The organism is Nocardia suismassiliense (genome assembly GCF_900269665.1).
Taxonomy (GTDB): domain Bacteria; phylum Actinomycetota; class Actinomycetes; order Mycobacteriales; family Mycobacteriaceae; genus Nocardia; species Nocardia suismassiliense.
Genome location: NZ_LT985361.1, coordinates 783,361 through 841,031 on the forward strand (window position 1 = coordinate 783,361; position 57,671 = coordinate 841,031).

51 protein-coding genes and 1 tRNA gene (1 of these 52 running past the window's edge) are annotated in these 57,671 nt (G+C 67.8%); 30 read left to right on the forward strand and 22 right to left on the reverse strand.

Features of this window, described 5'->3' with window-relative positions; genetic code table 11:
- Positions 1–382 precede the first annotated feature (382 nt).
- Together DBO33_RS03520 and DBO33_RS03525 are read left to right on the forward strand one after the other, a co-directional pair.
- Positions 383–1,609 carry a cytochrome P450 gene (locus tag DBO33_RS03520; protein ID WP_107653748.1) on the forward strand — a complete coding sequence of 409 codons (1,227 nt, stop codon included), beginning with the start codon at positions 383–385 and terminating at the stop codon, positions 1,607–1,609.
- A complete protein-coding gene (locus tag DBO33_RS03525; RefSeq protein WP_107653749.1) occupies positions 1,606–2,196 on the forward strand; it encodes a TetR/AcrR family transcriptional regulator in 591 nt (196 codons plus the stop codon). Before DBO33_RS03520 ends, DBO33_RS03525 begins: the two co-directional genes overlap by 4 nt.
- A 56-nt stretch (positions 2,197–2,252) precedes the next feature.
- On the opposite strand, the gene DBO33_RS03530 is transcribed toward DBO33_RS03525, so the two are convergent.
- The 3 genes from DBO33_RS03530 to DBO33_RS03540 form a co-directional block, all read right to left on the reverse strand.
- Entirely contained in the window at positions 2,253–3,485 is a 1,233-nt protein-coding gene (locus DBO33_RS03530) for an FAD-dependent monooxygenase (RefSeq protein ID WP_107653750.1), read from the reverse strand.
- 144 nt (positions 3,486–3,629) lie between these two features.
- Complete coding sequence (gene atzF, locus DBO33_RS03535) at positions 3,630–5,354, reverse strand: allophanate hydrolase (RefSeq protein WP_107653751.1); 1,725 nt, start codon at positions 5,352–5,354, stop codon at positions 3,630–3,632.
- Positions 5,355–5,446: 92 nt separating this feature from the next.
- Entirely contained in the window at positions 5,447–6,148 is a 702-nt protein-coding gene (locus tag DBO33_RS03540) for a GntR family transcriptional regulator (RefSeq protein WP_107653752.1), read from the reverse strand.
- Positions 6,149–6,324: 176 nt separating this feature from the next.
- On the opposite strand from DBO33_RS03540, the gene DBO33_RS03545 reads away from it, so the two are divergent.
- Positions 6,325–7,008, forward strand: a complete 684-nt coding sequence (locus tag DBO33_RS03545) for an arsenate reductase ArsC (RefSeq protein ID WP_199856522.1) — start codon at positions 6,325–6,327, stop codon at positions 7,006–7,008.
- Here the strand turns inward: DBO33_RS03545 and DBO33_RS03550 are convergent.
- Entirely contained in the window at positions 7,005–8,144 is a 1,140-nt protein-coding gene (locus tag DBO33_RS03550) for a Fic family protein (protein ID WP_107653753.1), read from the reverse strand. The two genes, DBO33_RS03545 and DBO33_RS03550, sit on opposite strands and share 4 nt — an antisense overlap.
- A 610-nt stretch (positions 8,145–8,754) precedes the next feature.
- Between DBO33_RS03550 and DBO33_RS03555 the strand changes: the two genes are divergently transcribed.
- Genes DBO33_RS03555 through DBO33_RS03570 form a run of 4 tightly spaced genes read left to right on the forward strand, consistent with a single transcriptional unit; the run spans position 8,755 to position 13,596 of the window.
- Positions 8,755–10,653 carry an SCO2524 family protein gene (locus tag DBO33_RS03555; protein WP_107653754.1) on the forward strand — a complete coding sequence of 633 codons (1,899 nt, stop codon included), beginning with the start codon at positions 8,755–8,757 and terminating at the stop codon, positions 10,651–10,653.
- A gap of 3 nt (positions 10,654–10,656) precedes the next feature.
- Entirely contained in the window at positions 10,657–11,577 is a 921-nt protein-coding gene (locus tag DBO33_RS03560) for an SCO2523 family variant P-loop protein (protein ID WP_107653755.1), read from the forward strand.
- A gap of 6 nt (positions 11,578–11,583) precedes the next feature.
- A complete protein-coding gene (locus tag DBO33_RS03565) occupies positions 11,584–12,609 on the forward strand; it encodes an SCO2522 family protein (RefSeq protein ID WP_107653756.1) in 1,026 nt (341 codons plus the stop codon).
- A gap of 3 nt (positions 12,610–12,612) precedes the next feature.
- The gene (locus tag DBO33_RS03570; protein ID WP_107659948.1) at positions 12,613–13,596 is read left to right on the forward strand and encodes an SCO2521 family protein; all 984 of its coding nucleotides are present in this window, start codon (positions 12,613–12,615) and stop codon (positions 13,594–13,596) included.
- 75 nt (positions 13,597–13,671) lie between these two features.
- Here the strand turns inward: DBO33_RS03570 and DBO33_RS03575 are convergent, their stop codons facing one another.
- The 7 genes from DBO33_RS03575 to DBO33_RS03610 all read right to left on the reverse strand — a co-directional run bounded on the left by DBO33_RS03575 (position 13,672) and on the right by DBO33_RS03610 (position 20,606).
- Positions 13,672–14,505 (reverse strand): hypothetical protein, encoded by an 834-nt coding sequence (locus DBO33_RS03575; RefSeq protein WP_107653757.1) that lies wholly within the window; start codon positions 14,503–14,505, stop codon positions 13,672–13,674.
- 83 nt (positions 14,506–14,588) lie between these two features.
- A complete protein-coding gene (locus tag DBO33_RS03580; RefSeq protein WP_159080107.1) occupies positions 14,589–15,110 on the reverse strand; it encodes a GNAT family N-acetyltransferase in 522 nt (173 codons plus the stop codon).
- Between the two features lie 179 nt (positions 15,111–15,289).
- The gene (locus DBO33_RS03585; protein ID WP_107653759.1) at positions 15,290–16,042 is read right to left on the reverse strand and encodes an SDR family NAD(P)-dependent oxidoreductase; all 753 of its coding nucleotides are present in this window, start codon (positions 16,040–16,042) and stop codon (positions 15,290–15,292) included.
- A 110-nt stretch (positions 16,043–16,152) separates the two neighbouring features.
- Positions 16,153–17,343, reverse strand: coding sequence for a DUF418 domain-containing protein (locus tag DBO33_RS03590; protein ID WP_107653760.1), 1,191 nt, complete (start codon positions 17,341–17,343; stop codon positions 16,153–16,155).
- 211 nt (positions 17,344–17,554) lie between these two features.
- Positions 17,555–17,628: transfer RNA gene (locus tag DBO33_RS03595), tRNA-Pro, on the reverse strand.
- A 96-nt stretch (positions 17,629–17,724) separates the two neighbouring features.
- Complete coding sequence (locus DBO33_RS42550; RefSeq protein ID WP_159080108.1) at positions 17,725–19,605, reverse strand: hypothetical protein; 1,881 nt, start codon at positions 19,603–19,605, stop codon at positions 17,725–17,727.
- A gap of 38 nt (positions 19,606–19,643) precedes the next feature.
- Positions 19,644–20,606 (reverse strand): metallophosphoesterase, encoded by a 963-nt coding sequence (locus DBO33_RS03610; protein ID WP_107653763.1) that lies wholly within the window; start codon positions 20,604–20,606, stop codon positions 19,644–19,646.
- 146 nt (positions 20,607–20,752) lie between these two features.
- On the opposite strand from DBO33_RS03610, the gene DBO33_RS03615 reads away from it, so the two are divergent.
- Positions 20,753–21,217, forward strand: coding sequence for a GatB/YqeY domain-containing protein (locus DBO33_RS03615; RefSeq protein WP_107653764.1), 465 nt, complete (start codon positions 20,753–20,755; stop codon positions 21,215–21,217).
- Between the two features lie 58 nt (positions 21,218–21,275).
- On the opposite strand, the gene DBO33_RS03620 is transcribed toward DBO33_RS03615, so the two are convergent.
- Positions 21,276–23,645 carry a penicillin-binding protein gene (locus tag DBO33_RS03620; protein WP_107653765.1) on the reverse strand — a complete coding sequence of 790 codons (2,370 nt, stop codon included), beginning with the start codon at positions 23,643–23,645 and terminating at the stop codon, positions 21,276–21,278.
- A gap of 359 nt (positions 23,646–24,004) precedes the next feature.
- Here DBO33_RS03620 and DBO33_RS03625 point away from each other — a divergent pair, with 359 nt between their 5' ends.
- On the forward strand, positions 24,005–24,328 hold the full coding sequence (locus DBO33_RS03625) for a WhiB family transcriptional regulator (RefSeq protein ID WP_014981178.1): 324 nt from the start codon (positions 24,005–24,007) through the stop codon (positions 24,326–24,328).
- A gap of 97 nt (positions 24,329–24,425) precedes the next feature.
- Here DBO33_RS03625 and DBO33_RS03630 read toward each other — a convergent pair whose 3' ends face one another.
- Positions 24,426–25,556, reverse strand: a complete 1,131-nt coding sequence (locus tag DBO33_RS03630) for an ArsA family ATPase (protein WP_107653766.1) — start codon at positions 25,554–25,556, stop codon at positions 24,426–24,428.
- Positions 25,557–25,558: 2 nt separating this feature from the next.
- Positions 25,559–26,578 (reverse strand): ArsA-related P-loop ATPase, encoded by a 1,020-nt coding sequence (locus tag DBO33_RS03635; RefSeq protein WP_107653767.1) that lies wholly within the window; start codon positions 26,576–26,578, stop codon positions 25,559–25,561.
- A gap of 172 nt (positions 26,579–26,750) precedes the next feature.
- Between DBO33_RS03635 and DBO33_RS03640 the strand changes: the two genes are divergently transcribed.
- From DBO33_RS03640 to DBO33_RS03650, 3 genes are read left to right on the forward strand one after another with little or no spacing between them, the layout of a single operon-like run.
- On the forward strand, positions 26,751–26,912 hold the full coding sequence (locus DBO33_RS03640) for a DUF4177 domain-containing protein (protein WP_014981181.1): 162 nt from the start codon (positions 26,751–26,753) through the stop codon (positions 26,910–26,912).
- Positions 26,913–26,923: 11 nt separating this feature from the next.
- Complete coding sequence (locus tag DBO33_RS03645; RefSeq protein ID WP_107653768.1) at positions 26,924–27,391, forward strand: RidA family protein; 468 nt, start codon at positions 26,924–26,926, stop codon at positions 27,389–27,391.
- 46 nt (positions 27,392–27,437) lie between these two features.
- Positions 27,438–28,232, forward strand: coding sequence for an MBL fold metallo-hydrolase (locus tag DBO33_RS03650; protein ID WP_107653769.1), 795 nt, complete (start codon positions 27,438–27,440; stop codon positions 28,230–28,232).
- A 95-nt stretch (positions 28,233–28,327) separates the two neighbouring features.
- On the opposite strand, the gene DBO33_RS03655 is transcribed toward DBO33_RS03650, so the two are convergent.
- Together DBO33_RS03655 and DBO33_RS03660 are read right to left on the reverse strand one after the other, a co-directional pair.
- Positions 28,328–29,002 (reverse strand): Crp/Fnr family transcriptional regulator, encoded by a 675-nt coding sequence (locus DBO33_RS03655; RefSeq protein WP_011206875.1) that lies wholly within the window; start codon positions 29,000–29,002, stop codon positions 28,328–28,330.
- Positions 29,003–29,250: 248 nt separating this feature from the next.
- The gene (locus DBO33_RS03660; protein ID WP_107659949.1) at positions 29,251–29,478 is read right to left on the reverse strand and encodes a hypothetical protein; all 228 of its coding nucleotides are present in this window, start codon (positions 29,476–29,478) and stop codon (positions 29,251–29,253) included.
- 106 nt (positions 29,479–29,584) lie between these two features.
- Between DBO33_RS03660 and nth the strand changes: the two genes are divergently transcribed.
- Genes nth through DBO33_RS03680 form a run of 4 tightly spaced genes read left to right on the forward strand, consistent with a single transcriptional unit; the run spans position 29,585 to position 32,956 of the window.
- Complete coding sequence (gene nth, locus DBO33_RS03665; protein ID WP_107653770.1) at positions 29,585–30,418, forward strand: endonuclease III; 834 nt, start codon at positions 29,585–29,587, stop codon at positions 30,416–30,418.
- Positions 30,415–31,053, forward strand: coding sequence for a TlpA disulfide reductase family protein (locus DBO33_RS03670; protein WP_199856523.1), 639 nt, complete (start codon positions 30,415–30,417; stop codon positions 31,051–31,053). Before nth ends, DBO33_RS03670 begins: the two co-directional genes overlap by 4 nt.
- Positions 31,050–31,766 (forward strand): NUDIX hydrolase, encoded by a 717-nt coding sequence (locus DBO33_RS03675; protein ID WP_107653771.1) that lies wholly within the window; start codon positions 31,050–31,052, stop codon positions 31,764–31,766. Before DBO33_RS03670 ends, DBO33_RS03675 begins: the two co-directional genes overlap by 4 nt.
- Entirely contained in the window at positions 31,763–32,956 is a 1,194-nt protein-coding gene (locus tag DBO33_RS03680; protein ID WP_107653772.1) for a MarP family serine protease, read from the forward strand. The genes DBO33_RS03675 and DBO33_RS03680 overlap by 4 nt, the downstream gene beginning before the upstream one ends.
- Before the next feature lie 54 nt (positions 32,957–33,010).
- On the opposite strand, the gene DBO33_RS03685 is transcribed toward DBO33_RS03680, so the two are convergent.
- The 4 genes from DBO33_RS03685 to acs form a co-directional block, all read right to left on the reverse strand.
- A complete protein-coding gene (locus tag DBO33_RS03685) occupies positions 33,011–33,946 on the reverse strand; it encodes an alpha/beta fold hydrolase (protein ID WP_107653773.1) in 936 nt (311 codons plus the stop codon).
- A gap of 46 nt (positions 33,947–33,992) precedes the next feature.
- Complete coding sequence (locus DBO33_RS03690; protein ID WP_107653774.1) at positions 33,993–34,499, reverse strand: phage holin family protein; 507 nt, start codon at positions 34,497–34,499, stop codon at positions 33,993–33,995.
- Entirely contained in the window at positions 34,496–35,755 is a 1,260-nt protein-coding gene (gene nhaA / locus DBO33_RS03695) for a Na+/H+ antiporter NhaA (RefSeq protein WP_234391324.1), read from the reverse strand. Before nhaA ends, DBO33_RS03690 begins: the two co-directional genes overlap by 4 nt.
- A gap of 213 nt (positions 35,756–35,968) precedes the next feature.
- Positions 35,969–37,921: an acetate--CoA ligase gene (gene acs, locus DBO33_RS03700; protein ID WP_107653776.1), complete on the reverse strand. Its 1,953-nt coding sequence runs from the start codon at positions 37,919–37,921 to the stop codon at positions 35,969–35,971.
- 414 nt (positions 37,922–38,335) lie between these two features.
- Between acs and DBO33_RS03705 the strand changes: the two genes are divergently transcribed.
- From DBO33_RS03705 to DBO33_RS03725, 5 genes are all read left to right on the forward strand, one after another.
- Positions 38,336–39,925 (forward strand): peptide ABC transporter substrate-binding protein, encoded by a 1,590-nt coding sequence (locus tag DBO33_RS03705; protein ID WP_107653777.1) that lies wholly within the window; start codon positions 38,336–38,338, stop codon positions 39,923–39,925.
- Positions 39,926–39,986: 61 nt separating this feature from the next.
- Positions 39,987–40,913 carry an ABC transporter permease gene (locus tag DBO33_RS03710; RefSeq protein WP_107653778.1) on the forward strand — a complete coding sequence of 309 codons (927 nt, stop codon included), beginning with the start codon at positions 39,987–39,989 and terminating at the stop codon, positions 40,911–40,913.
- Positions 40,906–41,883, forward strand: coding sequence for an ABC transporter permease (locus tag DBO33_RS03715; protein WP_107653779.1), 978 nt, complete (start codon positions 40,906–40,908; stop codon positions 41,881–41,883). The genes DBO33_RS03710 and DBO33_RS03715 overlap by 8 nt, the downstream gene beginning before the upstream one ends.
- A complete protein-coding gene (locus DBO33_RS03720) occupies positions 41,880–43,586 on the forward strand; it encodes a dipeptide ABC transporter ATP-binding protein (protein ID WP_107653780.1) in 1,707 nt (568 codons plus the stop codon). Before DBO33_RS03715 ends, DBO33_RS03720 begins: the two co-directional genes overlap by 4 nt.
- Before the next feature lie 143 nt (positions 43,587–43,729).
- On the forward strand, positions 43,730–44,476 hold the full coding sequence (locus tag DBO33_RS03725; protein WP_107653781.1) for a Fic family protein: 747 nt from the start codon (positions 43,730–43,732) through the stop codon (positions 44,474–44,476).
- A gap of 503 nt (positions 44,477–44,979) precedes the next feature.
- On the opposite strand, the gene DBO33_RS03730 is transcribed toward DBO33_RS03725, so the two are convergent.
- The gene (locus DBO33_RS03730; RefSeq protein ID WP_407670461.1) at positions 44,980–45,918 is read right to left on the reverse strand and encodes an HAD-IB family hydrolase; all 939 of its coding nucleotides are present in this window, start codon (positions 45,916–45,918) and stop codon (positions 44,980–44,982) included.
- Between the two features lie 356 nt (positions 45,919–46,274).
- Between DBO33_RS03730 and ssd the strand changes: the two genes are divergently transcribed.
- From ssd to DBO33_RS03765, 7 genes are all read left to right on the forward strand, one after another.
- Positions 46,275–47,387 (forward strand): septum site-determining protein Ssd, encoded by a 1,113-nt coding sequence (ssd, locus tag DBO33_RS03735; RefSeq protein WP_107653783.1) that lies wholly within the window; start codon positions 46,275–46,277, stop codon positions 47,385–47,387.
- Entirely contained in the window at positions 47,384–48,568 is a 1,185-nt protein-coding gene (locus DBO33_RS03740; protein WP_107653784.1) for a TadA family conjugal transfer-associated ATPase, read from the forward strand. Before ssd ends, DBO33_RS03740 begins: the two co-directional genes overlap by 4 nt.
- Entirely contained in the window at positions 48,565–49,356 is a 792-nt protein-coding gene (locus DBO33_RS03745; protein ID WP_107653785.1) for a type II secretion system F family protein, read from the forward strand. Before DBO33_RS03740 ends, DBO33_RS03745 begins: the two co-directional genes overlap by 4 nt.
- A gap of 153 nt (positions 49,357–49,509) precedes the next feature.
- The gene (locus tag DBO33_RS03750) at positions 49,510–50,130 is read left to right on the forward strand and encodes a type II secretion system F family protein (RefSeq protein ID WP_234390679.1); all 621 of its coding nucleotides are present in this window, start codon (positions 49,510–49,512) and stop codon (positions 50,128–50,130) included.
- Positions 50,131–50,277: 147 nt separating this feature from the next.
- A complete protein-coding gene (locus tag DBO33_RS03755; RefSeq protein WP_107659951.1) occupies positions 50,278–50,463 on the forward strand; it encodes a DUF4244 domain-containing protein in 186 nt (61 codons plus the stop codon).
- Positions 50,464–50,525: 62 nt separating this feature from the next.
- Positions 50,526–50,840, forward strand: coding sequence for a TadE family type IV pilus minor pilin (locus DBO33_RS03760; RefSeq protein WP_107653787.1), 315 nt, complete (start codon positions 50,526–50,528; stop codon positions 50,838–50,840).
- A gap of 53 nt (positions 50,841–50,893) precedes the next feature.
- On the forward strand, positions 50,894–51,253 hold the full coding sequence (locus DBO33_RS03765) for an Rv3654c family TadE-like protein (protein ID WP_107653788.1): 360 nt from the start codon (positions 50,894–50,896) through the stop codon (positions 51,251–51,253).
- Between the two features lie 314 nt (positions 51,254–51,567).
- On the opposite strand, the gene DBO33_RS03770 is transcribed toward DBO33_RS03765, so the two are convergent.
- A complete protein-coding gene (locus tag DBO33_RS03770) occupies positions 51,568–53,940 on the reverse strand; it encodes a DEAD/DEAH box helicase (RefSeq protein ID WP_107653789.1) in 2,373 nt (790 codons plus the stop codon).
- Positions 53,941–54,376: 436 nt separating this feature from the next.
- Here DBO33_RS03770 and DBO33_RS03775 point away from each other — a divergent pair, with 436 nt between their 5' ends.
- On the forward strand, positions 54,377–54,583 hold the full coding sequence (locus DBO33_RS03775; RefSeq protein ID WP_011206895.1) for a cold-shock protein: 207 nt from the start codon (positions 54,377–54,379) through the stop codon (positions 54,581–54,583).
- A 323-nt stretch (positions 54,584–54,906) separates the two neighbouring features.
- Positions 54,907–57,671, forward strand: partial view of a type I DNA topoisomerase gene (gene topA, locus DBO33_RS03780; protein ID WP_107659952.1) — the 5' portion only. The gene runs 142 nt beyond the window's last position; the window shows 2,765 of its 2,907 coding nt (coding positions 1–2,765); the start codon lies at positions 54,907–54,909; its stop codon lies off the right edge, out of view.

Genomic DNA, 57,671 nt, shown 5'->3' on the forward strand with positions numbered 1-57,671 from the left:
ATACGGGATATAGTCGGGTCGGGGGGGCGGGGAGAGGTGTATAAGAGACGGGTTGGATCCACCGCCGGGGGTGGGGAACGGGGCCCGACCTGTCTTCGAGGGGTTGACAGGTCGGGCCTCGGGGAGAGTGCTTGCCGGGCCGGTCTTCGAGGGGTGACCGGCCTGGCGGGCCACTCGGGTACCGGACACGTTTTCGCAGGCTCTTCCGGGAGCTGACCGGCAACGATCACCGTGTTGCCACTGCCGAAGGTAACCGCGGGTGCGCGGCACGGTCCCGACTCGGGAGGGCAGCCGGACCGGTTTCGGAGGGTGATCGGCCCGGCGCCAACCCGAACTAGAACTCGTTCTAGACATAATCGTCTATCTGTCTTATCGTCACTACATGGTGATCGATGCGTATCGGCCCGCTCCCGCCTTCGAGCTCCGCTCCGGCGCCACTTGGACGTCGCCGTGGGAGATGTATGCCGCACTGCGCGAACATGATCCGGTGCATCACGTGGTGCCGCCGACGCGTCCCGACCACGACTACTGGGTGCTCACCCGCCACGCGGACGTGTACGCGGCGGCCAGGGACAGCGAGACCTTCTCCTCGCGCGACGGGTTGACCGTTGAGTACGGCGAGCTGGAACAGATCGGGCTGACCGACAATCCGCCGCTGGTGATGCAGGATCCACCGGAGCACACCGACTTTCGCAAGCTCGTCGCCCGCGGGTTCACGCCGCGTCAGGTCACCGAGGTGGAACCGGTGGTGCGCGCCTTCGTCCGCGAACGCCTCGACCGGATCGCCGCGCACGGCGGCGGTGACATCGTCAAGCAGCTGTTCAAGCCGCTGCCGAGCATGGTGGTGGCCTACTACCTCGGGGTGCCCGCCGACGATCGGGATCGGTTCGACGGGTGGACCGACGCGGTGGTCGCGGGCAGTACCGATCGCGCGAGCACCGAAGCCATGCCCGCTTCGATGGCGATGATGGGCTACTTCGCCGAACTCATCAAGCGGCGGCGCACCGACCCGGGGACGGACACGGTGTCGCTGCTCGTGCAGGCGGGCATGGCGGCGGACGACGCGGATGTGCGTGGCCTGGTGCAGATTCTGGCCTACACCTGGACGATGGTCGCCGGCGGCAACGACACCACGACGGGACTGCTCGGCGGTGCGGTGCAATTGCTGCACCGACATCCGGAGCAGCGCGCCGCGTTGGTCGCGGACCAGGGCCGGATCCGCACGGCCATAGAGGAATTCGCGAGGCTGACGGCGCCGGTGCAGTGTCTGGCGCGTACGACGACCCGCGCAGTCGAGTTGGGCGGCAAGACGATTCCCGCAGGGCGCAAGGTTCTGCTGGTGTTCGGCTCGGCCAATCGTGACGAACGCGCCTTCGGTGCCGACGCGGCCGCGCTGGACATCGACCGGAACCCGCAGCGCATCCTCACTTTCGGGCACGGACCGCACCATTGCCTCGGTGCGGCCGCGGCCCGGATGCAGGCCCGGGTGGCTCTGGAGGAGCTGCTCGATCGCTTCCCGAACTTCGCGGTGGATATCGACGCCGTCGAATACGCACCGGGGCCGTACGTGCGCAGGCCGACCACGGTTCCGTTCCGGTGTGCCGGATGACCGGCGACTGGCTGGCGGACGGTCGCGCCGAGCTGGCGAGCGAGCGCATCCTGGACGCGGTCCGCGCGCTGTTCATCGACAAGGGGGTCAGCGGCGTCGGCATGGCCGAAGTCGCCGAGGCCGCAGGCTGTTCCAGGGCGACGCTCTACCGCTACTTCGACAACCGGCAAGCGCTGTACATCGCCTTCGCCGGCCGCGAGGCTCGCCAGGTGGTCGAGCGGGTGTGGCGCGATCCGGCCGTTTCCGCCGCCACCGACCCGGGCGAACGATTGCTCGACGGTCTCACCGCACTGCTCGCCGAGGTACGCAAAACCCCGCATCTGGCCGTATGGTTCACGCCCGTCAACGCGGGAATCGTTGCGCAGCTGTCGAATTCGTCGGACGTGGTGGACACCCTCGCGACCGATTTCGTCAGCGGCTTCCGGCCGGACCTGCCCGCGCCGGCTGCCCGCCGACTCGGCCAATGGTTCGTGCGGGTGATGGTGTCGCTGCTGACCTTGCCCGGTGCGACCGAAGACGACGAGCGAGCACTGCTTCGCAACTTCGCCCTGCCGTTCCTGCTCGACCAGCAGACGACGATCGAGTAACGGCTGTGCGCAAATGACCGCAGCCCGGGAGTGGCTGCGGTCGTGGCGTTTTCGAGCTACCGGCCGACGGTCTGCGTGGTGTAGTCGGGCAGTTCGTAGGACTCGTTCTTGGTGAGCATCTTCAGCATGAGCGGCCGCAGCAGCTTCGTGGTCATCAGCTTGCTGAGGGTCTGGCCCGCGCGGATGCCGAAGCTGGTCTTGGGCGTCATCGCCTTCAGCCCGCCCGGCGGGAGTTCCTGTGCCTCGGCGATGAACGGGCGCAGCACTTCCTCGTAGCGGACCAGCGCCTGCGCGAGATCGTCTGCGTGCGCGGCGATTTCACCGGCGAGCACGTACGCCCCGATCAGTGCCATCGCGGTGCCGTTGCCGGTGAGTGGTGAACCGCAGTACCCGGCGTCGCCCAGCAGCACGACCCGGCCCTCCGACCAGCTCGGCATGTCGATCCTGGCCAGCTCGTCGAAGTAGAAATCGGTCGCCTCGCCCAGCGCACCTGCGATCCTGGCCGACTCCCAGCCGCCACCGGCCAGTCGCTGCCGGATCAGGTCCTGCTGGGCCGCGACATCGCGGCGCAGTGCCGGATCGGCGTCGGTACGGATGGTGATCAGGGCCTTGGCGGTCGCCGGGTCGGCGTCGGGGCGCAGTCCGATACTGGTCGCGCCGACCAGCGAGTGCATGGTGAACCAGTTGGGCTCCACGTCGTCCGGGGACGGCAGCGTGAAGAAGGACATGTAGCCGCCGAGGTAGGTGGCGAACTGCTCTTCGGGGCCGAACACCATTCGGCGGGTGCCGGAGTGCAGGCCGTCGGCGCCGATGACGAGGTCGAAGCGCTGCTGCGTGCCGGAGGCGAAGGTGACCTGCACGCCGGTCGTGTCCTGCTCGATAGCGGTGATCCACTCGCTGTAGCGGTAGTCCACGTCGCCCGCATCGGCCAGCGCGTCGAGCAGTACCTGGTTGAGATCGCCTCGGGTGATCTCGATTTCGGCGACGGCACCCTTGCCTTCGAACAGTTCGGTGGGCATGCGCACCAGGGCGCGGCCCGTGCCGTCCACGATTTTCAAACCGCGCTCGTCGAGCTGATACTTGCGGATCCCGGGCATCAGCCCCATCCGCTGCGCGACCGCACCACTCGGGCCGCGCAGGTCGACCGCCTGCCCGCCCGGTCGCGGCGCCTCGGCGCGCTCCACCACGGTGGCCCGGATGCCCGCCCGAAGCAGTTGCAACGCAACCGCATTGCCGCCGATGCCGCCGCCGGCGATGAGGACGCGGGGCTGGGTGGTGGTGGCGCTCATGATCTGTTCCCTTGCTCGACTCCGAATGTCTTGGACATATGTCTACAGGGCTCTTGCACAAATGTCTAGTACGAATGTGTAAGACGGATGTGCAGGCAAAGCCAAGGTACGGCGGCGGACCGCGAATCGAGGATGGTGTGCTACCTACGGGCGCTGTTCGAGATAGGCCTTCCAGCCGCCGAAGGAGGTGATGTCGGTTGCGGTGGCCGCGGCCTCATAAGTGCAGGCGAAGCCGATAACCCAACGGCCGTCGGACAATTCGATACTGGTGAGCGCCATAGGGTCGGGAAGGTCGGCGAGGAAACTGCCGAGTCCTGCTTCGGCGACGCGGAACAGCTCACCGGCGATGGGGGCGCCGCGGCTGGCACCGTGACGCACGAGGCCCGGTTTCGGCGGTGTGGTGGCCAGGGCGGTCAGACGGTAGGCGTCGGTGGTCCGGATGTCTCCGGCGAAGCGGGCCCCGATCTGTTCGAGTTGCCAGTGCAGGGGCTGGCCACGCAGGTGCGCGCCGAAAACGGCCAGCTCGACACCGCGCTCGACCAGTAGTGGCGCGGACTCGGCGCCGAGCAGGCGGGCGGCGAGATCGACGCCGACCTGATCGGCGAAGGCCGGCGTCACCAGCATGACGCCGAAAGGCGCACCGTCGGCGGTGGGTTGGCCGGGGATCGCGATCGCCGCCAGGTCGAGCAGGTTGCCGAAGTTGGTGTAGGTACCCAGCCGCCTGTTGATATCTATCGGATCCGCTTGTACCGCAGCGATACTCGGGTGCTCGGTGGTCGTCGGCAGCAAGAGCGCGTCGAAGCCGTCGAGTAGTACGGCCGCCGCTGCCCGGGCTCGGGCGAGTGCGTCCAGATCGGCGGCGAACTCGGGACCTGTTGTCCTACCGGCTGCTTCGATGATGGCGGCCACCGTGGGATCGGCGCCGGCGGGTGCCGTAGCCAGAAAGGCGCCGACCGAGGCATACCGTTCGGCGACGATCGCGCCGTCGTAGAGCAGCAGCGCGGCGTCGAGCAGGCCGGAGACATCGATCTCGTCGAGCTTCGCGCCGGATGCCGCTACGGCAGCGGTGGTTCGAGCGAAGGCGTCCCGGTATGGCCCGCTCAACGCGGCGAGGTCCGCGGCACGGGGGATTGCGATGCGCGGTGCCTGCGGTGCCGCCAACCGGACATCGGCGGGCCAGCCGCGGCTACGCGGATCACGCGGCTCCGGTCCGGACATGATCGCGGCGGCCGTCACCGCGTCGGCGAGGTCGGCGGCGAAGACGGTGACCGCGTCGTAGTCCGCGCAGGCGGGCACGACACCGTGGGCCGGGATGATGCCCAACGTGGCTTTGAGGCCGATGATTCCGTGCAGCGCCGCCGGGATTCGGCCGGAACCCGCTGTGTCGGTGCCGATTCCGATATCGGCGATACCCAGCGCCACCGCCGCCGCCGAACCGGAACTGGAGCCGCCGGAGATCAGCGTGGGATCGTGCGCGTTGCGCACGGCGCCGTACGGACTGCGCGTGCCGACCAGGCCGGTGGCGAACTGGTCGAGATTGGTTTTACCGAGCACGATCGCGCCCGCCGCGACCAATCGCTCGATCGCGGACGCGGTCACCTCGGGGGTGTAGGCGAATTCCGGGCAGGCCGCGGTGGTCGGCAGCCCGGCGACGTCGATGTTGTCCTTGACCGCCAGCAGCACGCCGGCCAGCGCGAGCGACGCACCCTCGGCGAGTTGCTGCTCGACCGCGGTGGCGTCGGCGGCGACCTCGTGCTCCGGCCGCAGGGTGATCCACACTTCCGGCCGGTCCACCGCGGCGATCCGCCGATACGCGGACCGCACTCGCTCGGTGGGCGATGCGCTGTTGCCTGGGCTGTCGGCAGACATTGGTCGACTCCGATCACTGCTCAACGGTTCGCAGTTCTACCTTGGCACTCGCGCGACCGGTAGCTGCGAATTCCGGGTTCTTCCGGTGGGTGTTATTCGGCGGCCATCGCGGCGATGGCGCGGGTGACCCGCTCGAGCACGACATCGAGGGATTCGCCGATGTGGGTGTGCAGCAGCTGGTAGGCGCGGGAAAGGTCCTCGGCCAGTACGGCATCCAGGATGCCGAGATGCTCGGCGATGGTGGTCTCGATGCGGTTGTTGACCATGAAGTCGTACATGCGGACGTGCCTGATCCGCGAGTTCACCGCGCGCAGCGCCCGCACCATTTCGGCGTTGCCCGCCGCGGTGAGCAAGGTGACGTGGAACTCCTCGTCGCGCACCACGAACCCCGGTTCCTGCGCGGGCGGGTCGGCGCGCAATGCCAGCCAGGCGTCACGCTCCACCTCGAGCAGTGCGCGGTCGTGGGACACCGCCGGGTTGGTCATCGCGCGCTGGATTCCGCCCAGCTCCAAGGTGATTCGCAGTTCGTAGAGGTCACGGATCAGCGGCACGCTCGGGCGCACCGGGCTGAAACCGTAGTCTTCGCGTTGCAGCAGCCCGTCGGAGCACAGCACCGTCAACGCTTCTCGGATCGGCGTGCGGGAAATCCCGAAGCGCGCCGACAGTTTCGGTTCGGTGAGTCGCTCGCCGAACTTGATGTCCCCGTTCATCAACTCCCGGCGCAGCGCCGCGTACACCACGTCGCGCAGCGGTCGGCCCGCGGCGTCTTCGAGTGTGGCCAACCGTGTCGACATGGGTGTATACGCTATGGACCTCGCGTTTCGGTGAGGTGACGACAGGTTAGCGAGGTGTAAGGGCCTGCTCACCGCCCGCCGGATCGTCTCGTCGCGGTGTCGCGTTCACCTCGGTGTGACGGGGTTTACAGGGTGTTCGTTTGCCCAGGTCAGTGCCCGCCTGAGACCCTGGGTGGGTGTCTCAGCCTGAAAAGTCGGGTACGACCGAAAGCTCCGCGACACCCGCATACCGCCTGCTCTCCCTCGATCACGAGACGGCGCTCGCGCACGCCGAAGCACGGCTGCGCGAAGAGTTCGCCACCATGTTCGACCTCGCCACCATCCACCACTACCTGCATTCTTCGTACGACGAATTCGCTTCGCGCGCAACGGTAACGCGCTACCTCCCGCTGCTCGCCGAACGCTTCGGCAGGCAGCGGCTGCAGGCGCTGGCCAAGGTGCAGGGCAAGGTCGCCCGTCCGCGCCCCACCGTGCTGTTCCTCTGCACGCACAACGCGGGCCGCTCCCAGATGGCCCTCGGCTTCTTCGCCCACCTTGCCAAGGGGCGGGCCGTCGCCTGGTCCGGCGGCTCCGACCCCGGCCAGGCCCTCAACCCCGCCGCGGTGGCCGCCATGGCCGAAATCGGCGTAGACATCGCCAACGAATACCCCAAACCCTGGACCGACGAGATCATCCGCGCCGCCGACGTCATCGTCACCATGGGCTGCGGCGACACCTGCCCCCTCGTCCCCGGCCCCCGCTACGAAGAATGGTTCATCGAAGACCCCGCCGGCCTCCCCCTCCACCAAATCCGCCCCATTCGCAACACCATCCGCACCCGAGTAGAACACCTGCTCACCGAACTCGGCGTCGCTGTTTAGGGTTTCACCAACTCTGCTCTGAGTCCCGGGTAAGGATCCACGATTCGGCGCGGAACTTCTTCGCGGAGAACAGATCTGAGTTCCATGAGGTGGGTGCCCGCCACGTAATGGCGGCCCCGGGTCGCGCCGCGCGCGGCAAGGAGTCCGAGATCGGTCAGGGCCTTGAGATCACGCGAGGCGGTTCTTTCGTCGATCTGGGCGCGGGTGAGATAGCCGTGTCGGCGGATGCGGAAACCGATCAAGGCGTCGTACAGGATGTCGGTGGTTCGTTCCGGCAGCTTGTGGGTGCCGACCAGGTCGTCGAGGTGTAGCCAGGCGCGTTCGGTGCGATGCATCCTGCCCTCGACGGTCTGCGCCTGGATATCGTGTGCGCGCAGGTTGAACTTCAGCCACAACGCGGCATCACGCTCCGGTGACCAGGCGCCCGCTCCGGTGATCGCCAGGATGCGGTAGTAGTCATCGGTATTCACGCCGAGCCACTCCTCGATGCTGCAAAACGTCGGCTCGGCGATCCCGCCTCGGGAGACGACCAGGGTCTGTAGCGCCCGCGCCATTCGCCCGTTGCCGTCGCGGAAGGGATGAATCATCACCAGGTTCAAATGCGCCATGGCACCGGCCACGATCGGGTCCGTGTCGGACTCGAGCGCCCCGGCGAGTTCGGCCATCAACCCGGGGACCAGTGCCGCACCGGGCCCTTCGTAGACGGTGTCGCCGCTGGTGTCCTCGCGGATATAGATCGGCCCGGTGCGGTACTGGCCGGGACTCTTCGCGAGATCGTGGCCGAGCAGCATGAAATGCAGTGCCTTGATGGTGGATTCGTCGACGGGCGCGGCACTTTGCGCCACCGTCAGCACATAGCCGAGCGCCTGGCGGTACCCGCGGATTTCGGCGAAGGTCTGCTCGTCGGCGGTGAGCGCTTCTTCGTAGTCCACCGCGGCCGCCGCGTCATCTGTTTCGACCCGGTAGCCCTCGATGCTGTTGGAACCTCGGATGGCACGCGCCATGAGATTGCGCCGCAGCAGGCCCGGCCAGCGTTTGGGCACGCGCATGGCCGACGCGAGGCTGGCGCGGCGCCGGTAGATGCCGGTCAGCACGGCCTTGTCGGTGGGGTCGAGCTCGGGTGTCGCGTACAGCACTGATCGACCTCCATGTCCTGATGTCTCTAATCTTAAGACAAGTGCCGACTGATGTCTCTAGATTAGAGACATCAGGACATCTCTCTCTGCGGGAGCGTGACGACCGGTCGCACGGTGACGCCATGCTGACGCGGCCGTTTCGTGCCCGGCCGGTTTCCGGGGAGCGATCGAATCGTGCGGTAGGCGGCTACTGCAAATACGGGCAGCAATTCGTCAGTGAAATCGAGTGCGCGCCGGGGTGTGGGATCCATATCCGCTGACGGTTTACGAGTCATGCTCGAATCGCGAAAAGGGCTACCCGTTGTGCCGGATTCCCTCGGGCGACCCGTGCTGTGTCGGTCCGCAACAGCGGATCGAGCTCGGGAATGGAGTGACGAAATGGACCGAAAGGTACGGGAGCGGTGCGCGGGGACACTGTGATTCGATCTTCTGCCGGGTCGGGGATGCGGGCCGAAGTGTCCTCGAACGGTTTTCAACACTGCGGTGACCTCGCCGAATATCCGATTACTACACCGTGCGTAGATCGTGTTGTCGGTCAATACCCTTGGTAAATACTCGGAACGGGGGGACACTTTAGGCAGTCAGTGTTCGTAGCGAGAACGGGGGGCTGATGAGGATCCAGCCGCGGCAGCAGCTTTTGGAAGTATGGCGGTCGTTGCTTTCCGCTTGCTACGACAAAGGGGCGTGGCATTGGGGTGGGCGCGACGGGGCGAACTCGATCAGCGATACCGAGCAGTTGCTTTGTTTGTTGTATCCGGCCACCGAGATCCAGGCATTCGCACTGGATCAACCCGACGATATGTCCGACGACATTCGTTCGGTGCTTATTCCGCTGGGGGAGGAAACGCGGATCGGCGGCGCACTGGTGGGGGTGCTCGAGGACTATTTCACCCGCTACACCGCGCCCGACGGCGAACCGATCTTCGCGGCGGGCAGCTATCTGCGCACGACCGACGAGCGCGAACCGAGCGCCGAGCAGTACGGCCTGGAAGTGGTCGACGCATACTCGATGTCGCTCACCCTCTGTATCTCGTCGCTGCGTTTCCTGCGGGTCTTCCAGCGGTTCGTGGACAAGGAGGTGCGGCGCGAGGCCAGGGAACTGTCGGCCCGCATCCGGGTACTGATGCCGCGGGTCAGCACCCGGCTCACCGCGGCCATGACGGGTTTGGTGCGGAGCTTCGTCGTGCACACCCCGAGCCCGAAATCCGATCAGGGACAAGCGATTCTGGGCATGCTCAACCAGATCGGCGCACCGGAGGACGCGGTGATCGCGGGTATCGCGCGCCGGCTCGACCGGGTCCGCGTGCAGATGGCCAACGACGTCAAACTGGGGCAGACCCCCGACATCGATCTCGAGGACGACCTGCTGCTGTTCGAATGCGGCTGGAGCTGGGGGATCGATCAGAAGGCCTCGCCGATCGACTTCGTGTCGGGCCGGATCGGCAACCAGCCGGGTTACGCGGTCTCCCGCCCCGACCTGTATTTCACCATCGTCGCGCTGGACGGCATCGACGATCTGACCTGGCGTCGCACCCGGGAAATGGACCTGCTCAACGACGAGCAACGCCAACTCGCGGACGCGCTGGAACTGCGCTGGGATCTGACCCAGCGCTACTGGTCCACCGCCGCGCGCTACGGCCCCGGCCGCTGGCCGCTCGAGGACATCCCCTGGCGCACGTCGGATGGCGAGGAGTCCGACTACTACACCCTCGCCGTCGCGACCATGGTGCTGAAGGACTTCGCCAACCGGCAGACCACCGAGGAATTACCGGAGCTGGTGGCCGTTTTCGACCAGCTGGCCAGGCGCGGACGCATCATCAGCAGGCTCACCGCGGGCGATCCGGCCGCGGCGCTGCACTACCCCGGCGTGCAGATGACGCTGCCGGGCAGCGAGGGCATCGGCGGCGGTCCGCCGCTGGTGTGGGTGGTGCCGGACTTCGCGACGCTGTTGCTGAAACGATCCCTGCAGGCCTGGCAGCTGTCCGGCGACGTGGCCATGCGCGACCGGTTGATGTCGCTGGCCGAACTCACCATGGATCACCTCGGCAGGCGCCAGATCGCCACCGGCCCGGCGACCGGCCTGTGGGACGACGCCGAGCGGGTGGCGGGTAGCCAGCGGCCCGGTCTGGCCAAGACGGCGGTCGAGCCCGAGTTCGAGGCGGAATCCGAAGACGTTGCGGTGCAACCGTCTTGGTACCTGACCGAACGTGTCGTCGAATGCTTGGTCTCGGCCGACCGCAATTTCCGTGAGCCACCGCTGGCCATGCGGTCGATGATCACGCGCGCCGTGGAGATGCGCAGTGAGGCCGAACATCTGCTCAATCAGGAAATGCTGGAGGTCGGCGATCCGGACGTCTCGCAGGTCATGCTCTCGCGGATCGAACAGCAACTCGACGAGGCGCGGCGGCTGTCGAACGAGCAGCCGGCCACCGCGTTCATCCTGGCCGGGCAGGCGCTGCAGCAGTTGTACGAGTTGGCCTACGCGCGACGCGATGCGACGAGGGCCTGACCCATGCTGGTGTTCTCGACTTCGGACAAGGGTGGCACCGGTCGCTCGGTGACCAGCTGCAACCTGGCGTATCGACTGTGCACGAGCGGTCGCAATGTCGCCTACGTCGACTTCGATTTCGGGTCACCGACCGCGGGCGCGTTGTTCGAGATCAGTGCGGTGGAACGCGGCACGCCCCGTCAGGACGGCGTGCATTCGTATCTGCTCGGGGAGACGGGCGTTGCCGCCAGGATCGATGTGCGCACCGCGTCGGACCGGCCTGCGTTGCGCCGGTTGGGTCCGCGGGCGGGCAAGCTGCTGCTGTTGCCGGGTGACGAGGGCGGCGCCGAATTCCTCACGGCCGACGACGCGGTCGTCGCGCGGTGCGCGGAACTGCTGCTCGCGCTGGAGCAGGAGTTCAAGGTGGTGCTGATCGATCTGAGCGCGGGCCGCTCGGTCGCGCTGGAGTTGGTGTTGAAGGCCACCGCGCTGCCGCAGCTGCGCTCGTTCACCGCCCGCTGGTTGATCTTTCACCGGTGGACCCGCCAGCACATTCTGGCGGCGAGCGGGCTGGTGCACGGCCCGCACGGTTTGAAGCAGACGGGTAAGGAGTGCGGGCACGATCCGGTGGAGCTGCTGGAGTCGGTCCGCTACGTGCGCACCGCGGTACCCGCGCCGACCCTGCCCGGCTCGGTGGACCGCAGGCCCGCCCAGACGGCCTGGTTGATGGAGCAGAATGCCGCGCTCAAGCGGCTGGCGTCGGCGAACCAGCTCGGCGCCAGCGCGCTGCTCGGCGAGACGCCGATGGAGCCGGTATTGCAGTGGCGCGAGCAGGTGATCATGGATATGGACGTGGACGCGAAGATCGCCAACCCCGCCACCACGGCGGCGTATGCCGACCTGGCCAGGCGCCTGCTGGACGCCGCGACCTGGGAGAGGTTCTGATCCGCCGTGAGGGACTCCGTGGGGTACAGCGAAGAGACCGAACGGGCGCGGATCGACCGGGTGCCGCTGTCGCATCTGTCGATCGAGGTCGGGCACTTCTACATGAACGAGATCGCCAACGACATGGATCAGGTGGTCCGCGAGTTCCGCCGGATCGTGCCGCTGGTCGAGGCCTTCATCGCCTCGGCCAGGGTGCAATTCGGCCCGCGGGCCCGGGTGAGCACCTGCTATCTGATCGATGACTACTTCCAGCCGGACACCGATCCGCGCGAGATCCTCGGCAAGCTGCTCACCGCTGCGGACGAAACCGGTTTGCGCATCGACTATTTGGCGCGCGAGTCCGGCTGCTGGGAGGCGGACCCGTTCGTCGACGGGGTGCCGTTGGACGAGCCGATCCGGCTGGCCGAGATGGTCGCGGCCAGGATCGTGGCCGAGCCCGAGATTTCGTCGTCGACCGGTCGCCGGCCGCCGACCGCCGAATCCGGCTGGCTGTGCAACGGACGGCGGTCCTCGCTGGACGAACCGGCGCAGGCCATGCGGGTGCAGCCGTATCGGCCGCCGGAGGAGTTCGGCAGGCGCGAGCACTCGATCTTCCTGGACGTGCAGTTGTGGAGCAAGCGACCGGAGGTGGTCAACGGGCGCAACGAGATTCACACCAAATGGTCGTGCGCGTTCCTCGCCTCGGTCTGGCATCTGCTGCGGCTCGGCATGCTGCGTTATGACGGCGCGGCGGTGGTGGTGCCGCAGCCGTGGCGGGCGGGCGACGGCTGGCCGAGCCGGTGGCGCGAGATTCCCGCTGTGGTGCAGCTGAATTCGGCCGCCACCCCGTTCGCGGCCTACAAGGCGCTGTCGATGCTGCCGAAACGCTATCTGGCCATCGAACATTCGGTACGGCTCATCCTCGACCACATCGACCTGGACGGCGATGTGGTCGATCAGATCATCAGGTGTGGCGTCTACGACGACGTGCCGGTGACGGTGTCGCGCAAGGTCACCGAACGCCTATCCCACCTACTGCTCGACGGATCCTGAGTGATGGGGCCGTCGACTACTCCGTTGATCGCCCTCGGCGAGGTGCGCACCTGCCTGGTCCCCGCGTCCGCCACCCTGCATCGTGCCGAAGCGAGCGAACTGCTCGCTTTGGTACCGGGTCGGCGGGTGCTGTGGCGGCAACGGCCTTGCACGCTGGCCGTTTCGCCGACCACACCGGTCGGGGTGGACTGCAAGCTGTTGCTGCCCGACGCCGCGCCGGTGCGCGTGGTCGGTACGGTCGCGGGTCGCGCGGTCGTGACGGGCGGTCGGGTGCTGCAGAGTTCGGTGCGCACCCAGGTGATCCGGGCGGCGGAGCGGCGGCGCCAGACCTGGTCGCACTACCTGAGCCGGGTCGGCGTGACCGAGGTGCTCGACCGGCTCGGCGACCGGGAGACGGCCTGTGACGCACTGGCCGACGGCTATCTGGACGGCCGCCCCTCGACGGACACCCTCGATCTCGCCTCGATCAGCGAACGCCTGCTCGCCCGATTACGCGCCGATCCCAGGCTGGATCAGCAGGCGCCGCTGCAAGTAGCGACCACGCGGCTGCGCTGGACGGCGAAGGTGGGCGGCTCGGCAGGGCCGAAGGTGCGCCTGCGACTGGACGACGACTCGGTGCGCTCGGCCTGGATCATCGTCCGGAGCGAGTCGGATCTCGATGCGGCACAGCGGTTCTGCGAGGATCTGGCAGCGCATGACTGGTTGCTGACGGTCGGTGACACCGCGATCGAGGAGGCCGATCGGTTCCCGGCGTCCAGCCGGGAACAGATGGAGATCCTGGCCGCGGTGCTGGAGCACCTCGCGCACCTGTGGATGCCTGGCGCGCACACCCCGCCCGCCCTGCGCAGCCTGTGGAAGGATCTGCAGTCCGATCCAGGATTCTCGCGTCAGTGGACCGCGCTGATCGGGCAGGTGCGGGATCGGCTGCGAGTGGCGCAGTGGAACAACCTTTCCCGTCGTATTCAGGTGAGCACCACCGAGTGGTGATCGTGCACAGGCACATTCACCAGAGTGGTTCCGGTGCAAACTCAAACGACCATCGAATTATGTTGCAGCCCAGCTTTATAAGCGGAACCAACGGCGAACCAGCAGCGCGAAGAACACTGACAGCGACACCGTGCCCACCCAGGACTCGGTGGCCAGCAATGCCCGCCCGCCATCGGCCAGCGTGCCGGTATCCTCGAGCCCCATGGGATTCAGATAACTGGTCATGCTCAGATACAGCGAGTCACCGAGCGGCTCCTGACTCAGCAGCTGCAACGCGACACTGAACACGGCCAGCTGCACCGCGATCCAGCCGAGCAACCGGAACGGCTTATATCCGTAGCCGCACAGCAGATCCGACAGCAGCGAACCCATGCGCGGCAAGCCGCGTGGCTTCGTCTGGCACCGCGCCCGCGCCTGTTGCAGTCCACACCGGTCCACCGCGTCCATGTCCTCGTTCAGGCGGTGCAGGGTGGCCGCCCGGCCGAAGGACTGGACGGCGTGCGCGGGCAGGCCGAGCGGGCGCAGCTGGGCGCCGAGTCGCTCGTATACCTGGGCGAGCAGGGTGTTCTGGGTATGGCTGAGGCGCAAAGGGCCGCGGAACTCGACCTCGGCGGCGAGCAGCGCGGCGATCACGTCCACCACTGCGTGTTCGTCCTCGTCGGTCGCCGCGGTGTCCTCCCTGACGTCGGCGTAGAGATGTGCGAACACCAGGCTGTCGCCGCGCCGCCACGGACTCGGCGGGTGGTATCGGCCGAGTACCGCTTCGACGTCGGCATTGAGTCCGTCCAGCAGCGCGTACTCGCCGGGCGCGCTGTCGCGGTAGGTCTCGTCGGCGTATTTGGCTGCCCGGCGCAGGATTCGTGTCGTGGTCGATTCGATGAATTCCGAACGCGGTTCCTGCTCGGTCATTCAGCTCCCCCGGGGGCTCGGGCACCCGCCTGGACGCGCCTGATCCAGATTACCGAGTTCGGCGGAGTTTCTGGAGCCCTTGATCAGGCGTTGCTCAGCCTGTACTCCAACACGTCCCGTGGCTCGCCCGCACCGAAGTAGCGCTCTTCATGGTGTCCGGTCCATTGAAAGCCGATGCGGCGGTAGAGGTTGTATGCCGACTGGTTGGTCGGGCGCACGGTGATGAGCACGCTGCGCATCTTCTGCTTGCGGCACAGCTTGATCGCTTCGGTCAGCAGGGTCGACCCGTAGCCGCGGCCGCAGCTCTCCTGGGTAACCGCGAGGCTGAGCAGCCACGCGCGCCGATCCGGCAGCAGGGCCACCAGCACGTGGCCGAGGACGATGCCGTCGACCTCGACGATCAGCCAGTTGGCGCCGTGCAGGTCGAAGAGCTGGCGCAGCGCGAAGTACGGGTAGGACTGATCGCCGAAGCGTTCGGTCTCGATCGCGGCGACGCCGTCCAGATCGGACAGCGCGGCAATGCGATACACAGGCGTCGGTGACGTCGTCGCGATTTTCGTCGTCGCGATGTCCAATGTGCTCCCTTGCGCGGTAACACGGGTCATAAACCACAGCGTAGGCGTTTGCTCGGCCGGTCGAGGCGAACCCGGCTCGCGCGATCCGCATCGAGGTAGTTTAGGCCTCCCCGCGCCGTGCCGCCGCGTCATCCTGCGATACTGCTACTTCCCATCGTACGTGCACTCCGGTTGCCGCACATTTGCGAATAATTTGCCTCACCTGCGGCTCAGCTTCCTGACGTCCCGGCGCCGACTCGAATGTGCTGACCCGTCACCGCTGCGGCGTCCTCGCTCGCCAGTAAGGCCACCACATCGGCGATCTCGGTCGCCGCGGCGAGTCGATCGAGCACGCTCGACCCCGGCGCGTAACTCGGCTCGTGCTCGCTCTTGTCCTGGTCGTCGCTCGCCGCCCGGGCATCCGCATTCGCGGCCGAGGTGACCGCGTTGACGGTGATGCGCCGCGCCGCGAAATCGGTGGCGAGCAGGCGGGTGAACTCCGCGATGGCTCCGGTGGCGGCGTTGTCGACGGCGTTGCCCGGCGCGGTGGCCGCGGCGACGGTGATGATGCGGCCGTCGTCGGCGAGGTGCGTTGCGGCGAGCCGCATACCGTTGAGCAGGGCTTTGACCGGAGCCCCGAAACCGAGCTCGAACTCTTCCGCCGAGAGGTCCCGCAGCGATGTGGTGAGGGCTGTGGACGCGGTGTGTACCAGGAGGTCCCAGTGTCCGCAGTCCTCGAGCAGGACCTGGATCAGCTCGTCGTACTCGGCGCTATCGCCGAGGTCGGCCGCGAGGGCGAGCGCCGAGCCGTCGGCTGCGGTGATCTCCTTGACCACGTCGGCGGCCGATTCCGGGCTGTGCGGATGCTGGATCACCACCTGCGCCCCTTGCCTGGCGAGGGTGCAAGCGATGGCCCTGCCGATCCCGGCGTCCGCACCGGTGATCAGGGCCGTCTTGCCGGCGAGCGGGCCGGTCGCGTTCATGACTTCGCCTTTCCGTTGTGCGGAAACCACCACCGCAGAGACACATTCGCCGCTGGGTGACCGGCAGAGCCAGTATGCATTCCGGGGCCGGCCGAATCGACCCCGGTTCACTACCCCGTGCGGCTCTCGACCGCTCGCCAGGCCGGGCGGCTGCCGTTGGTGATCCAGCGCAGCAGCCACTCCGCGGGTCCGTACCGATACCGGCGCAACCACGCTGCGCTGACCGCCAATTGGGCCGCGAACACCAGCAGCGCCACCGCGAGCGTCGCCAACGGGGACAGGCTGCCCGCCGCGCCGAGCCCGACGCCGGTGAACAGGAGCAGCCCGATCAGCGACTGGCCGAGGTAGTTGGTCAGCGCGATCCGTCCGGCGGGCGCGAGAGCGGTGCGCAGCCAGGCGGTGCGCGGGCTGTGCATCATGCGCAGCAGGGTCGCGACGTACGCGGCGGCGAGTAGCGGTGCGGTGGCGACGCTGACCGCGACGGGCAGCGCGGTGCCGGTGCCGCCGCCGAGCGTGTAGAGCACGCTGCCTGCCAGGCCCACCGGGAAGCCGATCCACTGGATGCGCCGCAGGATCGCTTCGTCGCCGCGCACCTGCGCCAGCAGTTTCCGGCGTCCGGCGATCAGGCCGAGCAGGAACATGGCGAGCGCTGTCGGTCCTTGCAGGGTGACCGCCTGCAGGACGAGCAGTGGCAGTCCGGCGAGGTGCTCGCCGATGATCTCGCCCCATCCGCCGAGCAGCGCCTCGGTGGCCTGCCTGCCGTTGGCTTGCGCCTCGGCGGCCGAGGGCAGCATCGCCGAGGTGTCCAGGAGCAGGCCGCTCAGCAGCAGGCTCGCCAGGACGAAGACATACATCGCGGCGACCACCCGCAGCGCGGTGCGGTCGGTGGCCCCGCGCATCCAGAACAGGACGAGGCAGGCGAGCGCGTACGTGGTGAGAACGTCACCGCCGTAGAGGAACACGATGTGCAGCACGCCGAGCACGAACAGGCCTGCGATCCGGCGCAGCATGCGTGGTTCGAAGGCGGCGCCCGCCCGGGCCGCGGCGCTCATCTGCAGGGTGAAGCTGTAGCCGAACAGGAATGAGAACAGCAGATAGAACTTCATGTCGACGAAGACCGACGAGAGCGCGCGGACCAGGTCGTCGAGCGGTGCGGTGTAGGCGGGGTCGGTCGCCAGGTTGCCGGGGTATCCGGAGGACATGAAGGTGATGTTGACGATGAAGATTCCCAGCAGCGCGAATCCGCGCAGGGCGTCTACGTCGTAGATGCGGGCGCGGGGTGCGACCAGCTGATCGGTCATGGTTTTCCGGCTTCCGTCGATCGGGCGGCAAGTAAGTATGTGACAGATACTATATGACAGATACTAATTCGGATACTGTTCGAGCACGCTCGACTTCACTTCAGCTGAATGGCTTGTGTCTCAATAGGTCCGCGCCGAATGGCAACCCCCGGAAACCACTTTGCCCCCGGCCTTGGCAGGCCGGGGGCAAAGTGTTCGTCTCAACCACGAGTCGGGGTGACAGGATTTGAACCTGCGACCTCTTCGTCCCGAACGAAGCGCGCTACCAAGCTGCGCCACACCCCGTGAATCGAACCTGGACTACCTTACAACAAGGTCGGTGTAGACGTTAAACCCCCAGCTCAGAGGGGGTTATTGCGGAGCGATTCGGTGGCAGGGCCGTCAGTCGTGCGGGCGGATGCTGGTGAAGATGCGCTTGGCCGTCTCGGCGTCCAGCGCGCCGGGGACGCCGGTGTCGGCGGCGATCACCATGACGAAGCTGCCGTTCTCGGTGGGGAAGGCGGCGGTGTAGACGGAGTACGCGGTGGCGCAGCCGGGCTTGGCCTCGGTGACGGTGCCCTTGGTTTCCACGAACATGCCGTGCTGCGTCCCGTCGAGCGAGTCGATCGGCACGGGCGGGGCCGGGTGGGCGTCGGCGGAGGCGGTGTAGGCGAGTTTGGCCGTTCGGGTGCCGAGTTCGGTTGCGGCGGCGCCGGAATCGGGGTCCTTCGAGCCGGTGAGGAACGACGCGGTGCGGGTCGAGCCCGGGCAGTAGCCCTTGCCGTCGCTGGCGTAACCCTTGCCCGCCACCGCGTTCGGCGGCTCACCGAACCCGCCGATGGCGGTCTCCGGCGCGATCGTCCAGCCTGCGGGCACGTCGTAGGCCGCGCCGCGGTCGGGGGCCACGACCACCTGGTAGCCGGGGATCACGGGCGGCTCGTTGCGGCCGTTGGCCGGCGTGGGCGGGATGCTGGACTTCGACGGGGTCGGGGAAGCCTCCGCGCTGGTGGTCAGTGCGCTGACCATGGAGGGTGAGTTGCGTTGCGAATCCGAGTTGTCCGAGCCGCGCTTCGCGAGCGTCACCGCGGTCACCGCGCCGGCCGCGACCAGCAGCACCACCAGTCCGACCAGCAGTACCGCCTTCCCGCGCCCACTGGGCGGTGGGCCGCCCGCACCGTGGCCGGGCGGCTGCTGCCGCGGCGGTCCGCCGAACCCGCTCTGCGGCGCGTACGCACCCGCTACCGGCTGCCCGTACTGCGGCGCGGCATAGGTGGGCGCCGAGGTCGCAGGCTGCCATTGGAGGGCGGGGTCGGGCTGGCCTAGTCGAGTGGCGTTGGGATAGCCGAGCATCGTCGGTGCCGCCTCGCTCGGCGCCTGCTGACTCGGCTCGGGCGTGCCGAGGCTGGGCTGCCACAGGCCGACGGGCTCACCGAAATCGCGGGACTGCGGCTGTCCCAACAAGGTTGGGTCGGCTTGCCCCGGCGTGGCGGTCGGCGGCTGCCATTGCCCTTGCCCGCCGGAAAGTGGTTGTGCCAGCAGGGTTGGGTCGGCTTGCCCTGGTGCGGCGGTCGGTGTTTGCCACTGTGCGGGCTGGGCTTGTCCGCCGGAAAGCGGCTGTGCCATAAGGGTTGGGTCGGCTTGCCCCGGCGGGGTGGTCGACGGCTGCCAATGCGCTTGCCCGCCGGATACGGGCTGTGCCAATTGAGTTGGGTCGGCGCGACCGGATCCCGCTGTGGGGGCTTGCCATTGCGGCGTCGGCGGTGCCTGGCCGCGCCCGCCGGGCTGCCATTGCGCGTTGGGCGCCGGACTGCCGCTGGGCTGCCATTGGGCGTTGGGCGCCGGACTGCCGCTGGGCTGCCATTGGGCGTTGGCGTCGGGGGTCGAGCCGCTCGGCTGCCACTGGGCGTCGGCCGCGGGCGAGCCACCGGCCTGCCACTGCTGCGCCGGTTGAGATTGCCCGCTGGGGCTGGGCTGCCATTGATAGTCGGGCGTTGGCGTCTGACCTGGCTGCCACTGCAGGGTGGGGTCAGGAGTGGACGACCCGCTCGAGCCCGCTGCGCCCTGCTGCCACTGCGCGTTCGAGTCGGCAGGCGGCCATTGCACCTGCTCATGGAAGCCCGAATCCCGCTTCCACGGCCGCGCGGGCGCCTGCCGTTCGCCCTCGTCCTGCGCGCCTGCCTGGTCGAATTGGTCAGCGCCGGATGGCTGTTGCTGATTTGGGTGGGCCGCACCGGGTCGGCCCAGAACCGTCGGGTCGTCGCGCCGGTCGTCGAATCCACTCACAGTTGTCCCCTGCCTGACACACGTCTCGGCACGCGACCTTAGCGGGCGACGGCCTCCGATGTGGACACGCCCTGGCCGGTGTCGGCCGACGGCCGCTTCGGCGGCGCGGCGACCAGCGTCAACAGGGTGGCCTCGGGGCGGCAGCAGAAACGGTACGGCGCCCACGGCGAGGTGCCGACGCCCGCGGAGACGTGCAGCTGGGTGTGCTCGCCCCACTTGGACGCGCCCTTGACCCGGGACCGGTCGATGCCGCAGTTGGTGACCAGCGCGCCGTAGCCGGGCAGACACAGTTGACCACCGTGCGTGTGCCCGGCCAGGACCAGGTCGTAGCCGTCCTCGGCGAAGCGATCGAGCACGCGCGGCTCGGGGGAGTGGGTGAGGCCGATGCGCAAGTCGGCCAATGGGTTCGGGGCGCCCGCGATGGTGTCGTAGCGGTCGCGGTGCAGATGCGGGTCGTCGACTCCCGCGGTGGCGATCCGGATGCCGGCGACCTCGAGGTCGCGGCGGATGTGCGTCAGATCCAGCCAGCCGCGCTCGGTGAAGGCCGCGCGCAGGTCTTTCCACGGCAGCGGGGCGCCGTAGACGCGCCGGTGGTCCTTCTTGAAGTACTTCATCGGGTTCTTCGGCACCGGCGCGAAGTAGTCGTTGCTCCCGAAAACGAAAAGCCCCGGGCGGGAAAGCAATCCGCCGAGGGCCTGGACTACCGCGGGTACCGACTTCTGATGCGAGAGGTTGTCGCCGGTGTTGATGACCAGGTCCGGTTCCAGCCGGTCCAGTTCCCGCAGCCACTGCTGCTTGCGCTGCTGACCGGGGGTCATGTGCAGATCGCTGATGTGCAGCACCCGCAGCGACGACGATCCCGGCGCGAGAACCGGCATCGTGGCCTCCCGCAGAACGAAGGCGTTGCGTTCGACCAGCGAGGCATAGCCGATTCCGGCCACGGCCGCCCCGGCGGCTCCCAACGCGGTCGTGCGGACAGCAGAGGTCGAGATTACGGGCATTTGCCCAGCATAGGTGACCCCGTTGTGGAACGCCGAGTGTGTTTACGCACAAGTGCTTGCGCATGCCCCGGAAAACAGCGTCGGGATTCGCCGCAGCAGCGCAAATGTGGTGGGCGGGTTGCGAAGGACCAGCTACCGTGAGCCTCATGTCGGAACTCAAAGCGCAACTGCGGACGGACATGACCGCCGCGATGAAAGCCAAGGACACGCTGCGCCTCGCCACGCTGCGGATGCTGCTCGCCGCCATCCAGACGGCCGAGACCGCAGGCACCGAGGCGCGCGAACTCTCCGATGCCGACGTGATCGCCGTGCTGCAGAAAGAGGCGAAGAAGCGCAGCGAGTCGGCCGAGATCTACACCCAGAACGGTCGCGGTGAGCTGGCCGCCAACGAGCACGCCGAGGCGCGGATCATCGACGAGTACCTGCCCACCCAGCTGAGCGAAGCGGAGGTGGCCGACGTCGCCGACACGGCGATCGCGCAGGTCGCCGAGGAGCTCGGCGAGCGGCCGGGCATGCGGCAGATGGGCCAGGTCATGAAGGTCGCCACCGCATTGGCGGAGGGCAAGGCCGACGGGTCGCGACTGTCCGCAGCCGTGAAGGCCCGGTTGTAAGCACCTTTCGAGTCCCACGCAAAGGGGCCGCGAACCTTCTGGTTCACGGCCCCTTTTCTCAGCGTGGGATGGGGATGGGGATCGGGATGGGCGGCAACAGCGGTGGCGGTGGCAGCCCGGGGATCCCCGGTGGCCCTGGTGGCGGGCCGGGCGGCGGTGCGGCGCGCTGGGTGCCGTCACTGATGTAGAGGGTGATCACCGAACCGGGGATCGCGGAACCGTTCGGCGCGGTGCCCATCACGGTGCCCTTGGCCTGCGCGCCGGGACCGGTCACCGGGGTCACCTGGAAGCCCGCGCCGACCAGCGCCGCGGTCGCCTGACCCTGGGTCATGCCGACCACGTCGGGCACCTGCGCGTTGTTCGAGCCGCGCACGTACTTGTCGTCCAGCGGCGGTAGCGCCGGCGCCGGGAACCGGTCGAGGATCGGCTTGACGGAGTTGAACCAGGTCCGCGCGGGTTCGTTACCGCCGAACAGGTTTCCGTCGCCGCAGTTGCGCAGCGGGAACGAGCAGATCTCGCCGGGTGTCGGGCTGTCGCCGTAGACGTAGGTGGCCGAGGCCAGCGCGTTGGTGAAGCCGACGAAGGCCGACGAGCGGTGGCTCTCGGTGGTTCCGGTCTTGCCCGACATCGGCGCGTTCCAGCCGACGGACTTGGCGGCGCCCGCCGCGGTGCCGCTGATGTCGTCCTTGCTCATCGCGTTGGCCAGGGTGTTGGCCAGGCCGGGCTCGACGACCTGCTCGCAGGCCTGCTGGGTGAGCGGCACCTGCTTGCCTTGGCGGTCGACGACCTCCTTGATCGGGTTCGGCGGGCACCACTTGCCGCCGGAGGCGATCGTCGCGGCGACGTTCGACAGTTCCAGCGGGTTGATCGCGACCGGGCCGAGGGTGAACGAACCGAGGTTCTGTTCCTTGATCATGTCGGCGAGGCTCTGGTTGCCGTGGCCCGAGCTGCCCGGCTCGGTGTAGGAACGCATGCCCAGCCGGACCGCCATGTCGACGGTCGGCGTGACGCCGACGGCCTGAATGAGCTTGACGAACGCGGTGTTCGGCGAGGTCGCCAGCGCCTCGGTCACCGACATCGGTGACTTGTACTTGCCCGCGTTCTCGACGCAGTAGGTGGCCGGCGGGCAGCCGCGGGCGCCACCGTTACCCATGCCCCTGGCCTCGAACCGGCTCGGTACGTCGAGCTGGGCGTTGATGCCCAGGCCCTTCTCCATGGCCGCAGCGGTGGTGAAGAGCTTGAAGATCGAGCCCGCGCCGTCGCCGACCATCGAGTACGGCTGCGGCTGCACGGTCTCGTTGGCGTCGCGGTTCAGGCCGTAGGTGCGACTGCTCGCCATCGCGATCAGCGGGTGCGAGTCCTGGCCGGGCGCGACGACCGACATCACCTGCGCGATGTTGTCGAGGTTCGGGTTGGCCGCGTCGGTCACCGACCGCTTCACCGAGTCCTGCACGACGGGGTCGAGCGTCGTCTTGATCAGGTAGCCGCCCTTGTCGATCTGCTCCCGGCTGATGCCCGCGTTGGCCAGGTACTGGATGGCGTAGTCGCAGAAGAAGCCGCGGTCGTGGGCGGCGATGCAGCCACGCGGCAGACCCTTCGGCTCCGGCAGCACGCCGAGCGGCATGGTCTTGGCTTCGCGGAATTCGTCGGCGCGGCTGGGGATGTTCTGGATCATCGTGTCCAGCACCGTGTTGCGGCGGGCCAGCACGCCCTCGGAGTTGGTGTACGGGTTCAGCTTGGACGAGCTCTGCACCATGCCCGCGAGCATCGCCGACTGCGGCACGTTCAGCTCGGAGGCGTCGACGCCGAAGTAGGTCTGCGCCGCGTCCTGGATGCCGTAGGAGGAGTTACCGAACGGCACCAGGTTCAGGTACCTGGTGAGGATCTCGTCCTTGGTCAGCTCGCGGTCCAGGGTGAGCGCCATCCGGATCTCCCGGATCTTGCGCGCGGGCGTGGTCTCGATGGCGGCCCGGCGTTCGGCGTCGGTCTTGGCCACGACGAGCAGCTGGAAGTTCTTCACGTACTGCTGGTCGAGCGTGGACGCGCCCTGCTGGACCTCGCCGCTCGAGGTGTTGGTCAGGAACGCGCGCAACGTGCCCTGCCAGTCGACACCCTCGTGCTCGGCGAAGCGCCGGTCCTCGATGGAGACGATCGCCAGCTTCATGTTGTTGGAGATCTTGTCGCTGGGGACTTCGAAGCGGCGTTGCTCGTACAGCCAGGCGATCGGTGTTCCACTCGCGTCGACCATGGTCGAGACGGCGGGGACCGTGCCCTCGACCAGTTCCGAGGACACGTTGTCGACGGCGTCGGCGGCTCGGTTCGAGACGAACCCGAAGCCACCGGCGAGCGGGAACAGCAACCCGGCGACGAGCACGGCGGCCAGCGCGCAGCTGCCGGCCAGCCTCGCTAGCGTTTGTGTGATCGGCACGATCCCCAGCCTACGGGGTGGGGTCCGAGGGTTCTTCCGTGCGTTTACCGGAAGCCGATTCGTGCGGACGATTGGGCGTGTCGCGGCCGCGAGTCTGGCGTGTCGCGGGACGGCGCGCCGCGAATGTGCCGGACCCGCCGCCGCTCCCGGCATTTTGCAGGGACGGACGTACCAAAAATTCCGAGGGCGGTCTTGCGCTAGGCCCATACCTTTACCTAGATTGAGAACCCAGTGTGATAGAGCTAACACTCAAAGTGGAATGTGGTGCAGTTCGCAGCGGGGTTTGGGTTGCTGCGACGCTGACACGCGATTCTGGAGCGCCGTTGACCCGGTGTTCGGACTGCAAAGGGGCACACCAAATGCACATGACAACCCCCATCGCTCGATTGGACGTGGAGCAGGCCGAAGCAAGGATCGCCTGGGTAGCCCAGGCCCGATGCAAGGAAGTGGATCCCGATCAGTTGTTCGTTCGCGGCGCTGCGCAGCGCAAAGCCGCGACGATCTGCAGGCACTGCCCGGTGCTGATGCAGTGTGGTGCCGACGCCCTCGACAATCGAGTGGAGTTCGGTGTGTGGGGCGGTATGACCGAGCGGCAGCGTCGCGCGCTCCTCAAGCAGCATCCCGAGGTCACCTCGTGGGCCGATTTCTTCCAGGCCCAACGCCAACATCAGGTGGCCATGTAGCCCCGACCGACCTTCGGAACTGAGCCTGCGAAAGCGGGCTCAGTTCCGTTTGGGGGCAAATACTTCCGTTTGGACCAATAGCCGATGCGTCTATGTATCAAGCAGATGCTCGGTGGCCGGTGAGCTGATCACCGACCGCACGCAGTGCCGCCAGATCCGACACTTCGAACGGCAGCGCGGTCACCGCGACGATCGGTACCCGAGGGTGCGCGCCGGTAAACCGGTGCAGCAGATGCTGTTCGCGCTTGTCGGTGGCGACCCGGCGCGCGTGGATCCGCAACACCGACGCGGTGAGCGGATCGCTGTCGCCGAGCTGTTCGGCCGCCGTCAGCGCGTGGTCCGCGGACAGCGAGCTGAGCGCCGGATGCGTGCGGTTGAGCACCAGCCCGGCCAGCGGCATCCGCTCGGTGGAGAGCCGGTCGACGAAGAACGACGCCTCGCGCAGCGCGTCCGGCTCGGCGGCGGCGACCACCAGGAAGTGTGTGCCCGGCTTGGAGAGCATCGCGTAGGTGCGGTCCGCCCGATCCTGGAAGCCGCCGAACAGCGAGTCCAGCGACTGCAGGAAGTTCGACGCGTCCTTGAGCATCTGGCCGCCGACGATGGTGGACACCCCGCGCACCGCCAGGCTCATCGCGCCGGTGACCAGCCGGGTGACGCCGCGGCCCGGCGCCATGATCACCCGGATCATCCTGCCGTTCAAGAAGTTTCCGAGCCGCTTCGGCGCGTCGAGGAAGTCCAGCGCGTTGCGCGACGGGGGAGTGTCGACCACGATCAGGTCCCACTCCTTGCGCCCGGCCAGCTGGCCGAGCTTCTCCATCGCCATGTACTCCTGCGTGCCGCCGAACGAGGAGGCGACCGTTTGGTAGAAGGGGTTGGCGAAGATCTGCTCGGCCTTGTCCGGGCTGGTGTGCTCGAGCACCATGTCGTCGAAGGTGCGCCGCATGTTCAGCATCATCGCGTGCAACTCGCCCTTGGCTTCCGGGCCGAGCGGCACCCGCTGCGGGGTGTTGCCGAGGTCGGCGACGCCGAGTGACTGGGCCAGTCGACGGGCCGGATCGATGGTGAGAACCACCACTTTGCGGCCCTGCTCGGCCGCGCGTAAGGCGATCGCGGCCGCGGTGGTCGTCTTACCGACGCCGCCGGAGCCGCAGCAGACGATCACCCGCGCGGTGCGGTCGTCGATGATGTCCGAAACATCCAGTGGCGCGGCCACAGTCGGCGTCGTCATGACTATCGGACCCCTTGTTTGCTCAGGTGTTCGGCTAGTTCGTACAGCCCGCCCAAGTCCATGCCGTCCGGCAGGGCGGGTAGGTACATGCGGGACACATCGACCTTGGCGAGGTCGGCTGCGCTGTCGTCCTGCGCCTGCAAAGTGGCTGCGTGCTCGACGGTTTCGGTGATCAAGCCCTGGAAGTCGTTGTCGGACAGGGTGATCCCGGCCGAGGCCAACCCGGCCCGGACGGCGTCGGTGTCGACATGCCCCTGGGCGGCTTTGGCGCGCAGCTCGGTGGGCAGCTGGCCCTCGGTGGCGCGATTCACGATCACCGTGCCGATGCGCAGATCCGCCGCCTTCAACTCCGCGACCGCGTCGGCCGTCTCCTGCACCGGCAGCGCCTCCAGCAGGGTGACCAAGTGGATCATCGTCTGATCGGAGTGCAGCAGCTTGGAAACGCCCTCGGCCTGCGAGGCGATCGGCCCGCCCTTGGCCACCTCCAGCATGGCCTGGGTGACGTCGAGGAAGCTGGCGATCCGGCCGGTCGGCGGGGCGTCCACCACGATCTCGTCGTAGACCCGCTTGCCCGCCTTGTCCACCCGGACCGCGGTCTCCTTGATCTTGCCGGTCAGGATGACGTCCCGCAGACCGGGCGCGATGGTGGTGACGAACTCGATGGCGCCCATCCGGCGCATCGCCCGGCCCGCGAAGCCCAGGTTGTAGAACATGTCCAGGTACTCGAGGAACGCATGCTCGATGTCGAGCGCGAGCGCGACCACCTCGCCGCCACCGTCGGCAGTGGCGATCCTGGTCTCGGTCGGCGGCAGCGGCGGCAGATCGAACAGCTGCGCGATCGACTGTCTGCTCTCCACCTCCACCAACAACACCCGGCGGCCACCGGCGGCCAACGCCAAGGCGAGCGCCGCGGCCACCGTGGACTTGCCCGTGCCGCCTTTCCCGGAGACATAGTGCAGACGCGCCTTTTCGGCACGCTTCGGCCACCCTGTTTCCAGTCCCGGCTCCGCCGAAACAGGCACTGCTGTTGGTACTCCCACGCTCGCGAGCCTATAACTCGTTCTGAGATCGCGCCCGAGGGATCCGCCTAGTGCCTGGTCCAGGGCGTGTATCTGTACCAGACAGCGGATGATTGCGCGCTGGGCAACGCCGTGCCGCAGGCGCCGCAAATTAGACACAGCTACGCTCACTCGCATGAGTGAAGCGAGCTTGTGGGAGTACGCGACCGTGCCGCTGTTGACGCACGCGACCAAGCAGATTCTCGATCAGTGGGGCGCCGACGGGTGGGAGCTGGTGACCGTGCTGCCCGGGCCGACCGGCGAGCAGCACGTCGCCTACCTCAAGCGCCCGAAGTAAAGGAGAAGGGGATGACCGCAGTGACCGAATGGGAGACCAACCTCACCCGCCTCGGCCTGACCCTGCCTCCGGTGGCCGCGCCCGTGGCCGCCTACATTCCGGCGATCCGGACCGGTTCGCTGGTCTACACCTCCGGCCAGCTGCCGTTCGTGGACGGCGAGCTGTCGGCGGTCGGCAAGGTCGGCGCCGAGGTGACCACCGAGCAGGCGAAGGAAGCCGCGCGACTGTGCGCGCTCAACGCGCTGGCGGCGGTGCACAGCCTGGTCGGCCTGGACGCGGTGGTGCGCATCGTGAAGGTGGTCGGATTCGTCGCCTCCGCACCGGGTTACAACGACCAGCCCGTCGTGATCAACGGCGCGTCGGAGTTCCTGGCCGAGGTCTTCGGTGACGCGGGCGTGCACGCGCGTTCCGCGGTCGGCGTGTCCGAGCTGCCGAAGAACACCCCGGTCGAGGTAGAACTCATCGCCGAGGTGCGGTAACAACTGAAAAGTCCCGGACTGGGATTCGATCGACTGGGGTACATCGATGACGCTGACTCATCCCGCGTACGGACAACTACGGCAGGTCACCCCGACGGCAGCGGTGCTGCTGGCGGACAATCCCGGCCAGATGACGCTGGACGGCACCAACACCTGGATCCTGCGGGCGCCGGGCCGGTCGGATTGTGTGGTGGTCGATCCCGGTCCGAAGGACAAGGCGCACAGCGCCAAGATCGCCGAGGTCACCGGGGGCGAAATCGCACTCACGTTGATCACGCACCGGCACCACGATCACACCGGCGGCATCGATCACCTGGTGAAGATGACCGGAACCCCCGTGCGCGCCAAGGACACCGGCTTTCTGCGCGGTTCGGACGCACCACCGCTGGTCGACGGTGAGGTGATCGAGGCCGCAGGTCTGCGCCTCACCGTGGTGGCGACACCGGGCCACACCGGGGATTCGACGAGTTTCCTGCTCGACGACGCGGTGCTGACCGGTGACACGATTCTGGGCAGCGGCACCACCGTGCTCGACTCGAGCGACGGCACCCTGGCCGACTATCTGGCCTCACTGGACCGGCTGGTCGAGATCGGTGCGGGGAAGGCACTGCTGCCCGCGCACGGACCGGACCATCCCGATCTGGCGCCGGTCGCCCGGTACTACATCACGCACCGGCAGGAACGCCTCGATCAAGTGCGCGAGGCGTTGCGGGTGCTCGGCCCGAAGGCGAGCGCGATGGCCGTGGTCCGTCGCGTCTACGCCGATGTCGACAAACGACTCTGGCTGGCCGCCCGCAGCTCGGTGCAGGCGCAGCTGGAGTATCTACGCGCCGAAGGCTGAGCAGTACCTACCCAGCCGAAGGCTGAGCGCACGACAACACGCTGGGCTCCAGGAGCTCTGAACCCAGCGTGTTGTCCGGTCGTGTCGAGCTTGCGTCAGCGCGCGCGGCGCGCCAGTCGCTCCGAGTCGGAGATGAGCACGCTCTTGCCCTCCAGCCGCAGCCAACCGCGGTGCGCGAAGTCGGCGAGCGCCTTGTTCACGGTTTCGCGGGAGGCGCCGACCAGCTGGGCGATCTCCTCCTGGGTCAGGTCGTGGGTGACCCGCAGCGCGCCGGCCTCCTGGGTGCCGAACCGCTGCGCGAGTTGCAGCAGCGCCTTGGCGACCCGGCCGGGCACGTCGGTGAAGATTAGGTCGGCCAAGTTGTTGTTGGTGCGACGCAGGCGACGCGCGAGCACGCGGAGCAACTGCTCGGCGATCTCGGGCCGCTGATCGATCCAGGACTTCAGCGCGTCGCGATCCATGGTGACGGCGCGGACCTCGGTCACCGTGGTGGCGGTGGAGGTACGCGGGCCCGGATCGAAGATCGACAGCTCGCCGAACATGTCCGACGGGCCCATGATGGTCAGCAGATTCTCCCGGCCATCCGGTGATCTGCGGCCGATCTTCACCTTGCCCGAGGTGATGATGTAGAGCCGGTCTCCCGGCTCACCCTCGTTGAAGATGACGTGGCCGCGCGGAAAATCCACCGGCTGCAATTGCTTGGCGAGGGCGGCCACCGCAGTGGGCTCGACGCCCTGGAAGATGCCTGCTCTGGCGAGGGCCTCGTCCACTTATGTGCTCCTTATGGGAAATGGCTCCGTACTGGACCGAAAGCGACTCGGCCAACAGCGCAGTCTACGCGGCATGATGACAGCGTAGTGACAGACACCACGTAACGAGTGGATTGCGTGGCGCAGCGAAGAACCGTACCAGTGTTTGTCGGCGGTGTTCGCAGGTCCCTGCCTGATTGTGCGAGCTGCCGCCGCCGGGCCCGTCGCGGCCCCGGTGGCTGGTGCGCGGTTCCCGCCTCGGGCGAGCGTTAACTCGCCCGGGCCACATCCAGCTCTTCGCCGCGGGTACGGCGCTTGCGCATCCGTGCCACGGCGGCCGGCAGGCCGAGCCTCGTCAGCTCTTTCACTTCTGCGTTGCTTGCTTTGTCCAGGTACTGCTGAACCTCTTCGTCGGGTTCGAGAAGTTTGCGGAGCCGGTTCTCGACCCGCTCCATACCCAGTGCGAACAGCATCAACAGCACTGGGAAGAGCACCACAGCGAGTCCTTGCATACGGAGGAGTAAACACGGTCTAGGTCTCAGATGGAACACGGCAACCGAACTGGACGGGCAACGTTGGCCGACGGTTCCGTATGGTGGACAGGTGCGTGTCACCCCCTCTGCAGCCGCCGGAAACGGGCGTGCGTCCGCCCCCGAGGCGACCGATGCGCAACCCGCCGCGGTCGCCGCTCCGAAACGGAAATCCCGCGCGCGACAGGCGGAAACCCAGCTCGGACTAGTTCGCCGGGCGCGCCGGATGAATCGCACACTGGCCGCCGCTTTCCCGGATGCGCATTGTGAGCTGGACTTCACCACACCGCTCGAATTAGCGGTCGCGACAATACTTTCCGCGCAGTCCACGGATGTGCGGGTGAATCTCACCACGCCCGCGCTGTTCGCCAAGTACCCCGACGCGCGCGCCTACGCCGAGGCCAACCGGGCCGAGCTGGAGGAATACATCCGCTCGACGGGTTTCTTTCGCAACAAGGCCAACTCGCTGATCGGCCTCGGTCAGGCGCTGCTGGAGCGACACGATGGTGAATTGCCTCACACCATGGACGAACTCGTGCAATTGCCCGGGATCGGCCGCAAGACCGCCAACGTGATTCTCGGCAACGCGTTCGGTGTGCCGGGCATCACCGTCGACACCCATTTCGGCCGGCTGGTCCGGCGCTGGCAGTGGACCGATGAGGAAGACCCGGTGAAGGTCGAACACATCATCGGCGAGCTGATCGAGCGCAAAGACTGGACGATGCTGTCGCACCGGGTGATCTTCCACGGCCGCCGGGTGTGCCATGCCCGCAAACCGGCCTGCGGTGTGTGCGTACTCGCCAAGGACTGTCCCTCGTTCGGGGTCGGCCCCACCGACCCGGACACCGCCGCCGAGCTGGTCAAGGGTCCGGAGAAGGAGCATCTGCTCGAGCTGGTGGGCCGGTGAGACAACTCCCGGTCGCCTGGCGATGGGCGCTGGCCGGATTGATCGCGGTGATCGCGCTGGCGGTTGCGCTGTGGCCGCGGAGCCGTGACGCCGACACCGCGGCGGACAACGGCAGGCAGGCCCGCGCCGATGCCGGGGTATCCGAGCAGCAACGTCTCGCCGCGAACCTCGCGGCCTGCCCGCGACCCGCGGCGGGCGCCACCGGTTCCGGCCCGCTGGCCGGCCTCACTGTCGGCTGCCTGGCCGACGGCGAGACCGTCGACTTGGCCGCCGCGCTCGCGGGTAAGCCTGCGCTGCTGAATCTCTGGGCATACTGGTGCGGACCGTGTGCGCAAGAATTGCCGTATTTGCAGCAGTTCGCCCAACGTGCCGGAAACGCGATTACCGTGCTGACCGTGCACAGCGACCCCGATGAGGCCAAGGCGATTTCACGATTGACCGGATTGAACGTGAAACTCCCTGGTGTCCTCGATGCCGACGCGCGGGTGCGCACGGCGGTCGGCGCTCCCGCGGTGCTGCCGATTTCGGTGCTGCTGCGGGCGGACGGTTCGGTCGCAGAGGTCGTAGTGCGCGCGTTCAGCGGGGTGGACGACATCAGCGACACCGTCGCCCGGGAACTGGGAGTCGCCGCATGACCATCCCGGTGCCCGAAGACATTCCGAAGTGGCTGAGCAAAACCACCGAGCCCGCGGCGGATACCTCGGACACACTCACCCTCGCGCGCACCTTGCGCCGCGCCATGTCGCTGACAACGACCCCGCGGCAAGCGGCGGTCCTGGTGCTGTTCGGCGGCTCGCCCGAGGCCGATCCGGCCGCGCCGGGCGGTCTGCCCGCCGACGCGGAGGTGTTGCTCACCCAGCGCGCCGCGACCATGCGCCAGCATCGCGGCCAGGTCGCGTTCCCCGGCGGCGCGGTGGATCCCGGTGACACCGGTCCGATCGACACCGCACTGCGCGAGGCATGCGAAGAGACCGGGCTAGAACGTTCCGGCGTGGAACCCCTTGCGGTGCTGCCGAAGTTGTTCGTGCCGCCGTCGCGGTTCGATGTGACACCGGTGGTGGCCTACTGGCGCACCCCCAGCGAGGTCGGCGTGGTCGACGAGAGCGAGACCGAACGGGTGGTGCGAGTGCCGTTGTCCGCGTTGCTCGATCCGGCGAACCGCTTTCTGGTGCGCGGCAGCCTCGGCTATCAGAGCCCCGCCTTCCAAGTGGACGGCATGCTGGTCTGGGGTCTCACCGGCGGCATCCTGGCGGGCATTTTCAAAGCCGCGGGCTGGGAACACGATTGGGACCACAAGGACGTGCGTGATCTAGAGACCGCCCTCGCCGACGTGGGCATGACGTTATGACCTCCTCGGCCTGGCTCGATATCGCGGTGGTGCTGCTCGCGCTGCTGGCCGCCTCCTCGGGGTGGCGGCAAGGCGCGGTCGCGTCCGCTCTCGCCTTCCTCGGCGTGGTGCTCGGCGCGGTCGCCGGCATTCTCATCGCGCCGCACATCCTGGTCCACGTCGACGAGGGCCGCACCCGGGTGCTCACCGGTGTGCTGCTGATCGTGGTGCTGGTGATCATCGGCGAGGTCGCGGGCATGGTGCTCGGCCGCGCCGCACGCAGCGGCATGCGACATCCGTTCACCCGCAGTGTGGACAGCGTGGTCGGCGCCGTGCTGCAGGCGGTGGCCGTGCTGGTCACCGCGTGGCTGCTCGCGCTGCCACTGGCCACCTCGTCGCAGCCGTCGATCGCCACCGCGATCAACGGTTCGCGGGTGCTCACCGACGTCAACGAGGTCGCGCCGAACTGGCTGCGCCGCCTGCCCAACGAATTCTCCAAGCTGCTCAACACCTCCGGCCTGCCGGACGTGATCGGCCCCTTCGGCCGCGCCCCGATCGCCGCCGTCGACGCGCCGGACCCCAGCGTGCTGTCCAGCCCCGTCGCCGCCGCACTGCAGCAGAGCGTGCTGCGCATCCGCGGCGTCGCGCCGAGCTGCCAGCGGGCACTGGAAGGTTCGGGTTTCGTGATCGCCCCCGAGCGGATCATGACCAACGCCCACGTGGTCGCCGGCACCACCAGCGTGGTGGTGGACACGGTGCGTGGGCCACTGGACGCGAACGTGGTGCTGTTCGACCCGTCCAAGGACGTCGCGGTGCTCGCGGTGCCCGGGCTCACCGCCCCGGTGGTGCCGCAGGCACCCGCGGCCGCGCGGCCCGGCGACAGCGCCATCGTGCTCGGCTACCCAGGCGGTGGTCCGTACACGGCGAGCGCGGCCCGTATCCGCGAGACGTTGGACCTCACCGGTCCCACGATCTATCGGGACGGCACCGTGGAACGCGAGGTCTACACCGTCCGTGGCCGCGTCCGCGCGGGCAACTCCGGTGGGCCGCTGGTGGACACCGAGGGTGAGGTGCTCGGAGTCGTCTTCGGTGCCGCCGTGACCGACGACGACACGGGTTACGTGCTCACGTTGGCCGAGGTCCGCGCCCAACTCGATGCCGCGACCGGGTCGAACATCCCGGTGGGCACCGGTGCCTGCGTACTGAGCTGAGACGGTCCCGGGTCTGGTTCGACACAGTCGGACTCGACCCGGGAATCCGCCGCGCTACGCGAGCAGCTTCGCCAGCTCCGCGGTCACCACGTCCGGATTCTCCTGGTGCGCATAGTGCCCCGCAGCGGGAACGGTGGCCAGGCGGCGGTCCGGAGAGAGATGACTGCCGCGCCGGAAGGTGCTGCCGAGCACGTAGGGGTCCAGGTCACCCCGCATAGCCAGCACCGGGATGCGGATCGGCTCGCGCATGGTGGCCATGAACCGGCGGCCATCGGGGCGCCACTGACTGCGGAAGGCCCAGCGCTGATATTCCAGCGCACAGTGTGCCGCGCCGGGAATCTGGATGGCCGAGCGCATGCGCCGCGCCGTGTCGACGAATTCGGTGGTGCCGGACCAGGATCCGCTCACCCGGGCGCGCAGCATGCGCTCGACCTCGAACCCGTCACCGGTGGTCAGCAGCCGTTCGCCGTAGCGGGGCAGCTGGTAGCGCAGAAAGTTCGGCAGCCAGGTCGCGCGCTGGTGCCGGTTGCGCAGCACCGCGCTCTTGAGGGCCGCGGGATGCGGCGAGCTCACCACCGCGATGGACCGAACCAGCCGGGGGTGCAGCACCGCGGTCGCCCAGCACACCAGCCCGCCGTCGGCGTGCCCGACCAGGGTCGCGTCGGTGTAGCCGAGCGCGCGGATGAGCCCGGCGATATCGCCGGCCAGGGTCCAGCCGTCGTAGCCGCGCGGCGGTTTGTCGCTGTCGCCGTACCCGCGCAGGTCCACCGCCACTGTGCGATACCCGAGCTCGGCGAGCCCGGTCAGCTGATGTCGCCAGGACCACCAGAAGTCGGCGAAGCCGTGCAACAGCACGACCAGCGGCGCGTCGGTGCGCTCGGGAGCGGCATCCACCACGTGGAATCGAATGCCGTTGGCATGAACGTCCCGATGCGCCCACGGGCCGTCGAAACGGACGCTGGACGGATCCGGAATGAAGTGCGACGACACGCCGAGGCAGCCTAGTAGTTCGGGGTATCCGCGCGCGAGCGAGCGGTTACGAAGCGGGTTTTTCCAGCGAACGGTAGTCGTCGTGCGCGGCCGCGCCGAAGCCGTGCGGCAGCACCGCCTTGGCCTGCTTGAGCGAGTCGATCGTCTTCTCCGGCGCCCGCAGTTTCTTCACTCGCAGATAGCCGAGGAAGGCGAGCAGCGCGGTCGCGACGATCATCAGCGCGAACACGATCAGGAAGGCGGCCCAGCGGGCCAGCCACACGTCGAGCAGTTCACCGAGGAAGAAGAAAAAGAAGAACGTGCTGAACAGCAGGACGGTCAGCGCGAGGATGAAGTAGACGCTGCCCTGCAGGCCCTTCTTGATCTCACCGGTCACCTCGGCCTTGGCCAGGGCGACCTCCGCGCGGACCAGGGTGGACATCTGCTCGGTCGCGTCGCGCACCAGCGTGCCGAAGCTGGCGCTGCCGCTGGGGTTGGCGTCGGACAGGGGAATGGAGGTCACCGTACGACCGCGCTGTGCGTCGTTCCCGTTACCGCCGTTTGTGAAACTCACTTGGTAGACCCTTCTCCCTGTCCAGGCACTGCTTCGGCCTCACTCTTTCGTTGTAGCGCACGGGCGTCCCGCCGCGCCTGGTGGACACGCCCACGTCGCAACAGTAGCGCCGAACCGGCGAGCGACGCCGCCATTGATGTGACCAACACAGCGGCCTTCGCCAATTCCACCGCGGAGCCGTCGTCGACGTCGGCAAGCGCGAGTTCTGCCACCAGAAGGCTAACGGTGAACCCGATCGCGCCGAGCACCGACAGGGCGAACATGTCGCGATAACCCAATCCGGCCGGGCGCTTCGCCACGCCCAACCGGATTGCGAGCCAGCTGATCCCGAAGATTCCCACGGTCTTGCCGAGCAAGAGGCCGAGAATCACGGCCAGCGCCAGCCTGTCGCTGAACAGCTCGCCGAACACCTTGCCGTCCAACGGAACTCCGGAGGCGAACAACGCGAACAACGGCACACACAGTCCGGCCGAGATCGGCTGGATGAGATGCTCCAACCGGGTGGCGGGCGCCTGCTCCTCGCCGGGGTCCAAGCGCACCCTGGTGAGCAGGCCGAGGGCCACGCCGGCCAGCGTCGGATGGATGCCCGCCTCGTGCAGCGCGTACCAGGACACCAGCGCCAGCGGAACATAGAGCCAGGGCGTGCTGATCCGCTTGTGCTGGGCCAGCGCCCAGCCCGCGAAGCAGGACACGGCGGCCAGCAGCCACAGCAACGACAGCGTGGTGGTGAACAAGACGGCAATGAGGATGATGGCGACCAGGTCGTCGACCACCGCGAGACTGAGCAGGAACACTCGCGCGCTCGTCGGGATGCGCGAACCGGTCATGGCGAGCACGGCCAGTGCGAACGCGATATCGGTGGCCACCGGAATGGCCCAGCCGCGATCCATCCCGGGCTCGCCGAAGCCGACCGCCAGGGCGATCAGGGCCGGGGTGACCACGCCGCCGAGCGCCGCGATGATCGGCAACGCCGCCCGCTTCGGATCGGCCAGTTCGCCGACCACGAGCTCGCGTTTGAGCTCCAGCCCGGCGACGAAGAAGAAGATGGCGAGCAGGCCGTCTTTCGTCCAGTCCGCCAGCGTGAGATCGAGGTGCAGCGGCGCGATCGCCAGCGGCGTCTCGGTCATCGTCACGTAGCTGTCGCCCCACGGCGAGTTCACCCACAGCAACGCCACGGCGGCCGCGAGGAGCAGGATTGCGCCGCCGACTGTTTCGGTGCGGAGATAGCGGGATAGTTCCGAGCGCACTTGCGTGATCACGGGGAACCTTTCGGCGTCGGTCGGTCAACGCTGCGACCACGCCATCCACCGACTCGGCTGTCAGGCACGCTCGCAGGCCGACCAGACTTCCCGGCACACCTTACGCAATCCTAACGGGTAGGGCCGGTGACGAAACACCGCCACCGGCCCTAACATGGAGCGCTTGCGAGCCGCGAATGCGCGAGGCCGCATGTGTGCCCCGCTGAACGGCTACGCCTTGGTCGCCCGAATCGCCTCGAAGACGTTGGGATCGACCAGCGTGGAGGTGTCGCCGAGTTCCCGGCCCTCGGCGACGTCGCGCAGCAACCGGCGCATGATCTTGCCGCTGCGCGTTTTGGGCAGCTCGGGCACCACGTGGATCTCCCGCGGCCGCGCGATCGGGCTGATCTCGCGCGACACCTCGGCCTTGAGCTCGTCGACCAGCGCCGCGCCGGTGTCCTTGGCCTCGGCGGTCAGGATGACGAACGCGACGATGCCCTGCCCGGTGGTCTCGTCGCTGGCCCCGACCACCGCGGCCTCCGCCACGCCGGAGTGTCCGACCAGCGCCGACTCCACCTCCGCGGTGGAGATCCGGTGGCCGGACACGTTCATCACGTCGTCCACCCGGCCGAGCACCCACAGGTCGCCGTCGGCGTCGAGCTTGGCGCCGTCACCGGCGAAGTACCAGCCCTGCGCGGCGTAACGCTCCCAGTAGGTGGCCCGGTATCGCTCCATGTCGCCCCAGATGCCGCGCAGCATCGACGGCCACGGCTGGTCGAGCACGAGGTAGCCGTTGGCCTCGGTCTCGCCGCGCTGCACCGGCTTACCCTCCTCGTCCACCACGAGCGCCGAGATGCCGGGCAGCGGCGCCATCGCCGCACCGGGCTTGGTCGCGGTGACGCCGGGCAGCGGCGAGATCATGATCGCGCCGGTCTCGGTCTGCCACCAGGTGTCCACCACGGGCGCCGTGCCCGCGCCGATCACGTCGCGGTACCAGCGCCAGGCCTCCGGGTTGATCGGCTCGCCGACCGAGCCGAGCAGCCGGAGGCTGGACAGATCGTGCGCGGCGGGGATCTCGCGGCCCCACTTCATGAACGTGCGCACCAGCGTCGGTGCCGTGTAATAGATGCTGACGCCGTACTTTTCGACGATCTGCCAGTGCCGGTGCTCGTCCGGGAAGTTCGGGGTGCCCTCGTAGACCACCTGGGTGGCGCGGTTGGACAGTGGTCCGTAGACGATGTAGCTGTGTCCGGTGACCCAGCCGATGTCGGCGGTGCACCAGTAGACGTCTTGTCCCGCTTTGTGATCGAAGACGTTGTGGTGGGTGTAGGACACCTGGGTCAGGTAGCCGCCGGAGGTGTGCAGGATGCCCTTCGGCTTTCCGGTGGTGCCGGATGTATAGAGGATGAACAGCGGGTGCTCGGCATCGAACGGCTGCGCCTCGTGTTCCGGTGAAGCTTGGGTGACAGTCTCGTGCCACCACAGGTCGCGACCCTCGGTCCACGGCACTTCGATTTCGGTGCGGCGCACCACCAAGACATGCTCAACGCTGTGCGGCACATCGCCGTTCGCGAACAACGCCTCGTCCACCGCCTCCTTGAGCGGGGCAGCCTTGCCGCGGCGCCACTGCCCATCGGTGGTGATGATCAGCCGGGCGCTCGCATCGTCGACCCGCTGCCGCAGCGCGGTGGGGGAGAAGCCGGCGAACACCACGGAGTGGGTGAGGCCGAGCCGGGCGCAGGCCAGCATCGCGACGATGGCCTCGGGCACCATCGGCATGTAGATGGCGACGCGGTCACCTGCTTCGAGGCCGAGCTCGGTGAAGTAGTTTGCGGCACGGCTGACTTCGGCGAGCAGCTCGCGGTAGGTGACGGCGCGCGAGTCGCCCGGTTCGCCCTCCCAGTGGATGGCGACCTGGTCACCGTGGCCGTCCAGTACGTGCCGGTCCACGCAGTTGTAGGCGACGTTGAGCTTGCCGTCGGCGAACCATTTCGCCACCGGCGCGTCGCTCCAGTCCAGCACCTGACCCCACGGCTGATGCCAGTGCAACCGACTCGCCTGCTCGGCCCAGAACGCGTCGCGATCGGCCGACGCCTGCTCGTAGAGCTCGGCACCGGCGTTCGCCGCGGCCGCGAACTCCGCGCTCGGCGAGTACGAGTCCTTGTGGTCGGCGGTTTCGGTCATCTCGGTTCTTCTTTCCACGTAGCCTGAGCGCACAATTCAAACGCAGCACGTTCGACAGTAATCAACTGTGACCTACGCCGCGTCCGGTGTGTCCACCGGGTTTCGGTCCCGTCACGCCGTCGCGCAATCCGCAACGGAGGGGCCCTACCGGAGAGATGCCGGGCGACCTCTACGGAGGCAATGTTCCGGTGGATAGGTCGTTTTCGCGCGATGTTTTTGGTGTTTCGACCGTGTTGCCGGATTGGTAACAAGTGGAATGAACCTTGGTCAATCCGATGACAGAGTCCGTTTCGGTGGCTACCCTCCGAGACACCCAAGGCGGATTGTGCTGGCATGCGCCTGGTGACCTCATGCGCATGCCACGGATTCCGCCCTTCTCGAAAACGGGAGAACGCGTTGAGATTCAACAGAGCAATGGCGCTGACCGCGGCCGCGCTGCTGGCTACCAGCCTCGGCCTGGCCGGGTGTTCGTCGGACAGCAGTGCCGACGAGGGCATCGTCACCACCGGTGGTGGTGAGCCGCAGAACCCGTTGGTGCCCACCAACACCAACGAGAACATGGGCGGCCGCGTAGTCGACCGGCTGTTCGCCGGCCTGAAGTACTACGACGCCAACGGTGTGGCGCACAACGAGATGGCTGAGTCGATCGAGTCGTCCGACCGGAAGAACTACAAGATCACCCTCAAGCCGGACTGGAAGTTCAGTGACGGCACCCCGGTCAAGGCGAAGTCGTTCGTCGACGCGTGGAACTACGGCGCGCTCGGCACCAATGCTCAGTTGCAGAGCTACGTGTTCACCCCGATCGTCGGGTTCGAGGAGGTGTCCGCGGAGAAGCCGACGGCCCAGACGCTCCGGGGCTTGAAGGTGGTCGACGACCGCACCTTCACCGTCGAACTCAAGTCGCCCTCCATCGATTTCGAGACCGAACTCGGCTACGCGCCGTTCTATCCGCTGCCCGAAGCCGCGTTCAAGGACATCAAGGCCTTCGGCGAGAACCCGATCGGCAACGGCCCGTACAAGTTCGCCAGTAACGGTGCCTGGCAGCACAACGTCCAGATCGACCTGGTGCCCAACCCGGACTACAAGGGCGGCCGCGCGCCGAAGAACAAGGGCTTGCGGTTCGTGATGTACCAGTCCTTCGACACGGCCTATGCCGATCTGCTCGCAGGCAACCTCGACACGCTCGACACGATTCCCGACAGCGCGCTCGCGTCCTACAAGCAGGACCTCGGCGATCGGGCGATCACCAAGCCCACCGCGCAGAACCAGCACATCGGCATCCAGGCCAACGTCCCGCACTTCAGTGGCGAAGAAGGCGTCCTGCGCCGCAAGGCTCTGTCGATGGCGATCAACCGAGAGCAGATCTGCCAGAACATCTTCCACGGCTCCCGGCTGCCCGCGCGTGACTTCACCTCGGCCTCGCTGCCCGGCTTCAACCCGAACCTGCCCGGCTCCGAGGCGCTGAACTTCAACCCCGAAGAGGCCAAGAAGGTGTGGGCCCAGGCCAACGCCATCTCCCCGTGGTCGGGTCGCTACGAGATCGCCTACAACTCCGACGGCGGCCACCAGGCCTGGATCGAAGCCGTGGCCAACAGCATCAAGAACACCCTCGGCATCGAGGCCGTCGGCGCGCCGTACCCGACCTTCAAGAACATCCGCGACGAGGTGAACGCCAAGAGCATCGGCAAGGCGTTCCGCTACGGCTGGCAGGGTGACTACCCGACCATGCTGCAGTTCCTGACCTCGCAGTACTACAGCTACTCCGAGACCAACAACGTCGACTGGAAGAACCTGGAGTTCGACAAGCTGCTCGACGCCGCGCTCGCCGCGCCGACGCAGGAAGAGTCCTACAAGATCGTCGCGCAGGCGCAGACCCTGATGCTCAGGGACATGGCCGACATCCCGGTGCTCGACTACATCGCCAACGCCGGTCGCTCGGACAAGGTGAAGAAGGCCGAGCTCGCCTGGAACGGTCTGTTCGACTTCGAAAACATCGAGAAGTAGCCGCTGATGAGCCGCGCCGTCGAACCCGACGGCGCGGCTCACCACTGACCCAGGAGACGAAATGGCCTGGTATGTCGTGCGGCGTCTGCTTCAGATGATCCCCGTGTTCCTCGGGGCGACGCTGCTCATCTATGCCCTGGTATTCCTCATTCCCGGCGATCCGATTCAGGCCCTCGCCGGCGACAAACCGATGACCCCCGCGGTGGAAGCCCAGCTCCGCGCGCGGTACCACCTCGACCAGCCCTTCATCATGCAGTATCTGCTGTATCTGAAGGGCATTGTCACGTTCGACTTCGGCACCGCCTTCTCCGGCAGGCCGGTGCGCGACGAGCTGGCGCGGGCCTTCCCGATCACCATCAAACTCGCCGCCATGGCGGTGTGCATCGAGGCCGTGTTCGGCGTCATCTTCGGCCTGGTGGCCGGGCTGCGCAAGGGCAAGCTGTTCGACTCGACCATGCTGGTCGTCAGCCTGGTCGTGATCGCGGTCCCGATCTTCGTCATCGGCTTCCTCGCGCAGTTCCTGCTCGGGGTGAAGTGGGGGATCGCACCGGTGACCGTCACCGGCAAGGCGAGTTTCGCCGAATTGCTGGTCCCCGCTTTCGTGCTCGGGTCGTTGTCGTTCGCCTATGTGCTGCGGCTGACCCGGAACTCGGTGGCGGAGAACATGTCCGCCGACTTCGTGCGCACCGCGACCGCCAAGGGGCTGAGCAGGCCCCGGGTGGTGACGGTGCACATCCTGCGCAACTCGATGATCCCGGTGATCACCTTCCTCGGCGCCGAACTCGGCTCGCTGATGGGCGGCGCCATCGTCACCGAGGGCATCTTCAACATTCCCGGCGTCGGCGGCACGTTGTTCCAGGCGATCACCCGTGGTGAGCCACCCACCGTCGTGTCGTTCGTGACGGTACTGATCATCATCTTCCTGATCTCCAACCTGGTCGTCGACCTGCTCTACGCCGCACTCGATCCGAGGATTCGTTATGCCTGACCTCGACAAAGGAAAAGGAATCGATCTCGCGGAGAGCGCGGCCCGCGGCAGGCAGATCTACTTCGTCGCGCCGCCCGACGAGGTCGAGGTGCTCGCCACCGACATGGTCGTCGACGCGGGCTCGCCGACCAGCATCTGGCAGGACGCCTGGCGACAGCTGCGGCGCAACCCGATCTTCATCGTCGCCATGCTGATGATCGTGTTCGTGCTCATCGTCGTCATCTGGCCCGGCCTGTTCACCAGCCAGGATCCGCGCTACTGCAACGGCGACTTCAGCATGGATCCGCGCGGTCCCGGTCATCCGTTCGGCTTCGACAAACAGGGCTGTGACATCTACGCCCGAACCGTGTACGGCGCGCGGGCATCGGTGATGGCGGGCGTCGGCTCGACCGTCTTGTTCGTGCTGATCGGCGGCGTCCTCGGCGCACTGTCCGGGTTCTACGGCGGGCTACTCGACTCGATCGTGTCGCGTATCGCGGAAGTCTTCTTCGCGATCCCGTTGATGCTGGCCGCGATCGTGATCATGCAGCTGCTCGATGCGCGGACCATCTGGACCGTGGTCCTGGTCCTCGCCTCGTTCACCTGGCCACAGGCGGCCCGGATCGCACGCAGTGCGGTGATCCAGGCCAAGAACAGCGATTACGTCACGGCGGCAAAGGCTTTGGGCGTCTCTCGAATACGCACGCTGCTGCGCCATGTGGTGCCGAACGCGGCGGGCCCGCTGATCGTGGTCACCACGATCTGGCTCGGCGTCTTCATCGTCACCGAGGCGACGTTGTCCTACCTCGGTGTCGGCCTGCCGCGCACGATCGTGTCGTGGGGCGCCGATATCTCGTCGGGGCAGAAGGAGATTCGCACCTCCGCGATCCTGTTCTATCCGGCCACCGCGCTCGCGCTCACGGTGCTGAGCTTCATCTTGCTGGGCGACGCGCTGCGCGAGGCCCTCGACCCGAAGGCTAGGAAGCGATGAGTGAATCCCGCAGCGCACAGTCGCCCCTGCTCGAAATCAAGGACCTGAACGTCTGTTTCACCTCCGACGGCAAGAAAGTACCCGCCGTCCGCGATGTGAACCTGTCGGTGTACCCGGGCCAGACCGTCGCGATCGTCGGCGAATCCGGCTCGGGCAAGTCCACCACCGCGCACGCGATCATCGATCTGCTGCCCGGCACCGGGCAGGTGACCTCCGGCTCGATCCTGTTCGACGGCAAGGATCTCGCGAAGGCGTCGAAGAAGGACGTCATCGCGGTTCGTGGCAGCGGGATCGGGCTGGTCCCACAGGACCCGATGTCGAACCTGAACCCGGTGTGGAAGATCGGCTTCCAGATCCGGGAGACGTTGGAGGCCAACGGCATCGCCAAGGGTAAGGCGGCCAAGCAACGGGCCATCGAACTGCTGCACGAAGCGGGCATGTCCGACGGCGAACGCCGGGTGAACCAGTACCCGCACGAGTTCTCCGGCGGTATGCGTCAGCGTGCGCTCATCGCCATCGGTCTGGCGTGCCGGCCCAAACTGTTGATCGCGGACGAACCGACCTCGGCGCTCGACGTCACCGTGCAGCGGCAGATCCTCGATCACCTCGAAGGTCTCACCAACGAGCTCGGCACCGCGGTACTGCTGATCACCCACGACCTCGGCCTCGCCGCCGAGCGCGCGGAGCATCTGGTGGTGATGTATCGCGGTCGCGTCGTGGAATCCGGTCCGGCCCTGCAGATTCTGCGCGAACCGCAGCACCTGTACACCAAGCGGCTGGTGAACTCGGCGCCCTCGCTGGCGTCGCAGCGACTGTCCTCGGTGAAGCAGCGCATCGAGATCCGCGAGCAGGCGGTGCAGGTGGCCGAGCAGATCGCGGCGGCCGATACCGAGCTGTCCGTGGTGCCCGACGACGTGGTGGTGGTCGAGAACCTCACCAAGGCGTTCAAGATCCGTGGCAGCGTCCCGTGGAAGTCGACCGACTTCCTTGCGGTGCAGGATGTTTCGTTCCGGCTCCGGCGCGGCACCACAACCGCCATCGTCGGCGAATCCGGCTCGGGTAAATCGACGGTCGCGCAGATGATCCTCGGTCTGCTCGAACCGACGTCGGGCAAGGTCACCTTCGACGGGCAAGAGGTGGCGAAGCTGGATCGCAAGGCCGCCTTCGCGTTCCGGCGCCGGGTGCAGCCGATCTTCCAGGACCCGTACGGCTCGCTGGACCCGATGTACTCGATCTACCGCACCATCGAGGAGCCGTTGCGCACGCACGACATCGGCACCCCGAAGGAGCGCGAGGCCACGGTGCGCGAGCTGCTCGACAAGGTGTCGCTGCCGTCCACCGTGATGCGGCGGTACCCGAACGAGTTGTCGGGTGGTCAGCGTCAGCGCGTCGCCGTGGCCCGCGCCCTCGCGCTCTCGCCCGAGGTCGTGGTCTGTGACGAGGCGGTGTCCGCGCTCGACGTGCTGGTGCAGGCGCAGATTCTGCGGCTGCTGAACGATCTGCAGGCCGAGTTGGGTCTGTCGTATGTGTTCATCACGCATGACCTGGCTGTGGTCCGGCAGATCGCGGACGACGTGCTGGTCATGCAGACCGGCAAGGTGGTCGAGGCGGCATCCACCCAGGAGGTCTTCGACAATCCTCGGGAGGAGTACACCCGGCGGCTGCTCGACGCCATCCCGGGCCGGGATCTGTTGGTGAGCTGAGTAATCGGCTCGTCGAGATCGGCGGCGCACTCGAGAGTTCGGCGGCCACCCCGGCCCGTTGGGTTGGGGTGGCCGCTCTGTGTGCAGCGCTCCGCCCCGGGTTGGGTTCAGCCGCAGGGCGGGCGCAAGTAGCCTCGTAAACCGTGACCGATCCGCTGCAGCCTCTCGTCGATCTCCCCGGTGTCCGTGCCGCGGCCGACCGCGCCCGCGATGCGCTCGCCGAGGTGCATCGGCACAAGGCGAATCGGCGCGGCTGGCCGACGACCGCCGCCGAAGCCGCGGTGCGGGCCGCCCGATCGTCCGCCGCCATCGACGGCGGTAGCACCGAATTGCCCGCCGACGGTCAGGTCGGTGACCCGATTCTGGCCGGGTCGCTGCGCGTTGGCCAGGCCTTGGACGGTGACGCGCTGCGCAATCTGGTGGGCACCTGGCAGCGGGCGCCGTTGCAAGCACTGGCTCGGCTACATCTGCTCGCCGCGGCCGACCTGGTTGTCGACGAGGCGGCGCTCGGCAGGCCGCGATCGGATGCCGGCGTGGCGGAGCGGCTCGATCTGCTGGTGCAGACGGTGCTCGGGTCGAGTGCGCCGGCTCCGGTGATCGCGGCGGTGGTGCACGGGGAGCTGCTCGCATTGCGCCCGTTCGGGACCGCGGACGGGGTGGTCGCGCGGGCGGCCTCGCGATTGGTCGCGGTGTCCAGCGGACTGGATCCACACAGTTTGGGAGTGCCCGAGGTTTTCTGGCTGCGGCGCAGGCAGGCGTATCTCGACGCCGCGGCGGCGTTCGGATCCGGTGCGGCGGACGCTGTCGGCAGCTGGGTGCTGCTGTGCTGCGGCGCGCTGGAGGACGGTGCGCGGGAGGCCACGTCGATCGCCGATTCGGCGTCGGGGTAGGCCGCTACACGTCAAAGCGGGCGGCGTGTCGTTGCCGACTTCACCGCCCGCGTAGCACGGACTACCCGGTTACCAAGCGTGCTGGGTGGGTTGTGTTCTACGGCCTCGGCGAGAGTCCGACCTCCGGCGGTTCATCCCCGCAACCTGTGCGAGGCCATCGCCGACGAAGACCCGGATTTCGCAGGCCCACAACGCTTCTGCCCTTGTCGCGGCGCGCTCCGCGTGGGTGCCTGGTGCCCGTGCTGGGAAGGGTGGACGGGAGACGGAACCTTCTCTTCCGGTCCTGCCTTGGCCTTCCGACCTTCCGTAGTTACCTTTCTACTCTGTGACAGCTCTCACATCAAGAGCTGCCAAGACATTCGATTTGCGGCGTGTCGATCGGCGTTTCGTGGTTCAATGCCTGGTCGCAACTTCTTGCGCGTGCGCTCAGCAAACGTCCCCGGCAAGTACCAGGCTTCCGCTCGAGCAGCGGTGGCCACGCCTGCGTCGGCGGTGGCTAAGGCTCAGCTGCGCCGACGCAGCAATCGATAGCTGATCGCGCCGGCGAGCAACGCGCTCAGGCCGACCACCGCGGTCGCGGCAAGGGTGGTGGACGAGGGCGCCTGGAACCGCGCCCACAGCGACACCGGGTTCGAGAACGCCAAGATCGGCCAGCCCTCGGCGAGTGCCTCGCGGCGCAGGCCGCGATCGGGATTGACCGCCGTCGGATGGCCCACCGCGTGCAGCAGCGGCAGATCGGTGACCGAATCGGAGTACGCGTAACAGCGCGAGAGATCGTAACCCTCACTGGCGGCGAGCTTTTCGATCGCGGCGACCTTGCCCGCGCCGTAGCAGTAGAACTCGACCTCGCCGGTGTACTTGCCGTCCGCGACGACCATGCGCGTCGCCGCGGTGTGCGAGGCGCCGAGCACCTCCGCGATCGGGCCGACGATCTCCTCGCCCGAAGCCGATACGATCACCACATCGTGGCCCCGGATCTTGTGGTCGGCAATGAGATCGGCCGCCTCGGCGTAGATCAGCGGATCCACCAGCTCGTGAAGCGTCTCGGCCACAATGGTTTTCACCTGCTCGACGTCCCACCCGGCGCACATGTTCGTGAGATGGGCGCGCATCCGCTCCATTTGGTCGTGGTCGGCGCCGGACAGCATGAACAGGAAGTGCGCGTAGCTGCTTTCGAGCACGTCGCGGCGATTCAACAGGCCTTGCGCGTAAAAGGGCTTGCTGAAGACGAACGTGCTCGATTTCGCGATCACGGTCTTGTCCAGATCGAAGAAGGCGGCGACGCGTCCGTCCGCAGTGGGTGAGTCCACCCGACCAGCATAGGCGTACCGCCACCGCCGTTCCGGCACGCGCGGGCCCGCGGCGGCTGCCGCGCGGCGCGGAACTGGGGATCCGACTGGGGAGCGAGCGCGGGCGGTGCGATGCGGGCTGCGGCGGCCCACACGGCGGTATCCACGGCCGCGAGCGGGGAGTTTGCCGCACCCCTGCGGAGCCCGTAATCGCCGGAAAGTTCTGCCGCAACAGACTTGCGTTGTGGGCGGGGCTTGGGTGTAGTATTGCTGGCACCTGGACATGGTCCAGGCGCGTTCAGCCCGACCCCCCGGGGCTGAACCCGACGGCCCCAGCCTCCTCCCCCCCCGGCTGGGGCCGTCCTCTATTCCGGGGACGGTTCACCTCCCCCTTCGTCGGCGCCGAATCCCCTCGTCGTGCAACTCGAAAGTTCTGCACACCCCCGAGTTATCCACAATCGGCACATCGCCTCTTCTGCCGTCCGCCGATTTCGGCCACGCTCAGCCGCATGAATCTTGAAGTGGCGCCGGACAACAGCAGCCCGCCACCGGCCCTCGTGCTCCTGCACGACCCCCGGCTCCGCGACGAAGTGCGGCGCGTCGCCGCCGCGGCCGAACGCGGACTCGACGAACGCCTGCTACCCGTCGGGCGGCACGCGTGGACCGGTGCGCCACTGGTGATCCTGGACACAACCGCCGCGCGGGCGGCCGCCGAGGCCGGATATCTGCGCCGGGTCGGCGTCGTCCTGGCCACCGACGGCGAACCGGGACTGCCCGATTGGCAAGCCGCCGCGGCCGTCGGCGCCGAGCGGGTGATCGCGCTGCCCGGCGCCGCCGAAGGACTTATCGAGATGTTTGCTGAGTACGGCGAACACCGCACCGGAGACGGGGTCGTCGTCGCCGTGGCAGGTGCGGCAGGCGGGGCAGGCGCGTCAACCCTGGCCGCCGCCGTCGCGCTGCGCGCCGCAGCGGAGGGGTTTCGCCGCGACACCGTATTGGTCGACGGCGCGCCCCTCGGCGGCGGCCTCGACCTGCTGCTCGGCATCGAAACAAGCACCGGACCGCGCTGGCCGGACCTGGTCGTCGAGGACGGCAGGGTCTCCGCGGCGGCGCTGCACTCCGCGCTGCCCACTGCGGCGCCCGGCCTGGCCGTGCTCGCCTGCGGGCGCTGCGGTGCGGGCCGGTTGCCACGCGAGATCGGCGCCGCCGCCGTCCGCGCCGTCATCGAAGCAGGCCGTGCCGCAGGCGATTTGGTGGTTTGCGACATTTCCGGCGAACGCGGCCCGCACGCCGATCAAATGCTCGACTCCGCCGACCTCGTCGTGCTGGTGGTACCCGCGCGGCTGCGTGCCGTCGCCGCCGCCGAGGCGGTCGCCGCGCACATCGGGCGACGAAACCCCAATCAGGGCTTGATCGTTCGCGGGCCTGCCCCCGGCGGTCTGCGTGGCTCCGAGGTCGCCGAGGTACTCGACCTGCCACTGCTCGCCGCCGTGCGCGCCCAAGCTGGTCTGGCCGCCCGGCTGGAACGCGGCGGGCTCACGGTGCACCGCCGCGGACCGCTGCGCGACGCCGCCGACGCGGTGCTCGCGGTGCTGAGTGCGCCTGCTGGACAGCGACGATGAGCGCGCTGGTGACCTCCGAGCTACTGGATCGGGTGCGGGAACGGCTGTCCGGCGGTTCGGGCGATCCGGACCCGGCCCAGGTGGCCGCCGCTATTCGGGCCGAGGCCGGTGCGGTACTCGGCGATACGGATCTGCTGCGGGCGCTGCGGCTGTTGCAGACCGAGATGACGGGTGCCGGGGTGCTCGAGCCGTTGCTGCACGATCCACAGGTCGCCGATGTGCTGGTGACCGCGCCGGACGCGGTGTGGATAGATCGCGGGCACGGTCTGGAGAAGACCGCGATCACCTTCCCTGACGAGGCCGCGGTGCGCAGGCTGGCGCAGCGGCTGGCCCTCTCGGCCGGTCGGCGACTGGACGACGCGCAACCGTGGGTCGACGGCAGGCTGTCCGGAACCGGAGCGGCGCTGGGGGATTCGTTCGGTGTGCGACTGCACGCCGTGCTCGCGCCGGTCGCGCACGGCGGCACCTGTTTGTCGCTACGCGTGCTGCGGCCCGCCACTCAGGGCCTGGACGCGCTGGCCGCAGCCGGGGCGGTACCGGCCGATGCGAAGCGGCTGCTGGAGCGGATCATTCGGGCCCGGCTGGCGTTCCTGGTGGTCGGCGGCACCGGCGCGGGCAAGACGACGCTGCTCTCCGGCCTGCTGGCCAAGGTCGGTCCGCGCGAACGCATTGTGTGCGTGGAGGACGCAGCCGAACTGGCGCCGCCGCATCCGCATGTGGTGCGTCTCGTCGCGCGGACAGCGAACGTCGAGGGCGTCGGTGCGGTGACAGTTCGCGATCTGGTGCGGCAGGCGCTGCGCATGCGCCCCGACCGCATCGTGGTCGGCGAGGTCAGAGGCGCCGAGGTGGTCGACCTGCTGACCGCGCTGAACACCGGCCACGACGGCGGCGCCGGAACAGTGCACGCGAACTCGCCACAGGAGGTACCCGCCCGGCTGGAAGCCCTTGCGGCACTCGGCGGAATGGACCGCGCCGCACTGCACAGCCAGCTCGCCGCCGCCGTCCAGGTCGTGCTGCACGTCCACCGCCGGACGGACGGCTCTCGGGGCCTGCGCGAGATCGGTCTCGTTCGCCGCGACGACAACGGCCGCGTCCACATCGCCCCCGCCTGGCACGCGTGCGGCCCGACTCCTGCGGCGGGCGAACTGCATCGGTTGCTCGACGAGCGGCTGGACCGATGAGCGCGGCGTTGGTGTGTCTCGCGCTCGCATTGCTCGCCGCACCGACATCGCCGTCGCGTCGTCGGTTCGGCGGATTGTTCGCCGTACCGATGGTGGCGCGAAAGGTGCAGCGCGACAAAGTGCTCCGGCTCGGAGTCTGCGTCGGTGTGGCCGTGATGTCGGTCTTCGGGATCGGTCCACTGCTTGCGACGGCGATGGTGGCGGGAACGGTCGGGTTCCGAATGCGCCGGGCGAGCGTGGATCGGCGCAGAGGCGCCGAATGCGCCTACCTGCTCGACGCACTGGAGGCGGTGATCGGGGAGCTGCGGGTCGGTGCGCATCCGAGTGCGGCGGCCGAGGTCGCGGCCTGCGAGGCGCGGGGCGAAGCCGCCGAGGCGTTCGCGGTGAGCGCCGGGCGCAGCAGGCTGGGCGGTTCCGCGGCCGCAGGGCTGCGACAGCCCGATTCCATCGTCGCGGTGGAGCTGTCCCGCATCGCCGACGCGTGGCAGGTGGCCGAGCAGCACGGACTGGCGCTGGCCGAGCTGCTATCTGCCGCGCGCACGGACCTGGTGGGCCGCATCCGTTTCCGCGGCCGCACCACCGCCGCTCTCGCCGGTGCTCACGCCACCGCCACCGTGCTGGCCGCCCTGCCACTGCTCGGTCTCGGTCTCGGCCAACTGATGGGCGCTGCGCCGTTGCACGTGCTGTTCGCTTCGTCAGCAGGGGCTGTGCTGCTCCCGCTCGGTGCCGCTCTCGCCTGCGCGGGCTTGCTGTGGACCGATGCCATCACCCGAAAGGTGCTCGTATGAATCAACAGCGTGGTCGTAGACGGAGCCGATCCCTTGTGTGGCAAACGAATTCGAGGAGCCCTTCGGACTGCCCGGACCAATTTTGTCCTGTAGATGCGAATTGCGCTGTGTTCGAGGCGAATTGGTGCAACGAGACGTGCGAGGAGGCGCTGGATGAGGTTGGCGATGTATCCGGCTCTGCCGGTGGTGTTGCTTGCGGTCGCACTGCTCCTACTGCCCGGCCGGGTCGCGGTGAGCCGTCGACTGCGGGCGCTCCGGCGGCCCACGGTGATGCGCGCCGTCGCGCCAACGTCGAAGCAGCAGCTCGACCCGCTGGCCACGGCGTCGGTCTTCGACCTGCTGGCCGCGTGCCTGCGCGCGGGGCTGCCGATGGCGGGCGCGGCGCGAGCGGTGGCACCCGGCGCGCCGGAACCGCTGGGGGAGGCGCTGCGCCGAGCCGCGGATCTGCTTGCCCTCGGTGCCGATGCAGCGACGGCCTGGGAGCGCGCGGCGGAAGACGAGACCGGCCGGGCGGGTGCCGAGGAGGTGGAGTCGTTGGCGCGGATGGCGCGACGGTCCGCGCGATCGGGCGCCTCGCTGGCGGTCGCGGTCGGCGAATTGGCCGAACAGCGCCGGGGCGCGGTCGAGGATGCCGCCGCGGCGAAGGCCGAGCGCGCCGGAGTAATGATCGGCGGCCCCCTCGGCCTCTGCTTCCTGCCCGCGTTCGTCTGCCTCGGCATCGTGCCGGTGGTGATCGGCCTGGCCGGCCGGGTGCTCGGCGGTGGACTGCTGTGAGGCGATCGGCGCTGAGTGGGCTGCGGCGCTGTGCGCCTACCGGAACGTGTCCGCGCGGATCGGCCGCGCGGGCCGCAGTGAGAGGGGAATCAGGTGATGATCGAGCGAGTCACGAGCAACGCGATCCACGGTGTGGAGGCTGTATATATGGAGCTGCGTTCACGAATCCTGCACGCGACGACCGCCGACGACGGAATGAGCACGGCCGAGTATGCGATCGGGACCATCGCCGCGGCGGCGTTCGGTGCCGTGTTGTACGGGGTGGTGACCGGCGACAGCATTGTGAACGCGCTGACGAAGATCATCGATCGCGCTCTCAACACCACCGTGTAGCGGCCTGGCGGTTTCGGGTAAACCGTTGGGGTGCAAAGGGTCTCGGTGATGATCGTGGCTCGGTGACGGTCGAGGCGGCGATCGCGCTCGCCACCCTCGTCGTCGCGGTCGTGCTGTGTATCGGAGCCTTGCTGGCGGCGTCGACGCAGGTGCGCTGTGTCGACGCCGCCCGTGAGGCGGCCCGCCTGTCCGCCCGCGGCGACGAAGCGAACGCGATCGCCGCGGCCCGCCGCGTCGCACCTCCGGCCGCGCACATCTCGCTGCGCAGCGAGGGCAACCACGTGATCGCCCGAGTCACCACCCGCGCGCCCCTGCTACCACTGCTGACGCTGCATGCGGACGCCGTCGCGGTCCGCGAGCCTGGAACGACACCGTGAGTGGGCGTCCGCGAGCGACCAGAGGCGCAGGCGCCCAGGGGTCGGGGGAGCGGATGAGGGGCAAGCTCCGGGCCGATGACGGCGCGGCGACGGTCTTCGCATGTCTCGCACTCACCGCGCTCATCGCGGCGACGCTGATGATCGGGCAGGTCGGTGTGGTGGTTGTCACGCGACATCGGGCGCAAGCGGCCGCCGACTTGGCGGCGCTCGCGGCAGCCGCGGCATTAGCCGAGGGGATCGACGCAGGATGTGCAGCGGCGGCAGTGGTGGTGCGGCGGATGGCAGCGCGGATGGAAGAGTGCGAAGTCGCCGAGTGGGATGCGACTGTGATTGTTAACAGGAATGTACCAATGGGTCTGTTAGGAACCCACACGGTGCGCGCTGTCGCCCGAGCCGGGCCGGTTGAAATCTGAGAGAAACCTAAGTGTTGACTCGCACCCAGTCGTTGTCACGAGTAGCGGAAATCGGTAAATAGCCTGGCCAAATAATTTCAGACGGCACAATTGTCCGCAGGGGCGCGGATAAAGAAACGAACGAATGCGCATGTACGCAGGTGATGACGTGGCAATAGCGCAGTTAACCTGAATACATTCCTCTTTATTCGACTCGGGAGCCCGGACCGCGGTCCGCAACCGCCGCGCCCGGCTCCCAGGCAGATCGCCCCAGGTCAGGTAGACATTCGATCACACGTGGAGCTCGGTGCCGTCACGAACCGAACTCGGCGTCGTCACCGGACCGACAGCTCGGCCAGCACCACGGTGAGCAGGCGGGCCGCACCGGCCTTGTCGAGCGGGTGGTTCCCGTTCCCGCACTTGGGCGACTGGACGCACGATGGGCAGCCCGCGGCGCAGGCGCAGGACTCGATCACGGCGAGGGTCGCCGACAGCCAGCGCTGCAACTGGGCGTACCCGCGCTCGGCGAAGCCCGCACCGCCCGGCTGACCGTCGTAGACGAACACCGTCGGCAGCCCGGTATCCGGATGCTCGGCGATGGAGACCCCGCCGATATCCCACCGATCGCAGGTCGCCCCCAGCGGCAACAGCCCGATCGCCGCGTGCTCGGCGGCGTGCAGGGCACCGGGCACGTCCGCCGGGTCGATACCGGCCAGCGCCAACAACTCCGGGCGCACCGTATAAAGCACCGCCCTGGTGGGCAGCGTGTGCTCGGGCATGTCGAGTTCGACCAGGTCGAGCACCTCGCCGGTGACCAGCGTGCGCAGATACCCGACCACCTGACTGGTCACCCTGACCTGCGCCAACGCGGTGGTCACCTGGCCGTTGCGCCGCTCGTCGGTCAGCTCGTCGATGGCGATCGAGGTGACCGAACGGGCGCTGGTGGTCCACCCCGGTTCGGCGGCGTGCACGAACGCGACGCCGCCCTCGAGATCCAGCTCGTCGACCACGAAGGTCTCGCCCTGATGCAGGTGGACGGCGCCTTCATGCAGCGTCGCCGGCGCCCGTCCGGCATCGGCCGTGCCGAGCAAGCGCCCGGTCTCGCCGTCGACGATGGCCACCGGCGTACCGATGCCGCCGCGCACATCGACGGCGTCGTGCGGCTGCGTCTCCGCGGTGACGTGCCAGCGCCCCCGCTCCTCGGCGCCCGTGACCACGCGACGCCTGATCAATCCCTTCTCGGCGAGACCGGCCAGCACCTCACGCGCGCCGAGCTCGTCCACCTCGGCGTCGGTGAGCGGCAGCTCCAACGCCGCGCACAGCAACTGGGGACCCAGTACATAAGGATTGCGTGGGTCGGTGATGGTGGCCTCGACGGGCTTGTCCAGCAGCGCTTCCGGATGATGCACGAGGTAGGTATCCAGCGGATCATCCCTGGCCACCAGCATCACCAAGGACCCCTGGGTGCGCCTGCCCGCCCGGCCCGCCTGCTGCCAGAACGAGGCGACGGTGCCGGGAAAACCACAGATCACCACGGCATCGAGCCCGGCGATATCGACCCCGAGTTCGAGCGCATTGGTGGTGGCCGCGCCGAGCAGCGAACCGTCCGACAACGCCGTCTCCAGCTCGCGCCGATCCTCCGCGAGGTACCCGGCCCGATACGCGGCGATGCGCTCGGCGAGGTCCGGATCGACCTCGCTCAGCAACCGCCGCGCGTCCATTGCGGTGAGTTCGGCGGCGCGACGGGACCGCACGAAAGTCAGTGTCCGCGCGCCCTCGACCACCAGATCGGCCATGATCCGCGCGGCCTCGGTGGTGGCCGCCCGCCGCACCGGCGCACCATTTTCGCCGGTCACGGTGGTGAGCAGCGGCGGCTCCCACAGCGCGACGGTACGCGGACCCTGCGGTGACCCGTCTTCGGTGACTGCGACACACGGCGCCCCGATCAGCCGGGAGGCGGCGGCCGCGGGCTCCGCCGTGGTGGCCGAGCACAGCACGAACACCGGATCCGCGCCGTAGCGCGCGGCGATCCGCCGCAGCCTGCGCAGCACCAGCGCCACGTGCGAACCGAAAACTCCCCGGTAGGCATGGCATTCGTCGACCACGATGTAGCGCAGCCTGCGCAGCACCCGCGCCCAGCGCTGATGCGAGCGCAAGATGCCCAGATGCAGCATGTCGGGATTGGTGAAAACCCAGCGTGCGTTCGCCCGCACCCACTGCCTGATCTCGGCGGGAGTATCGCCGTCATAGGTTGCTGGATGAATATCGCGCAGCGGTCCCTCGTGCGTCAGCGCGCCGACGGCCCGCAGCTGATCCGCGCCGAGCGCTTTGGTGGGTGCCAGATAAATGGCAGTGGCGCGCGGGTCTTCGCGCAGTGCGGTCAATACGGGTAGCTGATATCCCATCGACTTGCCGGATGCTGTGCCGGTGCTGACCACCACGTGGGCGCCGCCGTACGCGAGGTCGGCGGTGCGGGTCTGATGACTCCACGGCGCGTCGACGCCGGTGTCCCGTAATGCCGAGATCACCTCCGGCGATGTCCAATCGGGCCAGGTGGTGAGCTCGGCGGCGCGGGCGGGTAGCTCGACGACGTGGGTCAACCGGGGCTCGTCGGCGGGCACTCCGACTAGGACACGATTCAGCAACGATGTCCCGTAGCTGAGGCCGTTAGGGGGTGCCGCGCGAGCGGTCGAGTCGGTCGGATTCATGCGGCGCGCGCCACGACACGCTCAGAAAGTGTGAAACGTGGACGGTTAGGAACGTCTACCTGCCAATTCGATACCAAATAGCGACCTGGGTCACAGGCCCTTTGCCATACGCGCACTCGGTTATCGGGAGGCAAACGAACCTCAAGTCTGGATTCCGGCATTGTGTCCCTCACCTGCGCATTCGCAAGATCAACTTTTTTGCAAATTGTCGGTAACTCGACTGTTGAATTGCTCGAAGACATGGTTCACTGGTTCCTGGTCGCAAGCTTCTGTGTTCGAGGGTCGGATCCAAAGTCCAAACCGTCAGCAGGATCGATGTTGCGAACGGTGTGCTTGGTGCTTTCCTGCAGGGGGAACCAACAGTACAGCGGTCGGAACGGGCCCGGTGGACGAACCCAGTTGTCCGCCGTTCCGGTAAGAAAAGAGAAGGAACAGAATGGCACAGGGAACTGTGAAGTGGTTCAACGCGGAGAAGGGGTTCGGCTTCATCGCGCCCGAGGACGGCTCCGCTGACGTCTTCGTCCACTACTCCGAAATTCAGGGGTCGGGCTTCCGCACCCTCGAAGAGAACCAGAAGGTCGAGTTCGAGGTCGGCCAGGGCACCAAGGGCCCGCAGGCCACCGGAGTTCGCGCGCTCAGCTGAGCGACGCAATCCAACACACTCGTCCCTCACCGCCGGTTAGCCGGAGGTGGGGGACGAGCTATATCCGGGGCAAAGACACACCCGGCGACTGAGGTCAGGAGCCTGTGAACACGCCGTGGCACAGCCGGGGCCTGAACACAAGGCATACTGAGTCGCAGTGACGCGCGTACGCTCTGTGGTTCAAGTCGCAAGCACTCGGCCACACGTAGCGTCAAGGTATAAACGTGTCTGGTGGCGACGCCCAGCCGTCGTCCCCGCTTGCCCCAGCCGCGCACAGCGCCGAAAAGCGCCCGCGCGGGTCGACAGGAAAGGTGTATTCGCCGGTGGCAACACGAGACCGCGGTGCAGCCGACCAGGGCCGTCCCCTGCGTCGTCTCGTGATCGTCGAGTCCCCAACCAAGGCCCGCAAGATAGCGCCCTATCTAGGCCGTAACTACACGGTCGAGGCTTCGGTCGGACATATCCGGGACCTGCCGCGTGGTGCGGCGGACGTTCCCGCCAAATACAAGGGCGAGTCCTGGGCCCGGCTCGGCGTCGACGTCGACCACGACTTCGAGGCCATCTATGTGGTGAGCCCCGATAAGAAGGCCAAGGTCGCCGAGCTCAAGAACCTGCTGAAGGACGCCGACGAGCTCTACCTCGCCACCGACCCCGACCGCGAGGGCGAGGCCATCGCCTGGCACCTGCTGGAGACGCTCAAGCCCAAGGTCCCGGTCCGGCGCATGGTGTTCCACGAGATCACCGAGCCCGCCATCCAGGCGGCCGCCGCCGACACCCGCGACCTGGACAACGACCTGGTCGACGCGCAGGAGACCCGCCGCATCCTGGACCGGCTGTACGGCTACGAGGTCAGCCCGGTGCTGTGGAAGAAGGTGATGCCGCGACTGTCGGCAGGCCGGGTGCAGTCTGTCGCCACCAGGGTGATCGTCCAGCGCGAGCGCGAGCGCATGGCTTTCCGTTCCGCCGAATACTGGGACATCGCCGCGAAACTCGACGCGGGCCTGGGCGAAGACGGTGACACCAGCAATCCGCGGACCTTCGGGGCGCGGCTGGTCAGTGTCGCCGGTGCGCGCGTCGCGAGCGGTCGTGACTTCGGCTCGGACGGTCAGCTCAAGACCGCCTCCGGGGTCGTCGTGCTGGACGAGGGTTACGCGCGCCGCTTGGCGCAGGCCCTCGACGGCGCCGACCTGGTCGTCTCGTCCGCGGAGGCCAAGCCGTACAGCCGCAAGCCGTACCCGCCGTTCATGACCTCGACGCTGCAGCAGGAGGCCGGGCGCAAACTGCGCTTCAACTCCGAGCGCACGATGCGGGTCGCGCAGCGACTGTACGAAAACGGCTACATCACCTACATGCGTACCGACTCGACCACGCTGTCGGAGTCGGCCATCGCCGCGGCCAGATCGCAGGCGACCCAGCTGTACGGCGCCGAGTACGTGCATCCCACCCCGCGCCAATACACCCGCAAGGTAAAGAACGCGCAGGAAGCACACGAGGCGATCCGCCCGGCCGGCGACACCTTCGCCACCCCCGGACAGTTGCACGCGCGACTGGACAACGACGAGTTCCGGCTCTACGAGATGATCTGGCAGCGCACGGTTGCCTCGCAGATGGCCGACGCCAGGGGCACCACGCTGACGCTGCGCATCACCGGCGTCGCGACGACCGGCGAGGAATGCGTGTTCTCGGCCTCGGGCCGCACCATCACCTTCGCCGGCTTCCTCAAGGCTTACGTGGAGAGTGTGGACGAGGAGGCGGGCGGTCAATCCGACGACGCCGAGTCCAGGCTGCCCGCGCTCGACGAGGGTCAGGGCGTCACCGCGGTCGAGCTGAATCCCGATGGGCACAGCACGAATCCGCCCGCCAGATACACCGAAGCCTCGCTGATCAAGACGCTCGAAGAGCTGGGCATCGGCCGCCCGTCGACGTACGCGTCGATCATCAAGACGATTCTCGACCGCGGCTATGTGTACAAGCGCGGTAGCGCGCTGGTGCCGTCATGGGTGGCGTTCGCCGTGATCGGGCTGCTGGAAGAACATTTCGGCAGACTGGTCGATTTCGACTTCACCGCGGGCATGGAGGACGACCTCGATGCCATCGCCGGTGGTCGCGAACAGCGCGGAAGTTGGTTGTCCAGCTTCTATTTCGGCGGCGAGACCGGCGTCGAGGGTTCGGTCGCGCGCTCCGGCGGACTGAAGAAGATGGTCGGCGAGCGGCTCGACGACATCGACGCGCGAGAGATCAACTCCATCAAGCTGTTTGCCGACGAAGAGGGACGCGACGTCGTCGTCCGGGTCGGCCGGTACGGTCCGTACCTGGAGCGGATGGTCACCAATCCCGATGACCCCGAAGGTGATTCGATCTCGCAGCGGGCCAACCTGCCCGACGATCTGCCGCCGGACGAGCTGACCCGCGAGGTCGCCGAGAAGTTGTTCTCGACCCCGCAGGAGGGGCGCTCGCTGGGCACGGATCCGGCGACCGGGCACGAAATCGTCGCCAAGGAAGGACGTTTCGGCCCGTACGTCACCGAGGTGCTGCCCGAACCCGCCGCGGCGGAAACGACGGCACCCGCCAAGAAAACGGCGAAGAAGGCGACCGCGCCCAAGCCGCGCACCGGTTCGCTGTTCAAGTCGATGGACCTGGCGACGGTCACCCTCGACGACGCGCTCAAGCTGCTGTCGTTGCCCAGGGTGGTCGGCAAGGACCCGGCCTCCGGTGAGGAGATCACCGCGCAGAACGGTCGCTACGGCCCATATCTGAAGAAGGGCACCGACTCTCGTTCGCTCACCAGCGAGGATCAGATCTTCGACGTGACGCTCGAGGAGGCGCTGAAGATCTACGCCGAGCCGAAGCGGCGCGGCAGGCAGGCCTCCGCCGCGGCGCCGCTGCGTGAACTGGGCAACGACTCGGCCTCCGGTCAGCCGATGGTGATCAAGGACGGTCGTTTCGGTCCGTACGTCACCGACGGTGAGACCAACGCGACGCTGCGCAAGGGCGACGAGATCGAGTCGATCACCCCGGAGCGGGCGATGGAGTTGCTCGCCGACCGCCGGGCCCGTGGACCGGTGAAGAAGAAGGCTGCGGCCAAGAA

Bases quoted from the DNA above. Each gene is read 5' to 3' on its own strand.
- DBO33_RS03520 (WP_107653748.1), top strand. From the start codon at position 383: ATGGTGATCGATGCGTATCGGCCCGCTCCCGCCTTCGAGCTCCGCTCC.
- DBO33_RS03525 (WP_107653749.1), top strand. From the start codon at position 1,606: ATGACCGGCGACTGGCTGGCGGACGGTCGCGCCGAGCTGGCGAGCGAG.
- DBO33_RS03530 (WP_107653750.1), bottom strand. From the start codon at position 3,485: ATGAGCGCCACCACCACCCAGCCCCGCGTCCTCATCGCCGGCGGCGGC.
- atzF (WP_107653751.1), bottom strand. From the start codon at position 5,354: ATGTCTGCCGACAGCCCAGGCAACAGCGCATCGCCCACCGAGCGAGTG.
- DBO33_RS03540 (WP_107653752.1), bottom strand. From the start codon at position 6,148: ATGTCGACACGGTTGGCCACACTCGAAGACGCCGCGGGCCGACCGCTG.
- DBO33_RS03555 (WP_107653754.1), top strand. From the start codon at position 8,755: ATGAGGATCCAGCCGCGGCAGCAGCTTTTGGAAGTATGGCGGTCGTTG.
- DBO33_RS03560 (WP_107653755.1), top strand. From the start codon at position 10,657: ATGCTGGTGTTCTCGACTTCGGACAAGGGTGGCACCGGTCGCTCGGTG.
- DBO33_RS03570 (WP_107659948.1), top strand. From the start codon at position 12,613: ATGGGGCCGTCGACTACTCCGTTGATCGCCCTCGGCGAGGTGCGCACC.
- DBO33_RS03575 (WP_107653757.1), bottom strand. From the start codon at position 14,505: ATGACCGAGCAGGAACCGCGTTCGGAATTCATCGAATCGACCACGACA.
- DBO33_RS03580 (WP_159080107.1), bottom strand. From the start codon at position 15,110: ATGACCCGTGTTACCGCGCAAGGGAGCACATTGGACATCGCGACGACG.
- DBO33_RS03585 (WP_107653759.1), bottom strand. From the start codon at position 16,042: ATGAACGCGACCGGCCCGCTCGCCGGCAAGACGGCCCTGATCACCGGT.
- DBO33_RS03590 (WP_107653760.1), bottom strand. From the start codon at position 17,343: ATGACCGATCAGCTGGTCGCACCCCGCGCCCGCATCTACGACGTAGAC.
- DBO33_RS03610 (WP_107653763.1), bottom strand. From the start codon at position 20,606: ATGCCCGTAATCTCGACCTCTGCTGTCCGCACGACCGCGTTGGGAGCC.
- DBO33_RS03615 (WP_107653764.1), top strand. From the start codon at position 20,753: ATGTCGGAACTCAAAGCGCAACTGCGGACGGACATGACCGCCGCGATG.
- DBO33_RS03625 (WP_014981178.1), top strand. From the start codon at position 24,005: ATGCACATGACAACCCCCATCGCTCGATTGGACGTGGAGCAGGCCGAA.
- DBO33_RS03630 (WP_107653766.1), bottom strand. From the start codon at position 25,556: ATGACGACGCCGACTGTGGCCGCGCCACTGGATGTTTCGGACATCATC.
- DBO33_RS03640 (WP_014981181.1), top strand. From the start codon at position 26,751: ATGAGTGAAGCGAGCTTGTGGGAGTACGCGACCGTGCCGCTGTTGACG.
- DBO33_RS03645 (WP_107653768.1), top strand. From the start codon at position 26,924: ATGACCGCAGTGACCGAATGGGAGACCAACCTCACCCGCCTCGGCCTG.
- DBO33_RS03650 (WP_107653769.1), top strand. From the start codon at position 27,438: ATGACGCTGACTCATCCCGCGTACGGACAACTACGGCAGGTCACCCCG.
- DBO33_RS03675 (WP_107653771.1), top strand. From the start codon at position 31,050: ATGACCATCCCGGTGCCCGAAGACATTCCGAAGTGGCTGAGCAAAACC.
- DBO33_RS03680 (WP_107653772.1), top strand. From the start codon at position 31,763: ATGACCTCCTCGGCCTGGCTCGATATCGCGGTGGTGCTGCTCGCGCTG.
- acs (WP_107653776.1), bottom strand. From the start codon at position 37,921: ATGACCGAAACCGCCGACCACAAGGACTCGTACTCGCCGAGCGCGGAG.
- DBO33_RS03705 (WP_107653777.1), top strand. From the start codon at position 38,336: ATGGCGCTGACCGCGGCCGCGCTGCTGGCTACCAGCCTCGGCCTGGCC.
- DBO33_RS03710 (WP_107653778.1), top strand. From the start codon at position 39,987: ATGGCCTGGTATGTCGTGCGGCGTCTGCTTCAGATGATCCCCGTGTTC.
- DBO33_RS03715 (WP_107653779.1), top strand. From the start codon at position 40,906: ATGCCTGACCTCGACAAAGGAAAAGGAATCGATCTCGCGGAGAGCGCG.
- DBO33_RS03720 (WP_107653780.1), top strand. From the start codon at position 41,880: ATGAGTGAATCCCGCAGCGCACAGTCGCCCCTGCTCGAAATCAAGGAC.
- ssd (WP_107653783.1), top strand. From the start codon at position 46,275: ATGAATCTTGAAGTGGCGCCGGACAACAGCAGCCCGCCACCGGCCCTC.
- DBO33_RS03740 (WP_107653784.1), top strand. From the start codon at position 47,384: ATGAGCGCGCTGGTGACCTCCGAGCTACTGGATCGGGTGCGGGAACGG.
- DBO33_RS03745 (WP_107653785.1), top strand. From the start codon at position 48,565: ATGAGCGCGGCGTTGGTGTGTCTCGCGCTCGCATTGCTCGCCGCACCG.
- DBO33_RS03750 (WP_234390679.1), top strand. From the start codon at position 49,510: ATGAGGTTGGCGATGTATCCGGCTCTGCCGGTGGTGTTGCTTGCGGTC.
- DBO33_RS03755 (WP_107659951.1), top strand. From the start codon at position 50,278: ATGGAGCTGCGTTCACGAATCCTGCACGCGACGACCGCCGACGACGGA.
- DBO33_RS03765 (WP_107653788.1), top strand. From the start codon at position 50,894: ATGAGGGGCAAGCTCCGGGCCGATGACGGCGCGGCGACGGTCTTCGCA.
- DBO33_RS03770 (WP_107653789.1), bottom strand. From the start codon at position 53,940: ATGAATCCGACCGACTCGACCGCTCGCGCGGCACCCCCTAACGGCCTC.
- DBO33_RS03775 (WP_011206895.1), top strand. From the start codon at position 54,377: ATGGCACAGGGAACTGTGAAGTGGTTCAACGCGGAGAAGGGGTTCGGC.